We start from the raw sequence: 57,671 nt of genomic DNA, 5'->3' as shown, positions 1-57,671 counted from the left end.
GCCCCGGCGTGCCCATGGGCGGCACGATGACGGCCCGTCCCGGCGACGTCGTCGAAGCGGTGATCAGGATCGACCTCGCGGACCGGTCGGTGTTCCACACGCCGTACACCAAGGTCGAGAAGTCGTGGGAAATCCGCGAACGGACCGGCACCGTCGAACTCGTCCGCCGGTTCACCGTCGACGGGCCGTGCCACCTCCGGGTGCGCGGCACGGACGGCAAGCGCGTCGCTCCCGGCTACCACGGCTCCGCTGTCGACCCGGCAGGCTCGCGCTCGACGCCGTGGGCCAGGCCGCCCCTTGGGAGGACCTGTGGTTCTGCTCCAACCCGATCTTCACCACCACGGGATGAGCCGCGTTCGCCAGGTGCGGGATCAGACGCTGGCTTGGATGGCGTGGATGAGGGCGGTGGTGGCGGGCGGATCCGGCGGATCGCCGTAGGTGACCGCATAGATCTGGCGGGGGTACTCGGGTAGTTCGGTGGTGTGGATACCGGGCGTCCGGTGCGCGCGGAGGGCGAGCCCGGGCAGGGTGGTGACGCCCATCCGCGCGGCGACCAGTGCCTGCATCACGACCATGTCGTCGCTGACCAAGGTGATACGCGGCGTGAAGCCCGCGCACCGGCATACGGCGATCAGTTCGTCCTGACAGCGGGCGCATCCGCCGATCCAGGTGGAGTCACGGTGGTCCGCGATGGTCTGCCCGGGCTCGTAGGTGGCCAGGTAGATCGGGTCGTCGAACAGGTGGACCAGCCGGAGCCCCTCCTCCTCGCGCGGGGTGTCGTCGTAGCGGAAGATCAACGCGACGTCGATCTCACCCGCGCGCAGCATCCGCAGCGCTTCCACCGGGTGGACGTCGACGAGGCCCAGTTCGATCCCGGGATGCGCACGGGCCAGCGCCGCGGCCGCCTTCGGGACGATGGTGCTCAGGATCGACTGGAACCCCGCCATCCGAACCCGCCCGGCCCGCAGGCCGACCTGTGCGGCGAGTTCGGTCGCGGCGGCGTCGACCCGGCCGACGATCTCGGCGGCGCGGGTGGCCAGCAGCCGTCCTTCCGGGGTGAGGCGGATGCCGCGGCCGATCCGCTGGATCAGTTTCGCGCCGGTGGCCGTTTCCAGTCGGGTGAGGTGATGACTGACCGCCGGCTGGGTGTAGTGCAGTTCCTTCGCCGCTTCGGTCACCGACTCGTGCCGGGCGACGGCGGCGAGCACCGTCAGCTGGGTCAGGTTCATACATAGAGAATACTTATGTGAAGCCGAAAATCTTGGCATTGGACGGCATGACAGCGGTGGCGCCACGATGAAAAGCCCGCGACGGAAGGAGAAACATGACCACCGCACCGGAGACCGCCGACACGCAGTCCAGACCCGGTCTGGCGGAACTGATCGACCGGATCCGCCAGTGCACCCGGCGGGAATCCGACCCGCGCACGACCGCCCGTCTGGTGGCTGACGTCCTCGAGGAACTGCGCCCCAGTACGCGACTGCTCACCGCCGCGGAACGAGCGGGTTCCGCCGACGGATACACCCGTCATACGCTGCACGCCGAGTCCACGTTTTCGATTTCCGCCGTGGTGTGGCGCCCCGGCCAGCTCACCGAGATCCACGACCATCTCGTGTGGTGTTCGTTCCTTGTCCTGCAAGGCGCCGAAACCGAGAACATCTTCGACATCGACGGCGACAGGCTGGTCCAGATCGGTCAGCGGCAGCGCCCCGCCGGTTCGGTCAGCGGCGTCGCGCCCCCCGACGACATCCACCAGGTGCACAACACCGGCGACACGGTCGCCATCACCTTGCACGTGTACGGCGCGGATCTCAGCCAGGGGACCAGCGTCCGCCGCACTTACCGGCTGCGCACCGGCGAAACCCCCTCGTGAGGGGCTGAAGGACGCTTTCCCCGCATCTCATGCGAGGAAAGCGCCCTTCGCCGCATCTGATGCGAGGAAAGGCCCCTTCATCCACGACTCCCTGGTGCCGGAAGCCGCGGGATCATCCGCGAGAGGCGGAGTTCGCCGTACACTCCAGCGCGTTGTCCGGATGGCGAATGGGGGCCGCGGTGAGCGGTGGCAAGGTGTTGGTGGCCGGGGCGAGCATCGCGGGCCCCGCGCTGGCCCATTGGTTGCGGCGGCGGGGAGCCGAGGTGACCGTGGTGGAGCGGGCCCCGGGCCTGCGTCCCGGCGGTCAGGCGGTGGACGCGCGCGGGGTGACCAAGGAGGTCATCCGGCGGATGGGGCTGGACGCGGCGGTGCGCGCGGCCTGCACCGACACGGCGGGCGCGTACACCGTGGACGCCGACGGGAACGTGCTGGAGACCTACCGCGCCGAGGACGACGGCGGCGACGGCTTCATCGCCGACATCGAGATCCTGCGCGGAGACCTGTCCCAGGTGCTCTACGACGACACCCGCGATGGCGTCGAATACCTTTTCGACGACCTGATCGCGGAGCTCACCCAGGACGCGGACGGGGTCGACGTGACCCTCGCGAGCGGCGGACGGCGGCGCTTCGACCTGGTGATCGGGGCCGACGGGCTGCACTCGGCGCTGCGCGGGATGGTCTTCGGGCCGCGCGAGCGGTTCATCCGCCATCTCGGGCTGGTGCTGGCGTTCTACAGCGTGCCCAACGAATTCGGGCTGGACCGCTGGCTGATCGAGTACCAGGACAAGAAGTCCGGGCGCTCCGCCTTGCTGCGGCCCATCCAGGACGCCACCCGGGCGATGGCCATGTTCTCCTTCCCCGCGGCCGATTTCGACGTCGACCACCGCGACATCGAGGGCCAGAAGCGCCTGCTGCGTGAGCAGATGGACGGCCTGGGCTGGTCCACCCAGCGCATCCTCGCGCATCTGGACGACACCCCGGACTTCTACCTCGACCAGGTGGCCCAGGTGGTGATGGACCGCTGGTCGGACGGACGGGTGGGGCTGATCGGCGACGCGGCGTTCAGCTCGTCACCGATGTCGGGACAGGGCACCGGGCTGGCCCTGGTCGGCGCCTACCTGCTGGCGGGAGAACTCGCCGCCGCGGAGTGGGATCCCAAGGCCGGGTTCGACGGCTACGAGTCGCGGATGCGCTCGTTCGTCGAAGCCAACCAGGAGATCGGCCGGATGCACGTGCAAGTCCTCAACCCCTCCGGGGCGGACGCCGAGCCGGGCGCGGAACCCGACATGGAGGCGTTCATGCCGCTGATCGAGCGCGCGCTCAACGGCGTCGAACTGCCCGACTACGCCGGCGTGCCGGACTCCGGGGCCACGTCGGCACGGACGTAGGCGGGAGCCGGCTGCGACAGGATCGAGATACGTCTCGAGCGTGGAGGATTTGGGGCGTTCAACGTCCCAAATCCTCCACGGTCACGCGATCGCCGTCGGCATGGAACCCGTGGAAGGTCACCGCGACGTCACTCGCGAAGAAGCGCGGGAAGTCCTCGGCCGCCGAACCGCGGATCGCTGTCGCCGACGGGGAACGAGACACCACAAGCGCGACTACGCAGCGTGAGTCGATCCAAGGGTAGGGTCATACCCGATGATCGACCGGAACCGCCTGCGGGTGTGGTGGGACGCGCTGCTCCGCACGGCGTTCACAGGGACGGACAGCGCACCGAAGCGCTCGGCGGCGTTGCGAAGGCTGCGTGCTCTGGCCATTGTCGGATGTGGACTGTGGGCGGCTTTCATCACGTTCTCCACGGTTTCGGTGTCGCCGCCCTTGAAGGCGTTCAATGTGGTCGTCACCGTGGTGCCGTGCCTGCTGGCGGTGCGTTCGGCCCTGTGGGGATGGCGCGCGCTGATCCTGGGCCTCATCATCACCCCGCTGACGTTGCCGGGCATGGTCGAGTCCTGGGGCTGGCCGTGGTCACCGGGCTTGGCGCTGACGGCGGCCCTCGTCCTGTACCTGGTGGGGGAGAGTACCGATCAAACGGAGCTGACCTGGGCGGCGCTGATCTCGCTGGGCGCGGTGACGCCGTTCCTCCGGGACTGGCGGGATGCCGCACTGCTCGTGGTGCTGGGCGGAATACTGTTCTTCGTCGGGAACACCGTGCGTCAGCGGCGGCTCGCCGAGGAGGAACGCTTCGCCCAGCAGGAGCGCCGGATCGCCGAGGAGACCCGTGCGGCCCTGCTGGAGGAACGCGCGGGAATCGCCCGTGAACTCCATGACGTGGTCGCGCATCACATGTCCGTGCTCGCGTTGCGCGCGGACTCGGCGCGTTTCCGCTTCGCCGGTCCGGAGAAGGCCGAACTCGACGACGGGGTGTGGCGGGAGTTCGCCGATCTCGCCCTGACCGCCCGTGAAGGTCTGACCGAGTTGCGCAGGCTGCTCGGGGTTCTTCGTGCCGGGGACGGGGAACTGCCGGTGGTTCCGCAGCCGGGGCTGGCCGGAGTGGTGAAACTGGTCGAAGGCGTCGAAGCCACGGGCACTCGGTGTGAACTCGAGCTGCGCGGCGACCTCGACGACGTTCCCGTGGGGGTCGCGCTGTCGGTGTTCCGGATCGCGCAGGAAGCGCTCAGCAACGCGATCCGGCACGCGCCCGGCGCCCCCGTTTCGGTCGAACTCGCCAAGCAGCCGGGTTTCCTTCGCCTGGTCGTTCACAATGGACCCGGTGACCGTCCAAAGCGGACTGAACAGGCCCGCGGCGGGCACGGCCTGATGGGGATGAGGGAACGGGCGGCTATGCTCGCGGCGGATCTTGAGGTGGGGGAGAGGCCGGACGGCGGTTTCCGGGTCGCCCTGATCGTTCCGCTCGATCGGGAGGGGCAGCTGAAGTCGTGATCTCGGTGGTCATCGCCGACGACCAGACGATGGTCAGGCAGAGTTTCCGCGCGGTGCTCGACGCGCAGGCCGACATGCGCGTGGTCGGGGAGGCCGCGGACGGGACGGCCGCCGTCGAGCTGTGCGCCGAACTCGAACCGGACGTCGTGCTGATGGACGTGCGCATGCCCGAACTCGACGGACTCGAGGCGACCCGGCGGATCGTGGCGGGGCGTCAAAAGATCCGGGTGCTGATCCTCACCACCTTCGACATCGACGAGTACGTGTTCGGCGGGCTGCGGGCGGGCGCCAGCGGGTTCCTGCTGAAGGACGCACCGCTGGACGATCTGGTCACCGCGGTGCGGGTGGTCGCCGCGGGCAACGCGCTCTTCGCGCCGACGATCACCAAACGGCTGATCGGCGAGTTCGTCCGTACGAACGCGTCGGCGCACGCGGGCCGCTCCCGCCTGGCGGAGTTGACGGCTCGCGAAACAGACGTCCTCCGGCTCGTCGCGCGGGGCTTGTCCAACGCCGAGATCGCCGAAGCGCTGGTGATCGCCGAGCAAACGGCGAAATCCCATGTCAGCAGGGTTTTCGCCAAGCTCGGCGTGCGGGACCGCGCGCAAGCCGTGATGGTCGCGTACGAGGTGGGGCTCATCGTGCCGGGGAACACGACCTGATACCGGAGTACGGGGTGCGGGACGCCCGGGGTACCCGGGTAGTGGTGTCAAGACGGTTCCCCCGGGTGATGTATCCCGGCGACGAACCGGAGATCGTTTCCCCATGTACAGGGGACCTCGCGCCACCACGGTGCTGATCATCGTCGTCGGCGCGACGGCCGTGCTCGCCATGATCGCGCTCGTCTGGTGGATTTCGGGTACGCCGCTGGGGATCGATTCGTCGGTCTACCGCGCCGGTGGGCTCGCCGTGGTCCAGGGGGACGATCTCTATTCGTCCCTGGCGGGGCTTCCCGATTGGGCGCCGGAGCTGCCGTTCACTTATCCGCCGTTCGCCGCGCTGCTCTTCACGTCGCTGACCGTGCTCCCGGCACAGCTGTGCTGGGGCCTGCTCGCGATGGCCGCCGCACCTGCGCTTTACTGCGCGCTCCGGCCATTCACCGATCGGGCGTACCTGCCCATCTCGCTGCTCGGCGCGTTCGCGCTGCAGCCGGTGTGGCAGAGCATCGGTCTCGGCCAGGTCAATCTGATCCTGATGGCGGCCGTCGTGGCGGACGTCCTTCTCCTGCGTGGCTCGCGCCGGTGCGGTGTCCTGATCGGGATCGTGGCGGCGGTGAAGCTGATTCCGCTGATCTTCGTCGTCCACCTCCTGCTGATGAGGCGGACGGCGGACGCGGTACGCGCGCTGGCGGCCTTCTTCGGCGCGACGGTGCTCGCGGTGATCGTCCTGCCGGGGGACTCCGTGCGCTATTGGACCTCCGCGATCTTCAACGACCATTTCGCGGAAATGAAAGGCTGGGTGGGAAACCAGTCATGGCAAGGTTTCGTCGCGCGGATGATGCCGGAAGGGCGTTTCGCGACGGTGGCGATCGTGGCGGGCAGCGCGGCGTGCGCGGCGTTGGCGATGTGGCTCGTGCACCGGCTCCACCACGCGGGCGACGATCGCGCGGCGCTCCTGGTCACGGCGGGATGCTCCCTGCTGGTCAGCCCGATCTCCTGGACACACCACTGGGTGTGGGTGGTGCCCGCACTCGGATATCTCGTCACCAGAGGACAGCGGGTAGTGGCGCTGGTGATCGCCGTCCTGTTCACGGGGTGGACGGTCGCGGTGGTCCCCGGCGGTGGAGGTGCCGAGCGTGGGTGGAACTTCGTGGAAGCCGTCGTCGGCAACGCGTATCTGTGGGTCCTCCTGATCGCCGGCGGCCGGCTGACCTGCTCCCGTGCCTTGAAGCGGTCAGAGGCCGAACAAAGCAGAAGCGTTGTCTGAAGCGAACTTCCGACGGTCCACATCGGACGGAAGATGGCCGAGGAAGGTGGCGATCTCGTCGCTGGTCGGCTGCTGGAAGGGGTAGTCGGTGGAGAAGAGCAGCCGGTCGATCGAGGTCACCGACAGTGCGTGCTGGAGCAACGCCGGATTGAACATGCCGGAAGTGGTGATGAAGAAGTTCGACCGCAGGTAGTCCGAGACCGGCCGCGGCAGGCCCGCGATACGGGACAGGCTGTCGGCCCGGTCGAGCCAGAAGAGCAGCATCTCGCCCCAGTGGCCGAGCACCATTCGCAGATCCGGGTGCCGGTCGAAGGTGCCCCGCAGGATCAGCCGCAGCGCCGCGGTGGCGGCGTCGAGATGCCATCCCCAGCCGAAGGTGGCGAGGGCGAGGTCGGTCATGGTGTCGATACCGCGGTACGACGCGTCGCGCACGGCCGCGGAAGGCAGTTGCGGGTGCAGGAAGACGGGCTGGCGAAGTTCCGCCGCCGCGGCGAAGAAGTCGTCGTAGGCGGGGTCGTCGAGGAAGCGGTCACCTGCGCGGCCGTAGACCATGGTGCCCACGTGCCCGAGTTCCGCGGCCCGGTGGAGTTCGCCGACGACCTCGTGCGGAGCCGACATCGGCAACGTGGAGAGACAACGGAAGCGGGACGGATGGGCGGCGGCCGCGGCGGCGGCGACGTCGTTCGCGGCACGGCTCAGCCGCAGTGCTTCTCCGGCGGGCAACGGCTGGGTTCCCGGCGGTGTCAGCGCCAGGATCGACACGTCGATGCCCTGGGCGTCCATGGCCGCGATCCGGCCTTCGCCCAGATCCCGCAACCGGTGCTGGTGATCCCCGAGCTCGTTGAAGGCGAGGCTTTCGTCGCGGGCTTCCGCCGGGAGGGCGGTGAGCGCGGCGGTCAGTTCCGGCATGATCCAGTGTTCTTCGATCGCGATGAGGGGCATTCTCTGCATCAGAACCACCTGTCAGATGATAGCTGTCAACCGACAGCCCGTGCCGCGGCCGAGGCGGGAGGTTGACCTCCAGTAAACTGGAGGTTCTAGATTGATTTTCATGACAGTACAGCTGAACCACACCATCATCAACGCCACCGACCGGGCCGCCACGGCGGACTTCCTGACCTCGATCCTCGGATTGCCCGCACCCGCCGAATTCGGCCCGTTCCTGGTGGTCCAGACCGGCAACGGCGTCTCGCTCGACGTCATGCACAGCACCGAAAAGTTCTCCAGGCAGCATTACGCCTTTCTCGTCGAGGAGGACGAATTCGACACGATCTTCGGACGGATCCGTGACGGAGGTCTGCCGTACTGGGCGGGGCCGGGGCACCGCGGCGCCGGTGAGATCAACACCAATGACGGCGGCCGGGGCGTGTACTTCGACGACCCCGACGGTCATGTGCTGGAGATCCTGACCCGCCCGTACGGATCCGGCGCCTCCTGATCGCCGCGTTCACCGGCCGGTCCAGTCCGGCTTTTCCTTGGCCAGGAACGAGCGCACGCCGAGAGCGAAGTCGTCGCTGCCGAACACCGTGGAGACCACGTCCTCGTCCGGCACCAGCAGTCGCCGCCGCATCCGGCGGACGATCTCCTTGGCGGCCCAGTGGGTCAGCGGCGCGCCTCGCCGGAGATCGGTGAGCACCCGATCGACGGCCTCGTCCAGTTCCTCCGGTGGCACCAGCTCGGTGAGCAGACCCGCGCGTTCGGCGGTGGCGGCGTCCAGCAGGCGGCCGCGCAGCAGCAGATCCAGCGTCGCTCCCGGGCCCACGTGCCCCATCAGCAGGGAGATCGTGTTGGCGGACAAGCAGTTCCCGAGTGTTTTCGCGATCGGCACGCCGAAGCGGGCGGTGGTGTCCGCGACCCGCAGATCACACGCGGCCGCGAGGGCGAGGCCGCCGCCCGTGCAGGCTCCGCGCACCACGGCCACCGTCGGTTTCCGGACCGCTTCCAGCCTGTCGACCACCCGCGCGATCGAGGCATCGTAGTCGACTCCGTCCCGCCCGGTGCGGAACTCGGCGAACTGCCGGATGTCCGTGCCCGCGACGAAGGCCTTGCCCCCGCTGCCCCGCACCACGGGCACCCGGACGGCCGGATCGGCGTCGGCCCGTTCGCAGGCCGCGTACAGCCCCTCGTACATGGCGAAGGTGAGCGCGTTGCGGGAATCGGGCCGGTTGAACGTCACGGTCAGCACGTCGTCTTCGAGAGCGACGAGCAGATCGTCACCGGGGTCGGAGACGGGTTTCGGCGCGAACTCGGCGAGCACCTTTTCGGTGTGCTCGCCGAATCCGGTCCGGCGTTCTCCCGGCGCGTGGGGGTGCGGGAGAAGCGCATGGGGGAACCGAGCTGGCGCACCCGCCCGGCGGCCGGATGCGCGGTGTCCCAGAAGAACCCGCGCTGGTTCAGATGCTCGTCGGTGAACACCTCGGTGTGATCCGAGATCGGCGCGCAGGGCACCCCGGCCGCGACCAGCGTCGTGACCAGTTCGGCGGTGGTGCGCTGCCGGGTGGTGCGCTCGATGTCCGGGATCAGCTCCCCGCGGAGTTCGAGCCGCGAGGTGCTGCTTTCGTACCGCGGATCGTCGTACAGGTCCTCCCGGCGGAGTGCCTTGGTGAACGCGGCCCAGGTGTTCGGCGTGATCGCGCCGACGGTGATCCAGCCATCGGCCGTCTCGACGGCCTGGTACGGCGCCTGCGACTGATGCGCGGTGCCGTGCCGTTCCCCGGGCTCACCGGTGGCGAAGTACTGCCCGGCCTCCCAGACCGCCAGTGAGACAACGGATTCCAGCAGGGAAACGTCCACATGCTGCCCCTCGCCGGTACGGTCGCGATGGCGCAGCGCCGCCGTCACCGCCAGTGCGACGTACAGCCCGCAGGTCAGATCGCAGATCGGCACACCGACCTTCGCCGGTCCGGCTCCGGGGTCGCCGGTCACCGACATCAACCCGGACCGGGCCTGGGCCATGATGTCCAGTCCCGGCTGGCCGGCCAGCGGACCGTCCTGCCCCCAGCCCGAAGCCGACGCGTAGACCAGTCCGGGATTCGCGGCCAGCAGTTCGTCGGGGCCGAGACCCAGCCGCCGCATGGCGCCGGGACGCAGGTTCTCCACCACCACGTCCGCGGCGGCGGCCAGCCGGAGGAACGCCGCCCGGCCGGCCTCGGACTTCAGATCCAGTTCGACGGCCTCCTTGTTCCGGTTGAGACGCAGGAAAGTGCTGCTCACCCCGCCGACGAACGGGCCGGTGGCACGGACCGGGTCCCGTGCCTCGCGCGACTCGACCTTGATCACCCTGGCACCGAGATCGGCCAGTTGCGCCGTGGCGAACGGCGCCGCCAGGAACACGCCGACCTCGATCACCGTGATGCCGTCGAGCGAGCCCGTCATCCTGTCTCCCGCAGACTTGTCCGCATTGCGGAATACGGCTACCGCTCTGTGAATTTTATCCTCGGTGTGACGGTGCGTCGAGTCTGCTCGGCCGGCGGTGCCCCAGACGGTCCAGGTGGTCGTGAGTGGTAAGTGTCGTTCTAACGACACTTACCACTCACGACCAACTCGGCCGAAGCTGAACGGTTCTGAGCGGTTCTGTCCGCTTTCTTGCGCCCGATCGGCGATCAGCTCGATATTGATCCTGCCGATACCGATCTTGCCACGCCGTCGTGGTCAAGGCGGCGGGCCAGAAGGGAAGAACCCATGAGATCGCCGAATCGACCGGGTGCTCACCGAGCGCTGTTCGTGGTTTCCAAGCTCTTGGCGGTGTTCGCTCTGGTCGCCGGAATGCTGACCAGCGTGCCGATGCAGGCGCAGGCTTCCACTTCGCAGTTCCGAGGGGTGAACTGGGCGGACCAGCGCGACAATTTCGTCAACGGAGTACTGTACGTCTCCGGTCTCAGCGCGTCGGACACCTACGCGTCGGCCGCCACCGTCGCCGATCAGGTCGTCGGGCAGATGTACGCCATGACCGGCGCGAACACGGTCCGCATGCCGATCAACGAGCCCACCGTCGCGAGCTACTGGAATACCTACACCGGTGCGATCGACAAAGCGCTCAGCAAAGGCAAGGTGATCCTGGCCTACTGGGCCTACACCGGCGGAAAGCCGCAGAACGGTTCGGCTTTCACGCAGATGTGGGATCGGGTCGTCGGCAAATACGGCGGTAATCCGAACGCCTATTTCGAGGTCATCAACGAGCCGCACGGTTACGATATCGGCGGCTTGAACAATATGTACAACGACTGGCTGAACAGGTATCCCAGTGTGCCAAGGGGACGGGTCATTCTCGACGGTGGCGGTCTGGCCCAGAACGTCGCCGGTGTCGGTAGTGACAGGCGTCTCGACAACACGCTGCTCGCGGTGCACGACTATTCGTTCTTCGCCGGTTACGAAAGCGAGAACGAATGGGCGAACCACATCGGCGGCTATATCGGGGGCTACGCCGATCGCACCATCGCGACCGAGTGGGGTGGGCCGATGGGGCCGGGCAGCAAGAACGGCGTCCACTACGACCCCATCGACTACAACATCCCGAGCGGGTCGTTCTTCGCCGACTACACGCGGGGTGTCAGCAGCAAACTGCGGAGCCTCGGGATGGGCAGCGTGTACTGGCCGGGGCTGCGCGACGGTGATTGGTACAGCCTGACGACCAGGACCGGAACCGGTGCGGACATCAAGCTCTCCCTGGTGAACGCGTCCGGTCTCGCCCGGCTGCGGTACGCGTGGGGGCTCGGTGACGCCGGCGGGACTTATGTCCGGATCGTCAACGCGGCCACCGGTCTCTACGCCGACGGCGTCGGGCGCACGTCCTCTGGCGGCAACGCCGGCCAATGGGGTGACAGCGCGAGCCGTGCCGAGCAGCAATGGGTCGTCGAGAACTACGGGAACTCCGTACGGATCAAGAACCGGGCCACCGGCCTGTACCTCGACGGCGCCGGGCGCACGGCCAACGGTGCCGCGGTGGCCCAGTACGCGGCGAGTACCGCCACCAGCCAGCAGTGGCTGGTGACGACCGACGCCAACTACGTGCGCGTCAAGAACCGCGCCACCGGCAAGTACATCGACGGAATGGGCAGCACCGGCAACGGCGCGGACCTGGGCCAGTACGCCGACAGCACCAGCAAGAACCAGCGCTGGCGGATCATCGCGGCCACCGGCTGACCCGGCATCCTCCGCACGCGTGGCCCGGGATGAAGTCGATCCCGGGCCACGCCCGTGCGATGGGGAGGAGTCAAGCCGACTCGCGCACGATCAGCTCGGTGTCGAACACCAGGCTGGGGGGAGTGGCGGGCCCGTTGATCATCGCGAGCAGTTCGCGGGCCATCCGGGCGCCCATCTCCTCGATCGGCTGGCGCACCGTGGTGAGGGGCGGCTCGGTGCGGCGGCCGACCGGCAGATCGTCGAAACCGATCACGGCGACGTCCTCGGGTACGCGCCGCCCGGCCCGGCGCAGCGCCCGGAGCGCACCCGCCGCCATCAGGTCGGAGGCGGCGAAGATGGCGTCCACGTCGGGCCTCCGCTCGAGCAACCGTGCCGTGGCGTGGTCGCCGGAGGCCAGCCCGAAGTCGCCGAACACCACCAGGCTGTCGTCGATGCCGTCCGCCTTGCAGATGGCCTTCCGGTAACCGAGCAGCCGGTCGATGCCGGCCACCATGTCCTGCGGACCCGCGATCGTCGCGATGGTGCGCCGCCCGGACGCGAGCAGATGCCGGACGGCCTGTTCCGCGCCGCCCCGGTTGTCCGCGTCCACATAGGAGTATTGCCCGGAATCCTCGTCGCACACCGGGCGTCCACCGAACACCACCGGGATGCCGAGCCACGCGAGGTCGAGCGGGTACCGGCCGTGCATCCCGATCACCAGTGCGCCGTCGACATGCCCGTCGGCGAGATAATGCACGATCGAGGCCGGGTAGTCCTCCGTCGACGACATGGGTATCAGCACGAGTTGCGCACCCGCCGTCGCCAGTTCCTTGGTCATCCCGGCCGCTATCCGCGCGACGTAGGGGTCCGCGAACACCTGCAGCATCTTCTCGCAGACCACCAGCGCGATCGATCCGGTACGCCGCACGTCTTTCAGGCTCGCGGCGCGACGGCGGGCGTAGCCGAGCGCGATCATCGCGGATTTGACCTGGTCGCGTGTCTCCGGCCGGACCTTGGCGAAACCGTTGAGCACGCGGGACGCTGTCGCCGTCGACACGCCGGCGACCCTGGCCACATCGGCCAGCGTGGGGCGGATATCGGGCAGCTCGACTGCGGACACTTTCCACCTTCCCAAGACAACCCTGTCCGGTGGGCGGCGTTTGCCCAGAACCGTATGGTGACCCGACGATAGCGCCTCTTCGGCGCGAACGGAAGTGTTCGGCGAATGGTTCACGAGCGCAGGAAACCGTTGGTGCCCTTGGTATTGCGCTCGTTTCGGCACGGAGCTACGAGTCGGCCGGCAACCGTTCCCTTTATGCGGAAAAGGAGCATGCTTTCGTTTGTACGGGGGCTACGGCAATTCGGGTGTGTTCACCGTGTCGCTGTGGTGAATGAAGGTCTTCAACGCACAAAGACGTCGATACGCGGGCGCCCTGGTCGGTGGCGACTGGGCTACTGGGCGGACGTGTGAGGTCATAGGTGCTCCACTGTGTTGTGGGCCGGTCTGCGCACGACTTCACGTCCACGATGTATGCGACTCATTCGCGGCATCGGAACGCCTTCGGCACGGGGGACGGGGTGGTCGGGGACGGTGGGGGTCGATCCTCATCACATGACAACGTCTTGTTACATCCCAGTCAAGAGCCCGTAGACGCTCGATTCAAGATACTTTCCCCGGAATCCTGCCGATATCGCGATTTTCATCCATTCAGACCACCGTGCCAACGCCACGCGGATGAGTACTACTCATCCTGTCCGCCGAACGGGCCGACACGGCACGGCGCCCGCCCCGGGAACGGGGCGGGCGCCGGGGCTCAGCGGGGGACGGCTCAGCGCGAACCGAACTGCCACCAGTTCACGTTGAACAGGTATCCGCCGCCGCCGGTGAACCGGAGGTACAGATCGTGGGTGCCGGACGCGCCGTTCACCGGGCACGAGACCGTGGTCCAGTTCTGCCAGCCGCCGGTACCTCGCACACCGCACTTGCCCACCAGCGTGCCGGTGGGGCTGTCGAGCCGCAGTTCGACGTCACCGCCCCCGGTCGCCGATGCCACCCGGGTGGTGAAGGTGCCCGCGCCTGCGCCGAACGCGGCACCCTTGACCTTGATCCAGTCGCCGTTTTCGAGATGCGACACGTTCATGCCGCCTTCCGCGGCGACCTCGGTCTCGATACCGGAGCCCCAGGCGATGGTTTCGGCCTCCTGGCGGGTGTACGGATCCAAGGTGCCGACCTGTGGGGCTCCCGTGCCGGTCATCATGATCGTCGGGATCGTGCCGTCGGGCCGGTAGTCGAACTTCTCGACGGCGACCGAACGCGTGAAGCCTCCGCCGCCGGGCAACGCGCCGTTGTGGTAGAAGAAGTACGAACTGCCCTTGAAATCGATGATGCCGGGATGATTGGTGAAACTGCTGCCCTGCGTCGGCATGACCGTTCCACGATAGGTCCACGGACCGGTCGGGCCGGGCGCCGTCGAGTACCCGATGAACTCCGAGCAGCACTTGGCCGCGAAAACGTTGTAGTACAACCCGTTCCGTTTGTAGACCCAGGGGCCCTCCTCGTACAGCGTCGGCCGGTTCCCGCCGTTGGGCCGGGTGCCGAACCCCGCGGTGGTGAGCGGGATCTGGGCCGGGCTGCCGTTGAAGGAGATCATGTCGGGGTTCAGCTTGGCGTACCACAGGTTCGGGTTCCCCCAGTAGAGATACGCCTGGCCGTTGTCGTCGATGAAGACGGTGGGGTCGATCTCGCCGTTTTCCGCCAGCGGGTGGCCGAGCGCGTCCCTGAACGGGCCGGTGGGGCTGTCGGCGACCGCGACCCCGATGGCGTAGCGTCCGGTGGCCTTGCTGGTCACCGGGACGTACCAGTAGAACTTGCCGTTGCGCTCGATGGCCTGGCCCGCCCACGCGTCGGACTTCGCCCACGTGAAGGTGGCCAGGTTCATCGGGGAACCGTGGTCGGTCCAGTTCACCATGTCCGCGGACGACCACACCCGCCATTCCTTCATGGTGAACCAGGTGGAGTTGTCCTCGTCGTGCCCGGTGTAGAGGTAGACCCGGCCGTTGTGCACCAGCGGGGCGGGATCGGCCGTGTGGATGTGCTGGACGATCGGGTTGTCGGCCGCCGCCGTCGCCGGGAACAGTGTGACGGCGCAGAGCGTCGTGACCAGCCAGGCGAGTCCGCGCCTGAACGGGGTCCGAGGAGACGATCGCATCGCTACCTCCGTGGTCAGTGCGTCGCGGCTGTCGGATGCGGGACCACCGAGCCGCCGTTGAGCGCGTTCAGCACGCTGTTGTACGCGGCCTTCTTGTTGCCGGAGCCGTCGAAGAGCAGCGGGGTTTCCCGCGCACGCCAGGAATCCGTGTCGCGGATGCCCCAGACGGTTATGCCGCCGCAGCGTGCGACGCTGAGGCAGGCCTGCGTGACCCGGCGGTAGTTGTCGGCCTGCTGCGCGCCCGATCCGGCGATGTCGAGTTCGGTGATCTGGACGTCGACACCGAGTTCACCGAAGCGCTGGATGGTGGTCTGGTAGTCGCCGGGAATGCCGGTGCCGAAATGCGACTGGAGCCCGACGCAGTCGATTGGGACGCCGCGCGCCTTGAAGTCCTTCACCATCCGGTACACGCCTTGTGTCTTCGCGGCGGACCAGCTGTCGATGTTGTAGTCGTTGTAGCAGAGCTTGGCACCGGGATCGGCGGCGCGCGCGGTGCGGAAGGCGACCTCGATCCAGTCGTTGCCGGTGCGCTGGAGGTTCGAGTCGCGGCGCCCACCCGAGCCGCCGTCGGCGAACGCCTCGTTCACCACGTCCCAGGCGTAGAGCTGGCCCCGGTAGTGGCCCGCGACCTTGGTGATGTGGTTGACGAGCGCGGAACGCAGCGAGGGGCCCTCCATCCGCTGCATCCAGCCGGGTTGCTGGCCGTGCCAGGCGAGGGTGTGCCCCCGTACGCGTTTGCCCTGGCTGCGTGCCTGGTTCAGGATCCGGTCGCCGTTGCCGAAGGTGAACTGGTTCGGATTCGGCTCCGTGGCGTCCATCTTCATCTCGTTCTCGGCGGTGACCATGGAGAATTCCCGGTTGAGAATCCCGACATAGGTCCCGTCGCCGAGCCTGCCCGCGGCGACGGCGGTGCCGAAGTAGCGGCCACTCTGTGCGGCGGACGCGCCGAGCGTCGAGGCGGCGCCCGCCGGGGTGGCCGCCAGGAGCGCGGTCGTCGTGAACAAGGTGGCCACGAGTGCCGCTCGTGACACCGACTTCGCTGTCAGCTTCATAGGGTGACACCTTCTGGAAGGGGGATGTCCGGGAACTCCGGCTGCGCGCTGGGAGTTTCCGCAGTGTCGCATCGTGATGTTCACGCTCACAAGAGCGTCAGGGAATTGCGCCGATGGCGGTGGCCTGAATGGCGCATTCGCGATGAAATTTACATCCCGGAGCGACTGAAGCGACGGAACTTCGAAAGTGTTCGTTTGTTTCGAAACATTGACTCCTCTGTCGCGTACTGGTTCCATTGCTCCGCAAAGTTGCCTGCTGGAAAGAAAAGCGTCCCACTGTCCTCAGTAGACAGTGTCGGAACCGACGTGGATGACTTACCTCCCGGAACGGGAGCGGGAAAAGGCGAAAGGACCGTGATGGCACGTCATCGACTGGGGAAAGCCGTACTGGCGTTGGCCGCCGCCGTCGGTCTGCTGTTCGGCGGGCTCACCGCGAGCCCCCGCCCGGATGCCGACGCGCAGCCGGCTCCGCGGGGCGCGGCGATCACGAACCCGATCCTCTGGCAGGACTTCGCGGACGTCGACATCATCAGGGTCGGCGACGCGTACTACTACTCGGCCTCGACCATGCACTACTCGCCCGGTGCGCCGATCCTGCGTTCGTACGACCTGGTGAACTGGGAATTCGCCGGGCATTCCGTGCCACGGCTCGACTTCGGGGCCAAATACGACCTGAACGGCGGACGCGGGTACGTCCGGGGGATCTGGGCGTCGTTCTTGAACCACCGCAAGAGCAACAACACCTTCTACTGGGGCGGATGCGTCGATTTCGCCAAGACCCACATCTACACGGCGGCTTCCGTCGACGGGCAGTGGACCAAGCACACGACGATCGACAAGTGCTACTACGACGCGGGGATGCTGGTCGACGACGACGACACGATGTACGTCGCGTACGGCAACACCACCCTCAGCGTCGCCCAGCTGTCGAAGGACGGCAAGACCGAGGTGCGCTCGCAGCAGGTGTTCCAGACGCCGTCGAACATCGGCACGCTCGAGGGTTCGCGGTTCTACAAGCGCAACGGCAGCTACTACATCTTCGTCACGCGCCCCGCGAACGGGCAGTACATCCTGAAATCGACGTCCGGCCCGTTCGGGCCCTACACCGTGCAGCAGGTACTGCTGAACCTGCCGGGGCCGGTGGCCGGTGGCGGCGTGCCGCACCAGGGCGGCATGGTGCAGACGCAGAACGGCGACTGGTACTACATGGCTTTCGTCGACGCCTACCCCGGCGGCCGGATCCCGGTGCTCGCGCCGGTCACCTGGACCGCCGACGGCTGGCCGCGGCTGCAGACCGTCAACAACCGCTGGGGCACGAACTATCCGGCGCCGAACCTGCCGCCGCCGCCACGGCCGGTCAAGCCGATGCTCGGCACCGACACGTTCACCGGCACCGCGCTCGGGCCGGAGTGGGAGTGGAACCACAACCCGGACACCGCCAGGTTCTCGGTCGGCAACGGCCTGCGCCTGCAGACAGCTTCCGTCACTGGCGATCTGTACGCCGCGAAGAACACGTTGACCCATCGGATACAAGGGCCGACATCCACCGCGACGATCTCGCTCGAGCTGAGCGCGATGAGGGACGGTGACCGGACGGGACTGGCCATGCTGCGTGACTCGTCCGCCTGGATCGGGGTCAAACGGGACGGCGGCCGCAACCGGGTGGTGATGGTGAACAACCTCACCATGGACAGCAACTGGAACACCAGGACGACCGGGACGGAGGTCGCCGGAGCCGGTTTCACCGGCAGCCGGATCTGGTTGCGCGCCAACGCCGACATCCGGCCGGGCGCGGGGCGGCAGGCCCGGTTCTCCTACAGCGCCGACGGCGTCAACTTCACCTCGTTCGGGCCCGGCTTCACGCTCAACAGCGACTGGCCGTTCTTCATGGGGTACCGGTTCGCGGTGTTCAACCACGCCACCCAGTCACTCGGGGGCGCCGTCACCCTGCAGCGCTTCGATCTGACCACTCCGTAGCCGGGTTCCCGCCGAAGGAGAGCACCATGTTCCGTCTCAGGAGACCGCGCCGGTGGCGTGGCCCGGCGGTGGCCGCCGTCGTCATGGCCCTGTGCGCGGCGAGTGTCGTGGGCCCGGCCGCGTCGCCGGCACTGGCCGCCACCTCGATCACGATCAACGGAGCGTCGGGTGGCCGCACTTTCGACGGCGTCGGGGCGGTCAGCGGCGGCGGCGGGAACAGCCGCCTGCTGATCGACTATCCCGAGCCGCAGCGCGGGCAGATCCTGGACTACCTGTTCAAACCCGCCTACGGCGCGGCCCTGCAGATCCTCAAGGTGGAGATCGGCGGCGACACCAACTCCACCAGCGGGGCCGAACCGAGCCACGCCCACTTCCGCGGCGATCTCGACTGCGACCGCGGTTACGAGTGGTGGATCGCCGAGCAGGCGAAGGCCCGCAATCCCGGAATCAAGCTGGTCGGCCTGCCCTGGGGAGCGCCCGGCTGGATCGGCAACGGGACCTTCCTCTCCAAGGACATGATCGACTACTTGCTGACCTGGCTGAGCTGCGCGAAGAAGCACAACCTGACCATCGACTACCTCACCGCGGCGCAGAACGAAAAGCAGTGGAGTCCTCAGTGGACTGTCGACCTGCGCAACGCGTTGAACGCCAACGGCTACAGCGGCGTCAAGGTGATCGTGGGCGATTCGTGGCCCGGTGACTGGGGTCCGGCGGGCCCGCTCGCGTCGAACCCCGCCTACCGCGACGCGACCGACGTGCTGAGCGCCCACTACACGTGCGGCTACCTCAGCGCGCAGACCTCCTGCCCGGTGCCGGCGAACGCCGCGAACTCCGGCAAGGTGCTCTGGTCGAGCGAGAACGGCTCGCAGGATTACAACGACGGCGCCAAACCGCTGGCCCGCGGCATCAACCGGGTCTACATCGACGGGAAGATGACCGCCTACCTCAACTGGGACCTGATCGCCGCGACCACGCCGAACATCCCCTGGCCGACGGTCGGCCTGATCCTGGCCAACCAGCCGTGGTCCGGCAACTACTCGGTCGGCAAGGACACTTGGGCGCTGGCGCATACGGCGCAGTTCACCGCGCCCGGCTGGAAGTACCTGGACACCTCCAGCGGCTACCTCGGCGGGAACCGGGCCAACGGCAGCTTCGTCTCGATGAAGTCGCCGAACAACTCTGACTACAGCACCATCATCGAGACGATGGACGCCACCTCGGCCCAGACGCTGGACTTCACCGTCGGGGGCGGCCTGTCCACCGGCCCGGTGCGGGTGTGGTCGACCAACCTGAACTCCAACAACCCCGCCGACCACTTCGTGCACAGCGCGGACCTCACCCCGTCGGGCGGCCGGTACTCGCTCACCGTCCAGCCGGGACACCTGTACACCCTCACGACCACGACCGGGCAGGGGAAGGGCACCGCCGTCAGCCCGCCACCCGGCTCGCTCGGCTTGCCCTACAGCGACGGCTTCGACGGCTACGCGCTCGGCAAAGAGGCCAAGTACCTGATGGACATGGAAGGCGCGTTCGAGGTCGCCGGCTGCGGTGCCGGCCGTGCGGGCCGCTGCGTCCGCCAGGCCTCACCGCAGAAGGCCATCCCCTGGAAGACCGAGACGGCCCCGTACGCGTTGCTGGGCAACGTGAACTGGAACAACTACACCGTGTCGGCCGACGTTTTGCTGGAAAAGCCGGGGCACGCCGAACTGATCGGCCGCGCCGGTGGGCAGAAGACGACCGACCAGGGCGCGCTGGCCGCCTACTACTTCAGGGCAGGCGACAACGGCGCGTGGTCGATCCTGCGGAACAACACCGACCGCCAGGTCACGACGTTGCGCAGCGGCACGACCACCGCGCTGGGCACCAACCGCTGGCATACCCTCGCGCTCGGCTTCTCCGGCGGCACCATCACCGCGAGCATCGACGGCGTTGTCGTCGGCACGGTGAACGACACGACGTGGACGGCCGGTCAGGCAGGGCTCGGGACCAGCCAGGGCGAGACGGCGCAGTTCGACAACTTCAGTGTGGTCTCGGCTTCGGGCGGGCAGTCGTCGGCGTTGCGCAACACCGGCTCCGGCCGCTGCCTCGACGTCTTCGGCCAGTCGCAGGCGAACGGCACCCGCACGGTGGTGTGGGACTGCAACGGGGGAGCGAACCAGTGGTGGACGCTGACCGCCGGCAAGCAGTTGCAGGTGTACGGCACCAAATGCCTCGACACGGAAGGGGGCGGCACCGCCCCCGGCACCCGGGTGCGGATCTGGGACTGCGGCGGCGGGGACGGCCAGCAGTGGACCGTCAACGCGGACGGCACGATCACCGGGGCCCGCTCGAAACTGTGTCTCGACGCCGGTGGTGGTGAGAACGGAACGCAGGTGGTACTCGCGGCCTGTACCGGCACGAACGGACAGAAATGGACCCGGAGCTGACCGGGGTCGCGCGAATTCCGTCCATTGTGCACAGAGCGATCGGTGATCAGCTGACGGTTGACACCGCTTCGGACCCTCCTTACCCTCGCCTGGGAGCGCTTCCAGGATAACCGGGAGGGGTGCGCGATGATGCTCGCCTCGGAGCGCCACGGCATCATCCTCGCCGAGCTGCGGCAGCGTGGCACGGTCCGGCTCAGCGACCTGGCCGTCCGGCTCGGCGTTTCCGCCGTGACCGTGCGGCGTGACGTGACCGAGCTGGAGGACCAGGGCCTGTTGGCGAGGGTGCACGGCGGCGCGACGCTGCCGCGTTCCCGTGCGGGACAGCAGAAGAACAACCGCAACGGCGTGCGGCCGTCCGCTGGCGTGGTCGCGCCCGGCACCTTGGTCGGCATGGTGGCGCCGTCGGTGGAGTACTACTGGCCGCCGGTGATCCAGGGCGCGCAGACGACCGTGGCCGCCGCCGGTGGGCGGCTGATCCTGCGCCCGTCGAGCTACGATCCCGCCGAAGATCGCCGCCAGGTGGGCAATCTGCTCGACCGCGGCGTCCACACCCTGCTGATCGCGCCGACGACCAACGGCAGGGCCGGGACGGAGCTGCTCCGCTGGCTGGGCTCACTCGCCGTACCGGTGGTACTGGTCGAACGCCTGCCGCCACAGGAACTCCCGATGCTCGGCCTCGACGCCGCCACGACGGCGCACGCGCTCGGCGCCGGTCTGGCACTGCGCCATCTGATGAGCCTCGGGCACCGGCGAGTCGGGCTGGTGACCTCACGCTCCAGCCCGACCAGGGACGCGCTGCGCCGCGGCTGGCGGGAGGCGGGCTCCTCGCTCGGTCTCGACCCGGGTCATACCGCGGATCTGGATGTCCCGCCGTATGGCTCCGCCGGATGGCCCCACGCCTACGACGAGATGCTCACGCGCCTGCGCGCCGAAGGTGTCACCGCGCTTCTCGTGCATTCCGACCGGGAAGCGATCGGGCTCATCGCGCTGGCCCGGCATCGCGGCATCACCGTGCCGGGAGACCTCGCGATCGTCACCTACGACGACGAGGTCGCCGCCGCCTCCGATCCGCCGTTGACCGCGGTCTGCCCGCAGAAACACCGCCTGGGTGTGCTCGCCGCGGAGCTGGCGCTGGCCCGGGTGGCCGATCGTGGCGACCGGCCGGTCCACCGCGTCCAGCTGTGGCCCACCCTGGTCGTGCGCGAATCGTGCGGAGCACACGCGATCCCCGGGGCGTGCTGACACCGGTCATGGCTCGGTCGACAGTGGACGATAGCTGTGTAACTTGCACGGCTCGTGAATCAAGTATTGACGTGATCACGCGGCGTCCTTACCGTCGGATTTCGAGGTGATGTATGAGACTGTCCCGGTTGATCAAGTCCTGCTCATCGATGAAACTCCTGCTGGCGCTGATGTTGGTGCTGCCGCTCATGGCAGGCACGGCGCTGGTGACGGCCCGTCCGGCCAGTGCCGCGGGATTGACGAAGATCGGTGCCTTCGGCGCCAACCCCACCAACCTGAACATGTATCTGTACGTGCCGGCCACGGTGGCCCCTCGGCCGGCGTTGCTGGTGCTGGTCCACTACTGCGGTGGTTCGGCGGGGGCGATCTTCAACGGCAACGGGCGCGACTACGCGACCGCGGCCGACCGGTACGGCTTCGTCGTGGTGGTGCCGGAGGCCACCCGTGACGGGCACTGCTTCGACGTCTCGACGAAAGCGGCGCTCACCCGCGACGGCGGTGGTGACTCCACGGGCATCATGTCGATGGTGGCCTGGGCGCGGCAGCGCTATCCGGTGGACCCCGGCCGCATCGTGGTCAGCGGCTTCTCGTCCGGCGCCATGATGACGAACGTGCTGGCCGCCGAGTACCCGGACGTGTTCTCCGCCGGAGCGGCGTTTTCCGGAGTACCCGCCGGTTGCTTCGCGACGACCAACGGTTCACTGTGGAACAGCCAGTGCTCGGGCGGGAACGTCATCAAGACCGCGCAGCAGTGGGCCGAGCTGGCTCGTGCCATGTACCCCGGCTACACCGGCGGCTACCCGAGAATGCAGCTGTGGCACGGAAACCAGGACACCACCCTGGCGTACCCCAACTACGGTGAAGAGATCAAGCAGTGGACCGCCCTTCGCGGGCTGAGCCAGACCCCGGCGTTCACCGACCATCCACAACAGACTTGGACACGGACCCGCTACGGCGACACCGGTACTCGTGCCACGGTCGAGGGAATCAGCATCGCGGGCACCGGACACACGTTGCCACAGGCCGGGATGCTCGCGTACGCGATCTCCTTCCTGGGGCTCGACGGCGGCGGTGAGACGACCGGTCCGGTGCGCGCGGTGGCGGCCGGCCGATGCCTGGACGTGCCGGGCCTCTCGCAGGCGAATGGCACGCAAGTGGCGCTGTGGGACTGCAACGGTGGGACGAACCAGCAGTGGACGGCCACTTCCGGCAAACAGCTGCGGGTGTACGGAACCAAGTGCCTCGGTGCCGAGTCCGGAGAGACCGCGCCCGGTACGAAAGCCGTCATCGGTGACTGCACCGGCGCGGATTCCCAGCAGTGGACGTTCGGCGCGGACGGCGCGATCGTCAATGTCCACTCAGGACTGTGCCTGACCGCCTCCGGCGGTGGTGCGGCCAACGGCACCAAAGTGATCACCTGGAGCTGCGACGGCGGCGCCCCGCAGCGCTGGAGCCGCGGCTGAAGTTCTCGGCGCGGGGGAGTCAGGGAAGGGTGGCGACCACGGTGAAACAGGTGTTGTGCAGGAGATAGGAGCCGTCGCGACGCCGGTAGGGCGAGATCGAGCCGGTGATGGTTTCCGCGACCCGCTCCAGGCCGGCGTGGCTGATCGCGGTCGCCGCGGGTCCAGTGGACAGCAGCCCGCGGAGGGCGGTCGTCAGGTCGGGGTACTCCCAGGGGCAGGACAACGTCCGCGCCGGGCCGACGGCCAGGCCTGCGCGCGAGAGCAGCCGCCGCACGGCCGCCGGATCCGTGAGGTCCGCGGCGGGGTCGGCGTGGCGCGGGGCGGGCGGCAGCAGCCCGGCGAGATCGAGGAAGTACGCCATCGCGTCGCAGTCCAGGAGCGGCCCCCAGGCGGTGACGGCGATCCGTCCTCCTGGCCGGGTGACCCGGATCGCCTCCGTGACGACCCTGGCCGGGTGCCGCGCGAAGTGCAGGCTGTTGAACGCCGTCACCGCGGTGAATTCCGCGTCGGGGAAGGGAACGCGTTCCATGTCGCCCACCAGGAACGGCCCGGCCGGGTGGCGGGTGCGGGCGATGTCGACCAGCGCGCGGGAGGCGTCCAGGCCGGTGACGCGGGTGTGGTGTGCCGCGGCCAGCCGGGCGAATCCGCCGGCGCCGCAGCCGAGGTCCAGCAACGAATGTGACGACGAAGCCGGCAGCGCGGTCAGCACAGCCTGCCACGCGGGGTGGATCGTTCGCTCCTGGATCTCCGCCCAGTCCCGCGCGTGGCCGCCCCAGCGCCTTCCCTCCGCGAGCGCCGCGTCCTCAGCCACCGGCGACCGCGGTGAAGAACTCGATCCGGTCGTCGTCCCCCAGCGGCATGGTCTCGTCGGGATGGGGGACCAGTTCGCCGTTGAGGAACACGCGGTGCGCCTTCCGCAGGCTTCCGGTGTTGTCGAGCAGGACTCGGCCCATCGAGGGGAACATGTCGGACAGTTCGGCCAGTGCGCCGGCGAGCGTGGTGGCTTCGACCGACACCGAACGCTTGTTGTCCGCCGTGCGCAGAAGGATGCCTGTGAACTCGAAGTTCATCCTCGGTCTCCGTTCTCGTGGTTCCGGCCCGCTCGCGCGACGACGCCCGCGCCGAGGTTGGTTTCCAGGATGTCGTTGGTTCCCGCGACGAGGGTGAGCCCGCTGAAGTCGCGCATGTACCGGCCCAGGTGCGGGGTGCCGTAGAAGCCGTAGCCGCCCGACACCCGGAACGCCGATTCGAGCACGAAGCGGATCTGCTCGGCCGCGAAATGCTTGGCGGCGGACAGAACCGGGTCGAACACCGGCTCGGCGAGACCGGCGCCGACATGGGTGAGCGCGTGGTAGAGCATCGCCCTGGCCGATTCGATCGCCACGTACATGCGGCCCAGGGTCGCTTCGACGTTCTTGAGCCCGGAGACCGGCTCGCCGTAACGGATACTGGTCGACAACCGTGCCGCGCAGTCCTCCATGACCCGCTGCGCGCGACCGAGCGGCGCGCAGGTGATCCACAGCCGCTGGTTGCTCAGGAACCGTTGCGCGTGCGTGAGACCGTCGCTGGCCTGGAGTATCCGGTCCGCGGGGAGCAGGACGTCCTGGAAGGTGAGCGCCGCCGCTCCGGCCGTGCGCATCCCCAGCGGTTCCGCCGGGGTCACCGTCACACCCGGGTCGTTCCGCTCGACCAGGCAAGCCACCATGTCGCCGGCCTCGTCCAACGGGTAGGTCAGGAAGACGTCACTCATCATCCCGGCCGTCACGTAGGACTTGTAGCCGGACAAGGTGAAGTCGTCGCCTTTGGGCCGCAGTACGGTCCGGAACGACCACGCGTCCGCGTCCTCCGTGTAGGCGATGCCCGCGCCGATGGTTCCCCTGCCGATGGGGACGGCGTATTTCCCGATCAGGTCGGTGCGACCGGATTCGTGCACGAACCGGGCGATGTCGATGGTGTGATTGATGATCATCGGAAGCGCCGAGTCCAGGCATCGGTAGCCGATCTGTTCGAGCACCATGCCCCAGGTCAGGACATCGACACCTTCGCCGCCGATTTCCGGGTCCAGCGACAGCCCGTGCAGCCCGGCCGCCGCGAGCGCGTCCAGCAGCGCGGCCGGAGGTGGCTGTCGTGCCTCGTCCCGCTCGACGACGGTGCCGCTGACTTCGTCGAGCAAGCTTCCCCACCGGGTGTCGACCAGCTCGGAGATCTCGGCCTGTCGGGCGGAAAGGTCACGCACAGCGTTACCTCCAGCAGCGGTTCGAGGGTCGCTGTCAGTACAGCTTTCGGCCGCTGTGGTGCGCCAGATGGTCCGCGCGTGCCGGATGTTGAACGTGTTGAACGAGCACTCCGGACTGCTGGCGGAAGCCGAACGGCGGCTCCGAGTGTCCATAAGGGACGCTTATACCCTCACACCTTCCGCAGTACATGATGGCCCCCTTCCTCATGAGGGAGTCCCATGCCTGTCGCCAGGTAGTGAAGGCCTCCTTCGCTACCTTGAGGGTAGGTAAGGGGCCCTTCACGGCAGCGAGCCTTTCGAGGTGCCAGAGGAAACCGCAGCCGTAGGGGAGGCCGGTGGCTCAGCGCGTGCCGTGCAGCAGGACCGGCAGCACCCGGTGTCCGTTGGAAATAAAAGACTCGAGATGCCGCAGTTCCGCCGGGGAGGTCGCGAGTGTCATGTCCGGGAAACGCTCGAACAGGGCGGGCAACGCGATCGCCGCCTCCATCCGCGCCAACGGGGCGCCGAGACAGTGATGTACTCCGTGGCCGAACGCGATATGCGATTTGTCGGCGCGGGTGACGTCGAAAGCGTCGGCGTCTTTCCCGTGCAGCGCCGGGTCCCGGCCTGCGGCGGCGTAGCCCGCCAGGATCGCCTCGCCCTTCCGGATGACGACATCGGCGACGTGGATGTCGTCGACGGCGTAACGCAGCGGCAGGTGCGCCACCGGTGCCTGCCAGCGCAGCGTCTCTTCGATCGCGTCCGGCCAGGACACGCGGCCGGCACGGATCCCGGCGAGTTGCTCCGGATGGGTGAGCAGTGCGGTGATGGCCTGGTCGAGAAGGTTGACGGTGGTTTCGTGACCGGCGGAGATGAACAGGATCAGGGTGTCGATCAGTTCGGTCTCGTCCAGCCGGGCACCGTCGTCCTGGCTCTGCGCGGCGATGAGCGCGGTGGTGAGGTCCTCGCCGGGGTTCGCGCGCTTGGCGGCGACGAGGTCGGTGAAGATCGAGTGGATGTCCTGGTACGCGGCCAGCATCGCCGCCTGGCTCGCCGAGGTCTGGAAGAAGACGTCGACCGACTCGCGTAGCCTGGGGCGGACCGAGTCCGGAACGCCGAACAGCTGGCAGATCACCTCGATCGGCACCGGGTAGGCGAAACTCTCCCGCAGGTCGACGGGTTCGCCCTCGGGTTCGGCCGCGAGCTTCTCGAGCAGGTCGGAGACGATCGCGGTGATCCAGGGCCGCAGCATCGCGATCCGGCGCGCGGTGAACGCCTGTGCGACGAGCGAGCGCAGCCGCCTGTGGTCGGCGCCGTAAGCGGTGAACATGTTCCGCACCGAAACCCAGACCAGCAACGGCCAATCCGCGCTGATGTCGGCGAACGCCGGCCAGTGCCGCCGGGCGTCCTTCGACACCCGCGGATCGTTGAGCAGACCGCGCAGCAGTTCGTAGCCCGTCACCGACCAGGCCACGACACCGCCTGGCAGTTCCACCCGGGTGAGCGGGCCGCGTTCGCGCAGCCGTTCGTTCTCTGCGTGGATGTCGTGGCCGTTCGGGTCCAGCACCAGCGGACGCGTCACCGGGGACCATCCTTTCGTCGGGAAAGAGGTGATCTCAGCGTGTCAGCAAGGACCGCCGCCAGGGTACCGGCCAACCGGTGACGAACCGGTCTTGATCCGGCCGGGGGGACGATGGCGATGGCGAGCCGGACCGCCCTTCGATTGTCGTGGGCGGAATGCCGTAAGGGGATTCGAGGATTTGGTCCATCAAAGGGTACTGCTCCCTGCGAAGTATGATGCGCGCGAGTGAACCGTCTCGACAGCGGGACGAGCCGGAGCGGATGATCGAATGCGCGCGGCACCCTGCAGGCAAAGCCCTTGTTGCGCTCAGTTCCCTGTTCCCATCATTTGGCGAAAAGGAAACCCATGCATGACGATGATGAGCCGGTAGGCCGGGTGCTCGGCAGGCGGCAGGCGTTGATTCTGCTCGGCGCCGCCGGTGCGACACTCGCCGCCGCCGGATCCGCTACGGCGAGCGCGACCCCCTCCACCGCGGGCACACCCGAGGTGTGCGCGCTGGACTGTGTGGTCAAGCCAGAGCAAATGGAGGGGCCGTACTTCGTCGACGAGCGGCTCAACCGCTCCGATATCCGCAGCGAACCGGCCACCGGACAGCTGGTTCCCGGCACCGCGCTGGCGCTCAATTTCACTGTTCAGCAAATTCGACAGCAGCAGTGCACGCCACTGCCGGGGGCGATGATCGACCTCTGGCAGTGCGACGCGTTCGGCCTGTACTCCGACATTCCGTCTCAGGGCAGTTCCGGCCGTCGTTTCCTGCGCGGTTACCAGAACACCGACCAATCCGGGGTGGCTCGGTTCACCACCATTCTGCCGGGTTGGTATTCGGGGCGCACACTGCATATCCACATCAAGATACGCACCGTCGGAACCAACGGCCGCCCGTACGAGTTCACCTCGCAGCTTTACTTCACGCCCGAGTTCGGCGCGGCCTATCTGCGGACCGATCCGTACCGGCGGAAAGGGCCGGCCGACACGACCAACAACCGGGACTCGATCTATCGCAGTGGCGGCTCCCAGATGCTGCTGCGTCCCCAGCAGGCCGGAAACGGCTACACGGCGGACTTCGCGATCGGTCTCGACCTGTCGAACACCCAGGTCGGCAGGCCCGACTAGCGGGCCGGATCCGATCACCGCGTGACCGACCGGCACCCTGACGGTGCCGGTCGGTCACGCGCAGGGGAGCAGGGAAGTCCCTGGCAGGTAGCGGTTCCGCTCGTCGTCGGTCAGCAGACGCCGGGCCAGCCGGCAGGCGCGGTCCAGCCAAGCTCCTTTGCCGAACGGCCACTCGACGACGGCCGTCCCGTTGGCCGCGACGAGGTTCGCGCCGTCCGGCGAGGGCGCGAGCGACCAGACGTAGCCGGAGCCGGACTCCAGTGGGCGCCCGATCTGGAGGCCGCTCCCGACGTCCCACAGCCGGAGCGTCCCGTCCTGGCTTCCGGAGGCCAGCGTCGTGCCATCGGGTGAATAGGCCAGGGCCAAGACCATGTCCGTATGGCCCTGCAGCGTGCTTTTCGTCGAGCCGTCGGCCACCGTCCAAAGACGGATGGCCCGGTCGTCGCTGCCACTGGCGAGGGTCAGCCCGTCGGGGCTGAACGCGATGCTCGTGACCGGCAGGGCGTGCCCGGTGAAGGTCAGGACATCCCGGAACCTTTCGCCCTTGTCGGCGACACCGGAAGCGACGGCGACCTTGTTCCCGTCCGCGCTCAGGGCGATCGCCGACACGGAACCCTTCGTCGCGGTGACCGCGGTGCCCGGCCGCTCCGACAGCGTCGTGATCGTCCCGGTGGCCGGGTCGAGTTCGTAGAGGGTTCCGCGGTCGGTGCCCACCACGATCGCTCCCGTCGGCCGCCAGGCGAGACCGGCGACGGAGCCTTCGAAAGTAGGAGTGTCCACTGTGGATCCGTTGCGGGTCACCCTGACGACACCGTCCGCGCCTCCCGAAGCGACGGCGCCATCGGCGTTGCGCGCGACCGCTTGGAGGGGCCCGGCCGCCTGGGCGAGCGGGGCACCGGCGGGGGACCGCCTGCCGGTGAGGCCCCACGAGATCACCCGGCCGTCCTGATCGGCTCCCACCACGAAGTCGCCTCCGCTGCCGAGCGCGACGACACGGTCGAGGCCGGGCCGGGTGGGTTCGACGGCCAGCGGCCCCGGGGCGAGACGCCAGGAGGTGATCGTGCCGGTGTCCGAACCGACGAACACCGTTTCGCCGTCACCGGATGCGCAAACTTCCGGGTGCTCGCGGTGATTCTTTTACCGATCGCGACGAAGGGACGAACATGTCCCGACGGCGGCCGTCGAGTGCACGGTCGTAACAACTTCCGGTCTTCTCACGCCATACCGGGCAGCTGTCGTGTTTCCTTTCCGGTCCCTGCGCAGGAGGAGTTCGTGTGATGAGTTCTCGACGTCCGCTGTTCCCACGAAGATCACGACGTGCGCTGGCGATGGGTGTGGTCGGTCCGCTCGTCGGCGCCCTCGCGGTCGCGGTCGCCGCCGCGGCGCCCGCCACGGCCGCGGTACCCACCGGTTTCACCGACACGGTGGCGATCGGCGGGCTCAGCTCGCCGACGGCCACCGCGTTCGCGCCGGACGGCCGTGTCTTCGTCGCGGAGAAGAGCGGCGTGGTCAAGGTCTTCGACTCGCTCGCCGATCCGACGGCGACGGTCTTCGCCGATCTGCGCCCGCAGACCCAGGATTTCTGGGACCGCGGCCTGCTCGGGCTGGCCGTCGACCCCGCTTTCCCTGCCAGGCCTTACGTCTACGTCTCCTACACGCTCGACGCGTTGCCCGGCGGAACCCCGCCGCAATGGGGTGACGCCTGCCCGACCCCGCCGGGTGCCACCGCCAAGGGCTGTGTCGTCACCGGCCGCGTCTCCCGGCTGACCATGGGCTCGGCCGGTGTCGCGGTCAGCGAGAAACCTCTGGTCACGGGTTGGTGCCAGCAGTTCCCCAGCCATTCGGTCGGTGCGCTGGCGTTCGGGCCGGACGGCGCTCTGTACGCGGGCGGCGGCGACGGCGCCAGCTTCAACTTCGCCGACTACGGCCAGGTCGAGAACCCGTGCGCCGATCCGCCCTCGGCCGCGGGGACCAACCTCACGCCCCCGGCGGCCGAGGGCGGCGCGCTGCGTTCGCAGTCACCGCGACGGCCCGCCGGGGAGCCGGTCCTGCTCAACGGAACGTTGCTGCGCCTGGATCCCGATACCGGCGAAGGCCTACCTGACAACCCCTTCGCGAGCAGCGCCGACGCCAACGCGCGGCGCGTGATCGCCTACGGCGCGCGGAACCAGTTCCGGTTCGGCTTCCGGCCGGGCACCGGCGAGCTCTGGGCGGGTGACGTCGGCTGGAACACCTGGGAGGAGATCAACCGCGTCGCCGATGTCCGGGACGCTGTGGTGGAGAACTTCGGCTGGCCCTGTTTCGAGGGCGCCGCCAGGCAGGCCGGATACGACGGCGCGAACCTCGACATGTGCGAGTCCCTGTACGCCGCGGGCGGACAGGCGGCGCCGTACTACGCCTACAACCACGGCGCCAAGGTGGTCGCGACCGATCCCTGTCCCACCGGCGGTTCGTCGATCAGCGGCATCGCCTTCGAGTCCGGGAGCAACTATCCCGCGGAGTACTCCGGCGCGCTGTTCTTCGCCGACTCCTCGCGGGGGTGCATCTGGGCCATGCAGACCGTCGGCGGGCTGCCGAGCGCGAGCCGTCTGGTGCCGTTCGTGACCGGCGTCGCCACCCCCGTGCAGGTCCTCACCGGTCCGGGCGGCGATCTGTTCTACGTCGCGCTGGGCAGCGGCGAACTCCACCGGGTGAGCCGTCCCGGCGGTGACAACCGGCCACCGACCGCGGTGGCGACGGCGACCCCGTCGAGCGGTCCGGCGCCGCTGACGGTCGAGTTCGACGGCACCGGGTCCACCGATCCCGACACCGGGGACACGCTGTCCTACGCCTGGGACCTCGACGGTGACGGCGCCTACGACGACTCTTCGGCCGCGCGCCCCGGCTGGACCTACACCGCGGCCGCCGCCGTCGACGTCGGGCTGCGGATCACCGACTCCCACGGCGCGAGCGCGACCACGTCGGTGCGGGTGACCGTCGGGAACCCCGAGGGTCTCGATCCGGTGCCGGTCATCGACAGCCCGGTCGGCACGCTGACGTGGTCGGTCGGCCAGACCGTGGAGTTCTCCGGCCGCGCCGTCGACGCCCAGGATGGCACGCTCCCGCCTATGGCGCTGTCGTGGCGGCTCGCGATCCGGCACTGCGCGGCCAACGGGACCTGCCATACGCACAACGTGCAGGAGTTCCCCGGCGTCGCGGCCGGCTCGTTCATCGCACCGGACCACGAGTACCCGTCCTATCTGCAACTGATCCTGACGGCGACCGACTCCACCGGCCGCACCGGCAGCAAGACCGTCGACCTCCAGCCGAAGACGGTGTCGCTGAACTTCACCTCCAACCCGAGTCAGGCGCTGCTCACGGTCGGCGGGACGCAGGAGCGCACGCCGTTCTCCCGGACGGTGATCGCCGGATCCACCAACTCGATCAGCGCGGACAGCCCGCAGAAGCTGCCGCCGCTCAACCTGAAGTACGCCTTCACCGACTGGGCGCACGGCGGCGCGAGGACGCAGAACATCGTCGCGCCGGGGGCGTCCACGACGTATCGGGCGAACTACCGGCTCTGCTGGCTTTTGCGGCCCTGCTGAAACCGTCACCTTCGAACGCCGTGACCAGGCCGCGAGCTGGTCGTGAGTGGTAATGACGGTTCTAACCGTCATTACCACTCACGAGACCAGACCTGAGTAACCCGGACCACTGGGCATGAGTGGTCCGGGTTACTCCGAACGGACCTGACATCCGAGACGGCCGGTGAATATGTTGCGGCTAACAACAAATCCTGCCGTCGATGATGCCTGTGGGAAGGACATCCCGTCATGAAGTCTTCGAAGCGACGTCGAACGACCGTTGCGCTCCTGGCCACGGTCGCTCTGGTCCTGCCCGCTCCGGCGGTCGCCGCGCCCTTGGCCGACGCACCCGGCGCACCGGGCACCGGGGCGGCCTGGACGACCGGGGGCAAGGAGGGTTTCGGCACGTCCGCCGATGCCCGGTCGAAGGTGTGGTTCACCCTCGGCCAGGGCGTCAGCCACGAGATCTACTACCCGACCGTGGACGTCGCCAATGTCCAGGATCTGCAGTACGTCGTCTCCGACGGCGCCGGGTTCACCCAGCTCGAACGCGATCACACCACCAAACAGCTGGTGCTGACCGATCCGCGCTCGCTGAGCTACCGGCAGATCAACACCGCGACCGACGGCCGTTACCGGATCACCAAGACCCACACCGCCGACCCGGCCCGCTCCACCGTGCTGATCCAGACCCGGTTCGAGGTGCTCAGTGGCGGACCGTTGCAGCTGTACGTGTTGTACAACCCTTCGCTGAACAACAGCGGAATGGGGGACACCGGCGCCACCTCCGGTGGACAGCTCGTCGCTTCGGACGGCCCGGTGTCCAGTGCCTTGGCCGCCTCCACCGGCTTCGCCAAGGCGACCAGCGGCTACAGCGGCACCGCCAGTGACGGTTACGTCGATCTGAGCGGTGATCACGTTCTCGGCACGCAGTACGACACCGCCTCCACGCCGGGGAATCTGGTTCAGCTGGGGCAGATCCCGGTCGGCACCGACACCACCTTCACCCTCGCCCTCGGGTTCGGCGGCGACCGCGGCGCCGCGTCGGCGAACGCTTCCGCCTCGCTCTCCGGTGGCTTCGCGGCGGCCGACAGCGCGTACCGGTCCGGCTGGAACGGCTACCTGTCGTCGCTGGCCGCGGTGCCCCGCTCGATCACCGAGGCGGGGCTGACCACGCAGTACAACGTGGCGCTGATGACCCTCAAGGCCCACGAGGACAAGACCTACGCCGGGGCGAACGTCGCTTCGCTGACCAATCCGTGGGGTGAGGCGAAGGACGCGAACGGCACCGGGGACTGCGGCTACCACGCCGTCTGGTCCCGCGATCTCTACCAGGTGTCGACAGCGCAGATCGCGGCAGGCGACTCGGCGGCGGCCAACCGCTCCGTCGACTACCTGTTCACCGTCCAGCAGCGTCCCGACGGTTCGTTCCCCCAGAACACCCGGCTCGACGGCACGAATTGCTGGACCAGTCTGCAGATGGACGAGGTCGCCTTCCCGATCGTGCTCGCCTGGCAGCTGGGGCGGTTCGACGCGGGGATGTGGGCGAAGGTGAAGAAGTCGGCGGACTTCCTGGTCGCGCGCGGCCCGTCGACCCCGCAGGAACGCTGGGAGGAGAACGGTGGCTACTCGCCCTCCACGATCGCCGCGGAGATCGCCGGGCTGATCTGCGCCGCCGACATCGCCGAGCGCAACGGGGACACGGCCGCCGCCGCGGGCTATCGCGGCGTCGCCGACCGATGGCAGGCGCAGGTCAGCGCCTGGACTTTCACCACCTCTGGACCGCTCGGCGACGGCCGGTACTTCCACCGCATCGACGGCAACGGCAATCCCGACGACGGGCAGAACGTCTTCCTGCAGAACGGCGGGGGGAATCACGACGAACGCGCGATCATCGACGCCGGTTTCCTGGACCTCGTGCGCCTCGGCGTGAAGCCGGCGGCCGATCCGGACGTCGCGGCCTCGCTGCCGGAGGTGGATTCGACGCTCAAGGTGAACACCCCGAACGGGCCGATGTGGTACCGCTACAACCACGACGGCTACGGCGAACCCGCTTCCGGCGGCCCGTACACCGGCGCCGGGATCGGCCGGTTGTGGCCGCTGCTCACCGGCGAACGCGGGGAGTACGAACTGGCCAACGGCAGGCAGGCGACCACGCATCTGGCCACCATGGCGGCCTCCGCGAACCCGGGTCACCTGATTCCGGAACAGGTCTGGGATCGGCCGGACGCTCATGGCTTCAAGTTCGGCGAAGGCACCGGCGCGGCGACCCCGCTCGCCTGGTCGATGGCGCAGTTCGTCCGGCTGGCGCATTCGATCGACGCGGGCGCGCCGGTCGAGACGCCGTCGGTGGTCAAACAGCGCTATGCCAACGGATGCGCCGGTGTCTCGGCGAACTTCTCGGTGAACGCCACCACCACCTGGGGGCAGAACATCTTCCTCGTCGGCGACCGTGCCGAACTCGGCGCGTGGAACCCGGCGAACGCCGTCCCGATGTCTTCGGCGAACTATCCACAATGGACGACGTCGGTCGCCCTGCCGCGAGGAACCGCGTTCCAGTACAAGTACATCCGCAAGGAGGGAAACACGGTCACCTGGGAATCGGGTGCCAATCGCACAGCTACCGCTTCGGGTGGCTGCACCATGGCGCTGAACGACACCTGGCGGCCCTGACCCGCGCGAGCGGTCAAGAACGCAGGTGATGTGGAGGGAAGCCGCCGGGAGCCGGCGGCTTCCCTCCGGTCAGTCCTGGACCCGGGCAGACAGAATGCGATCGGCGCCGATGGCGACACCGGCGATCATGCAGGGCTCGGTCCCGTGGTTACGCCAGGCGTGCCGCGTGCCGTTCTGGACGACCACGTCGCCCTCCCGCAGAAGCCGCTGTTCCCCGTCGTCGAGTTCGAGCGTGATCTCGCCCGAGACCACCAGGACGTAGTCGATGCTGTCGGTGGTGTGCCTCCCCGCCGAGCCGGGTTCCATCGCCGCCATCGCGCCCGGCATCAGCTTCTCCAGCTCGTTCAAGGCGGCGGCCTGATCAAGGCCGGGGGAGGGAACCAGTTCGCCCGGCGCGATCGTGTTGACCATGAAGCGCGAACCGTCCGGTGGCGGGTAGTAGGCCTCAGCGGACCGCGGCGAGCCGTCGTCCGGGAACGTCGGCCGCTCATCGCGACCCCACAACCGGTACGCCGCACAGCCCGGCATCAGCTCGGACGTGATGGGCTCGACGGCGCGGTCGTCCACGACGCGAGCCCTGCCCGCGGCGTCATGTCCGGTGACCACCCCGCCGAATGCTCTGGTGCATCGGAGCCTCCTTGATACTGGACCGTATTAATACGCTTGCGTATCCATACGGCAGCGTATTCTCGCGTCGGGCGCACCGTCAATACGGTGCCGTATCCTGCGGTGCGTGATGAGTGAGGCGACCCGGCTGTCCGCCGGGGACTGGGCCAGGGCGGCGTTGAACGCGATCGCGGAAGGCGGACTGGCCGCGGTCGCGGTCGAACCGCTGGCGCGGACGCTCGGCGTGACCAAGGGGAGTTTCTACGCGCACTACCGGAACCGGGACGAGCTGATCACGGCGGCACTCTCGGAATGGGGGAGAAGCCACGGCGAAGCAGGACTCGCCCGCTTCGCCGCGATCGCGGATCCCGCGCAGCGGCTGCGCGAGCTGCTCACCGTTGTCGTGCAAGCCGTCCAGCCACTCGCGCCGTCGGTGCACCTGAGCCTGCTCGGTGACCGCAACGACCCACGGGTCAAGGAGGCGATCGGCCAGGTGAATCGAGCCCGGCTGGACCTGCTGACCCGGACCTATCGGGAACTCGGCCTGTCACCCGACCGCGCGGCATCGCGGGCGCGAGTCGCCTACGCGGCCATTCTCGGTCTCCTGCACCTGGCGCAAACCGATCCGGACGCCCCGGAACCGGCGGTACTCGCCGACGAAGCGGCCGCGATCTTCCTTGCCTCCCGGGTCTGATCGTTCGGTCTCGTCACGGTGCGCCGGGGACATGGGCCTTGTCCGAGTGACGGCGATCCGCTACCCCTGAAGACGAGGAGGGCAGAGGCCGTGCTGGAAATGGGGGTGCTGGGGTCGGTCGAGGTGGTGGCCGACGGGGTCCGGCTCGATGTCGGGCATGCGCGTCAACGTGACGTTCTGGCGGCGCTGCTACTCGACGTCGCACGGGTGGTACCGGTCGAGACGCTGGTCGACCGCGTGTGGGGGGAGCGGCCGCCCGCGCAGCCGAGGAACGCGCTGTACGGCTACGTGTCCCGGCTGCGGCGGTCGTTGGCCCCGGTGGACGGCGTGACGATCGAGCGTGACCGCGGTGGCTACGTCCTCCTCGCCGAGCCGCAGGCGGTGGACGTTCACCGCTTCGAGAGCTTGCTCGAGCGCGCGCGGACGACGGCGGAAGACGACGTCGCGCTCGCGCTGTACGAAGAGGCGTTGGCGTTGTGGCGGGGGAGGCCGCTGGGCGAGCTGGAGTCCGAATGGGCGGACGGCGTTCGCGGCGAGCTGGAGTACAAACACGAAGCGGCCGTGCTGGACCGCAATGACCGTCGGCTGCGGATCGGTGCCCACGCCGCCGTGCTGGCCGAGCCGCCATCCGACGGCGTGGCCGGTGAACGCGCGGCGGCGCAGCGGATCGAGGCGCTGTACCTCGACGGACATCCGGCCGACGCGCTGCGGGAATACGAAACGTTCCGGTCACACCTGGCGGAGGAGCTCGGTACCGACCCGGGACCCCGGTTACGCGCGCTGCACCAACGAATCCTGACCGGCGCCGGGCCGGATGGCGACCGGACGGCCCCTCGGCAGCTGCCGGCCGCGCCTCCTTCCTTCGTCGGACGCGCGGAGGAGCTGGCGGCGCTCGACCGGATGCTCGCCGCCCGGGGCGCGGTCGCGGTGATCTCCGGCGCGGGCGGTCTCGGGAAGACGTGGCTCGCGGTGCGGTGGGCGACCGACAACGTGACCCGGTTCCCCGACGGCCAGCTCTACGGTGATCTCCGGGGCTTCGACCCGGCCCACGAACCTGTGCCCGCGGTCCGCGTACTCCGCGGTTTCCTCGGCGCGCTGGGCGTTTCCGGGACGTCGATTCCGTCCGAGCCGGACGAGCTGGCGGCGCTGTACCGGAGCCTGACCGCCCAGCGACGGCTGCTCGTGCTGCTCGACAACGCCCGGGACACAGACCACGTCGTCCCGTTGCTCCCGGGCGGATCTTCCTGTTCGGTGCTCGTCACGAGCCGTCATGGGTTCGGCGGGCTGCTGACCACCCATGGCGCGAGCGCGCTGCCGCTGCGAACCCTCGACGAGCGTCAGGCGCGGGAGCTGCTCGAGCACAAGGTGGGCGCGGCGGGCCTGATCGAGGAACCCGAAGCAGGACAGGAGATCCTGCGCCAGTGTGGTGGCTTGTCCCTGGCGCTCGCGATCGCCGCCGCCCGGATCGCCGCCCAGCCGGGCAGGCGGCTGTCCTCGGTGGCCGCCGAACTGCGCGAAAGCCGGCTGGACGCGCTGGACACCGGGGAGCTGTCCGCGAGCGTGCGCGCGGTGTTCTCCGCCTCCTACCGTTCCCTCGACAGCCAGTGCGCGTCCGCGTTCCGCCTGCTCGGACTCGTGCCCGATGGTGGCATCGACCGAGCGGCCGCGGCCGCCCTCTTCTCGGACCCTCGGCCGCTGCGTGCCCTGTGTGCCGCCAATCTCCTGGAAGAGAATCCGCCGGGCCGCTTCCGGATGCACGACCTCGTCAAGCTTTACGCCGCCGAACTCCTCGCCGAGACCGACGCCCCCGCCGACCGCCTGGCCGCGTCGACCCGGCTGTTCGAGCACTACCTGAGCCGGGCATCGGCCGCCATGGACCGGCTGTCACCCCACGAGCCCTACCTCCGGCCGCGGGCAGCACGTTCGGCCGGGCCACAGCCGGACTTCGCCGACCACGAGGACGCGCGTGCGTGGCTCGACACCGAACGCGCAACCATGCTGGCGCTGGCCGACGCGGCGGACACAAGCATGGCAGGGCAGGTGATCCGGCTGTCCGCGATTCTCTGGCGATATCTGGACGTAGCGGCGCACTACCACGATGCGCTCATCCTCCACACGACCGCTCTCGCACTGACCCGTCCCGGCACGGCGGAACAGGGCTTCGCCGGTCAGGCCGTCGGCATGGCCCTGTTCCGGCTCGGCCGCTACGACGAGGCCGCCGGTCATTTGGAGCAGGCCCTGTCCATCGCCCTTGACCGGCGGGATGACCTCCTCGAAAGCATGGTCCGCAACGGTCTCGCGTCGGTGGATGACATGCGCGGCCGGCGGAAGGCCGCCCGGAAGCAGTACAAGCTCGCTCTCGCCGCCGCCCGCCGCACCGGCCATGCGCTGCTGGAAGGTATCGCGCTGTGCAACCTCGGCGAGCATTACAGCTGGTGCGGGCACCATCAGGCCGCGATCGGCTTCTTGGAGCAGAGCGGCGGAATCGCGCAGGACCTCGGTTCAGCCGGTCTCGGCGCACCGGTGCTGGCCGCGCTGGGCAGCGCCTACGCGGGCCTGGGGCAGGACGACAAGGCCACCTGGCACTTCCAGCGAGCCCTCGAGTTCGCCCGTGCCGGTGGGAACACCAACGTCGAAGTCGCCACCCTCAACGAGTTCGCCGCCACGAAAACCGGTGCCGAGGCGATCGAACTGTACGAGGACGCACACTCCCTCGCGCAGCGAATCGGTCACCTGCACGAACGCGCCAGAGCCCACCATGGCATCGGCAAAACCCACCACGCCAGTGGGAACCACGTCGAGGCAAGGCCGCATCTGGAGGCCGCCCTCGCCGCGTACACCGAGCTTCGCGCACCCGAAGCCGATGACGTGCGCGCGCTGCTCAGCGCGGCTCGACAGCCAGGCCCCACCTGCTGATTCAAGGATTTTTCAAGGTTCTCTCCCGGCTCCGCGGTGATCCTGATGCCCGGTCGCCCACCGTCCACGGGACACGGGTGGACGTGGTGGATCACCTCACTGGCAGCGAGTTCTTCTACGGGGAGCGGACATGGTCGGAATCTGGGTAGGGCTCGGCGTGCTCGTTGGGGTCATCGGCCTCGCCGTGGTCATCGATCTGCGTGATCGCGGCCGCGGCGGGACACGGAAGTTCCTGTTGCCGGGCTGGGCGTCCCGGCGCGCGGACTACACGGAGCACGACCTTGTCCACGGACGTCCGCCGATGAAGTCGCCGCGCGAGGAGACCGAGGAACACCGTCGGCACTACCGCTCGGGCGACGAGTGACGCCACGAAAGCCGGCCGCGTTCCGTACCGCGTCAGAGGGCAGGTCGTCCCGGCGTCAGGAGTAGCCGGGCGCCGATCCGGGTACTTCCTTCGTGACCGTCGGCACGAGCGGGGAACGGGGCCATGGGGGATCACTGGTGGTGGGGAGCGGTGGGTGCCGCGATGGTCGTCATCGGCGTGTCGGTGCGGCCGCGGGTGAGACGGAGGTGGCGGTCGCTCGTTCTCGAGAGTGTCACTCTGGCGGGCTGGATGCTCGTCATGGTGTTCCTGATCAGGCCCTTGGTACCGGCGAACGTTCTCGGGATCACGATCCTGGTCGTGATCGCGCTGAGCGTCCTGGCGGTTCCGCTGATCGCTCGGCGCGGAGTCGGACGAGAGGGCTCTCGGAAGCGGCCGCACCGGAAGGAAAACGTCAGTCCTTCTTCAGCGCCTCGGCGAACATCACGATGATGCCGCTGGGACCGCGGACGTAGGTGAGCTTGTAGATGTCCTCATAGGTCGCCACGCCACGAAGCGGATGGCAGCCGTGTTTCGCTGCTATCTCAAGGGCTTTGTCGATGTCGTCGACCGAGAACGCGACGCGGTGCATGCCGATCTCGTTGGGCTGGGTGGGGTCGGTCTCGATCGCCTTCGGGTGGATGTACTCGAAGAGTTCGAGGCGGCCGTTGCCGTCCGGCGTCTGGAGCATGGCGATTTTGGCGTGGTTGTCGTCAAGGCCGACGGCGGTGTCGGTCCACTCGCCACTGACCGTGTCGCGGCCGATGACCGTGAGACCGAGGTCGGTGAAAAAGGCGATCGTCGCTTCGAGGTCGCGAACGGCGATGGCGACATTCTCGAGTTTGATGGGCATGCGTCGCATGCTACCGAGCCGGACCGACAATCTCCGGATGCCGAAGTCGTGCACAGTCTTGACGCTCGTCACGGTACTGCCTAATGTCGGATCCGATCGGTTGGCCCGCGGAAGGTGACGGCAATGGCTGGCATGCGGAATGTCCTGGTGGCCGCGATGATCGTGACGGCGGCCTTGGTCGCGCCGGGCAGTGCGGCGGCGCAAACCCCGGCCACGACCCGTCATTCCGGTGTCCTGCCGAACGGCACGACGTGGATCGCCGATGTCCCGGCACCCTGGAACGGCACGATTCTGCTCTACAGCCACGGTTACGACCCGAGTCCGGCGAACCCGCCGCGAAACGCGCCGGATCCGGCCACCGCCGAGGCGCTTCTCGCGCGAGGCTACGCCTTGGCGGGTTCGTCGTACTCGCGTGCCGGATGGGCTCTCGGCACCGCGGCGCGGGACCAGCGGGACACGTTGCGCGCGGTGACCGGACTGACGGGCGCTCCACGCCACGCGATCGCGGTCGGCAGTTCGATGGGAGGACTGGTCACCGGTGAACTCGCCGAGTTCCCGGGCGGGCGACTCGACGGCGCCGTGGCCACCTGCGGTCTGATGGGCGGCGGCGTCGATCTGCTCAACTACCAGCTCGACGGCGCGCACGCCGTGGCCGGATTGCTGCTCCGCGGACAATCGCTGAAACTGGCCCGCTTCGAGAACGCCGCCGAGGCGACGGCGACCGCGCAGCGGATGGTCGACGCGCTGGATCAGGCCCAGACCACGGCGGAAGGCCGGGCGCGGGTCGCCCTGATCACCTCGCTCTTCCTCGAACCCGGATGGGTCCCAGGACAGCCGAACCCGTCGCCGGACGATCGGCAGGCGCGGCAGGCGGGCCAATATCGCAATCTCCGCTCCATCCTGCCCTTCATCCTGCCCGCGCGGTACGACATCGAGCAGACCGCCGGCGGGAATCCCTCGTGGAACACCGGAGTGGACTATCGGGGGCTGCTCGCGGAGTCCGGCAGGCTCGGTTTCGTGTCGGATCTCTACCGGCAGGCGGGCGCCGACCTGAACGGTGACCTCGCCATGCTGACCCGCACCGCCGATGTGACGGCGGATCAGGCGGCTTCGCGCTGGATGGCCTCGACTTCAGTCCTGAATGGACGGTTGGCGATCCCCGTGCTCACGATGCACACCACCGACGACAATCTCGTCCCGGTCGAACACGAGGACGAGTACGCCGAAGACGTCCGTATGGCGGGTGCCGGCGGGCTGCTGCGCCAGTCCTACACCGCCCATCCGGGACACTGCACCTTCACCACCGCCGAACTGGTGGCCGCGGTGGAGACCATCCATCATCGAGTGGACACCGGGAACTGGGGTACCTCGACGCAACCCGCGCGGATGCAGGCGCTCGCGGAGTCTCTCGGACTCGGCTCCGCCGCCTTCCTCGAGTTTCGCCCACAGGGGTTCACCGGAGACCGCCGGCCACGGCGGTAACCGGTCTGGCCTCGGGGTTCGGCCTACATCATCGATGTGGCCGTCAGAGCACGGTCTCGATCAGCGCGACAGCGTCCCGGCACAGCTGGGCCGACTTCGCGTCGTGGAGTTTTTCGTGCACCGGGATGCTTTCGCGGGCGTCATCGGCGGCGAACCGCCATTGCGCCCGCGTCAACCGGATGGCGATGACCTGGTCCAGCGGCGGCCAGTTTTCCTCCACCCAAGGAACTTGGTCCCAGCCCGCCTTCCTGATGCTCTCTCCGACGCGGACAGCGTCCTCGTCACCGTCTTCGGCGACGAGCGACACGACGTTGTCGATCCCGGCGTCGATGCCCGCCCAAACCCCGGCAGGCATTCGCAGTGTGATCGGCTCGTCCGGAAGGTGTTCCATAGGGACATCCTGCATCTCGGTCTCAGGACTGTTCAAGATCGGCCGCCACACCGGGCTCTCGGTCAGCGTCCCTCTCGTCGCAGGGTCTGGTAGGGCGGGCAGGCGTAGACGGCGCGGTAATAGGCCGCGAAGCGACCGGGGTGGAAGAAGCCCCAGCGGGCGGCGATCTCGGTGACGGTGACGCCGACGGGACTGGCGGCCAGCAGTTCCCGATGCGCTTGGTGGAGGCGTGCTTGGCGGAGGTATCCCATGGGCGTGGTGTCGCGGTGGCGCCGGAAGGCGTATTGCAGGGCGCGGAGGGAGACGTGCGCGGCGGCGGCGATGTCGGCGGCGTTGATGTCGTGGTGGGCGTTGTCGTCGATGAACGCCATCGCCCGCCGCAGGGTGGCCGAGTGCGCGTCGTGGCGGTCTTCGATGGTGGGCTCGAACAGTGCCGTGTTCGGGAAGGTGTGCAGGACCGTCGCCGCCAGCATCCGCCCGGCCGCACCGGCCACGAGGGGTTCGGCCATGATGTGGGGCCGGTCGCGCAGACTGGCTTCGAGGTAGTCGATGGTCGCGGCCAGCTGCCGGGCGGCGGCCCGGGTACCGGGACGGAGATCGGTGAACAGCAGCGGGGCGGGGCGGCGGGTTTCGGCGGTGGCGGCGACCTGGCCCAGTACCGGGAACGGGACGGAGATGCCCTGGAGGCCGCCTTGGGGTGTCCGCAGCCAGTACGGAGTGCCGACCTCACTCCTGGAGAGGAGGAACATCTCACCGGGACCGAAGCGGTGCTCGGCGCCCTCGGACCGGTATTCGAAGGCCGCGGTGCGGTGGCGGCTGATCATCAACGTCGGCAAGGACTCCACGGAGTAGGTCATGTCGATGGTCTGCACGGTGTCGATGGCGAACGTGTCCACCGCCAGCCGGGTGTGGCGGAGCAGATGACCGTCCTTGGGGCTGCCCAGCCGGATACTGCTGCCGTAGGCGCCGCTGATGTACTCACCCCAGCGCTCGTGATCGCGGGTCTCGAACAGCACGGGCTGGGACGGGGCGGCCATCTCATGTCTCCTAGGCACAGAAGAACGTCGGCGATCCGGGGCCCGGCCGCCACCAGTACGGCGAGCAGCCTCCTCCTGTCGGAGGGGAAACGCGGCGGCTCTCGGGAACGGCCACGCGGATGGAGCATATTTCGACGAAGTTCCACCGGACAGGCTGATCGACAGAGTGCCTGTGCGGCCGTTCAGTCGATGAGGTCGACGACCACGACGACGGTGTCGTCAGCGGGCCAGGTCGAGGTGTCCGGCGGGGAGTTGTGCAGGGTGGACCAGTACGGGTGGTGGGGTGGGACGACGATCGTGCGCCGGCCACCGGGTCGCATCCCGGCGAGGCCATCACCGGCGCGGTGACCCCGCAAGATCTGGGGTGCGGTCTGTAAGTTCCAGGTGGACCAGACCAGTTTGCCGGACCAGGACAGCGCTTCGGTTCTGATGTTGAGCTGGAGCTGGTCGTCATCGTGTTCAGGAACCGGGTTGCCGCGTTTGCCCGTGGTGATGTCGTTGACAGCAAGCGAGGCGGGCGGCGCGCAGTCGCGAGGAATGGTGATGCTGGGCCGTTGACCGGCCGATCCGGAGATCTCGATCCGGTCGATGGGGCAGGGAGGCTGGACGGTCGGTGGTGTCGAGGACTTCGTGGCCGATGCGGGTGGTGTCGTGGGGTCAGGTGCGGCGGTCCGCTGGTCATCGCCTCTGGGCCACAAGACCGCGACCGCGACGACCACTACCGCGATGGCGGTGATCGTGGCGATCCTGAGCACGGGTGCCCGACGCCGACGTCGGCGTTCAACGACATGGCCGTCACGAGCGTGCTCGAGGAGAGGGCGCACGGACTCGGCGTCCAGCCGGTTCTTCGCTGGGGCGAGCAGGCCGGTGATGACATCGGCGAGAGGCCCTCGGGTGCGGTCGAGGACGGGTTTCTCGGTGAGAACGGCGGCCATGGTGGCTTCGAGGTTCGCTCGCTGGAACGCCTGCCGTCCTTCCGCCGCGTAGAACAGGGTGGCGCCGAGCGCCCACAGGTCGGATGCGGACGTGGCGTCATCGCCGTTGAGGCGTTCGGGTGCCATGTAGGCGGGCGAGCCGATCAGCAGACCGGTGCCGGTCAGCCGGGTGTCATCCGCCGAGTGGGCGATGCCGAAATCGGTCAGCTTCGCCGAGTCCGAGGTAAGCACCACGTTGGCGGGCTTGACGTCCCGGTGGACGATCCCGGCGGCGTGGGCGGCGGTCAATGCCGAGAGCAGGTCAAGCCCGATCCGGGCGACGCGGTGCGTGGGCAGCGGACCGACCTGTTCGACGTGTTCGGCGAGATCGGTGCCGTCCAACAGTTCCATCACGACGTGCGAGACGCCGTCGTGATGGAAAACGTCGTACACGGTGACGATGTTGGGGTGGCTGAGCTGGCCCGCGAGTCGTGCTTCGCGGATGAAGCGCAGGGACGCGACGTGACCACCATCGAGCGTGTGGAGCTGTTTGATCGCGACCTGACGTTCCAGGACCTGGTCGTGGGCGAGCCACACGACCCCCATCGCGCCGCGGCCGAGCTCCCGGACCAAGACGTACCGGTCCTGGAGCACTTCGTTCGTCATCCCGCGCCCTTCTGCCGCCGAACTCGTCGCGCAGCTTAGGGGGAGCGGCACTCGTGTGGGTTCCCTCGTGCCCGGGGAAATCCGGGACCTGCCGTAGCGCCGGCGAACGCGCGCCACGCGGTCCGGACATCGGATATCGCGGCAGGATCCCACTGATGGCGGGAACCTCCCCCGAGGCCGGAGGTGGTTCCCGCCGCTGCCGTGCGTCCGGTCAGTACCAGACGTAGAGCAGGTAGGTGCCGGTCGACTTCCTCGGGCACCGGAACGCCTGCCAGCGGCCCTCGCCCAACCCCCGGTCTCCGGTGGTGAGGCAGGCGTCCGCGGTCCGGTACTCGTTGAAGTAGTGCCAAGTCCCCGCCGCTACGACCGGCGCGTCACCGGTGTTCGCGGCGCTGGTGTCGGCGCTCGCCGTGCCCGCGCCGAGTGCCAGGCCGATCGCCGCCGTCGCCGCCACCAGCCCGGCTGCGACTCGCTTGCCCGTCATGGTTTCTCCGATCCGTCGTGGTCCGTTATGGAACCGTCCTCACCTCGCGGGTCAGGACGTTTTCCGAGGCGATTCTTGAATGCGCTCGTTCGAAAGCCGAGCGTCGTGATGGTCGGCCGAAGTTTTTCGCCGGTCCGGATCCCTGGGCAATACAAACCCGCTGTCCCGGACTGTCCGGATTTGTACTGCCTGGTCAGCGGCCCTGTCCGGCACGTTGTCCGGGCGCCCGGACAACGCCTTGCCTCACTCGACTCCGAGCTGTACTTCTGATCGAGTGGAAAGAGAACACCTCCAGCCGGCTGCCGTAGGTAATGCCGCCGAGTTCGTGACGGCGATGCGAGCGCTGAAAGTCCGATCAGGGCTCACGCTCCGGCAGCTGGAGGATCGGGCCGCGGCGAATGGCGACGTCTTGGCCCGCAGCACGGTCGCCGACGTCCTGCGAAGACAAACCCTGCCCCGCCCGGAGTTGGTGGTGGCGTTCGTCCGCGCCTGCGGCGAGCGGCACCGGTTGCCGGAGTGGATACAGGCATACGACCGCCTCATCATCGGAACCACCGCCACGGATCCCATTCCCGCCCCGGCTGCCGCGGGAGACACGACCTCGCCGGATCCCGACTCCACGCACGCGGCTATCCGCCCGCCCGAGCGCAAAGCATTACGAGCCCGAAACGGGGCCCGTCTCCTGATCATCGGTGCCGCTCTGACCTTGGTATGCGCCGTCGTGGTCAGTGTCCTGCTGGTCGCCACCCCGCACTGAGACCCCGGCGTCCGCACCTGCTGGACGGGGTCCGCTCGCAGCGGTGCGCCCCCGCCCTGAACCCGACGGCCCGAGCCGCTTCTCGAGGAGGTATCGATAGGGCCGTTCGCCGTAACGGCCGGTCGGGAGCGGACGACAACCCAGGCACGAAGAGCCGTTCGGTGAGTGCGACCGCGGTGGAGGACACTGATGCTTACGGACGATCTGAGCGGGGTGGCCGGCACCGGCGGAGGCATGCCGATGGGCATGACGCGCGTGCCCGGCCGCTCGGTGCTCGAGGGTGCGTTCGCGTTGCTGGAGGTGCTCGCCGCGGCCGACGCCGGTGCGGGTCTTGGCCTCACAGAGGCGGCTCAGCGGGCTGGCCTGCCCAAGTCGACGGCCCACCGGCTGCTCGAGCAGATGTGCGGGATCGGCGCGGTCGAGCGGCTGTTCCGCGGTTACGTCGTCGGGCCCCTGGCGGGCAGGCTGGTCCAGGGGCGTGGGCGGTTGCACGCGAGGATCCGCGCCGCGGTGGGGAGACCGGCGATCCGGCTGGCGAAACTGACCAGGGCCGACGTCGTGGTCTGCGTGCTGGCGGGGTCCGAGGTCGTGGTCGTCGCGGCGGTCTCGGGGCATTCCGCGAGAGTGCCCGCGGTCTCGCCGGGCACGATGCTGCCGTCCTCGGCCGCGGTGGCCGGGGTGCTCCTCGGCGGCGCCGCCCGTGGTGCGGCCGCGCCGATCCGGTGCCCGGAAGGCCGGGCCGTGGCCGCGATCGGTTTGCTGACCACCCCGGCGAGTGATCTCCAGCTGATGCGGCAGCTGGTCGACGCCGCCGCGCTGGAAGCCGGTCACGAGTTGGCCGAATCCGTGCACTGATGGCCGGGAAGTCACCAGTCCGCTGAGTGGACCGACCTCTTCACGTGGATTTCACAACTGGTCAGCCTTCTCCGAGTGAACGGCGCGTCGTCGCGCGCCCGTGTACGGGGAGGTGCCCGATGGGCTCACGTGCCGGCTCCAGGTGGCTCGCGCTGACGACGGCGTTCGTCGTCTCGCTCGGGATGGGCGTGGTGGTCACCCCGCCACCGGCGCGCGCGGCGAGCCCGGGTGTCGGCACGCTGGTCAACGCGTTGGCCGGGCCGTCGAACAGCTTCGCGACCTGGAGCAAGGGGCTCGGCGCGATCGGGCAGCTGGCCAAGGCCTTGCCCGCCGTGCAGACCAGCCCCGGCGCCGCGCTCGGGTTCGACACCCTGGCCCAGGAGGCGTTCAACGCGGGCACCAAGAAGCTGTCCGCCGCGGTCGACGACGCCGACCTGGACATCGACCAGCCGATCACGCTGTCGGCCGACCGGGCGGGGACGCTCAAGACCACCCTGAGCACCGTCGGGGAGGACAAGAAACTCGACCTCACCCTGACCGTGTCCCGCGTACTGCAGAACCAGGCGCTGAACATCCCGGTCCCACTCGGCGAGGGCAGCAACGCCCCGCAGTCCGCGTTCTCCTCCACCGGCGGAGTGCGGCTCACCGTCGGCACCACGGTGAAGCTGACCCTGATCTGGGACAAGGCGCACGACAAGGCCTACATCCTCAACGACGGTACGACGCCGTCGCTGACCGTCGACGCTTCGGCGGACTTCCCCGACGCGAACGCCATCAAGGCCGTCAACGCGGCCATCGGTGTCCTCGGGGTGAAACTCGTCGAGACGGACACCTCGCTGGATCTCAAGGCGCATTTCGCCGCCACGATCAACGACCCGGACAACGATGGGCGGCTGGCGTTCCTCAACAACGACGGCACCGCGGGGGAGCTGGCCCAGAACGGTTCGCTTGCCGGTCTCGTCAGCTTCGGCTTCGCCAGCCCGGCGGGGTCGCTGAACGGTTCCCTGCACCTCGCGGCGGCGCCGGCCGCCTCCTTCTCGCTGGCGCTGCCCGCGGTCGACGCCAAGATCGGCATCGGCTGGCCGGACATCGCCACCGGATCCCCGCAGATCACGCCGGAGGGCATCGGCACCGTCGGCCCGTTCCTCAACATGACCCCGCGTGACCTGGCCACCGGCCTCGCGCAACTGGCGACGACGCTGACCTCGATGCAGCGCGCGAAGTGGGGCGACGCGGCGAACCCGATCGGCAACCTCGACCTGCCGTTCCTCAAGGGCACCCTCGCCGACGCGATCCAGCTCAACGAGTCGATCAAGAAGTTCCTGCAGGACAACACGAAGACCGCGGCGGACCCGACACAGGCGGGCGAACCGCTGTTCGCGTCGCTGCAGCAGATGCTCGACAAACTCAACACCGCGGCGAACCTGCCCGGCGGCGGCAAGATCGGCATCTCCGACGTCCACCTCCCGCCGGGCTCGACCAAGCTCGACTTCAAGATCACGTTGTCCCGCAAGGCACCGGCGACGGCCGTGGACCTCAACGCGGCCGCGGCGGCGGCGTCCGGACCGGCGGGCGCCCCGGCCAAGACGAGCTACACGCAGACCACCCTCAAGGACGAGAACCAGACCTGGAAGCCGGGGGAGTTCGCGGGACGGCGCGTCGTCGCCGGCGCGGCGGGAGCGACCGTCGAGAACAACGACGGGAACACGCTCTTCCTGCAGGCACCCGGCTGGACGCCGGTGATCCCGGCCGCCAACGCGCCGTACACGATCTCCGGGATGCAGGGCGACGTCGGCGTCGTCCAGCTCGGCAACGACCTGAAGACCGGCGGCCGCGGTGTCGGCGAGGCCAACGCCGTCAACGCCACCGCGAAGGTCAAGCCCAGTTACGACGCCGCGGTCACGCTCGTGCTCGACCTGCGGAACCCCACCGTGCACAACCCGCCGATCGAACAGAAGAACCCCGACGGAAGCACGACCTTGGTCGGCGCGACACCGACCGGACCGGACCGGGTGCTGCTGCGCACCTCGGGGGCTCCCTCGCTGTTCACCGCCGACTTCCCGATGGACGCGGGCATCGACCTCTTCGCCAACGCCGGATTCCTCCAGGTGCAGATGAAGGGCGCGGCACACGTCTGCCATCCGAACGCGGGCGCGGACTGCGCCGGCACACCGGGCGCGGACGACCACATGGTGCAGGTGAAACTCAAGGACCTGGGCGACCTGACCTTCGGCGCTGTCGTCGACAAACTGCTGCACGATCCGGGAGCGCTGCTCGACTTCCAGGTGCGGGTCCGCGGGGCGGGTGGTGTCGACGCCAGCGCGCCGGGTACGGGTGATTTCCTGAAGGGTGCCACCGCGCACGCGGGATTCACCTGGAACGACCTGACCAAGCCGACCGGTCCCGACGGGCCGCAGTTCAGCACGAGCGACCTGTCCGAACTGGCGAACTTCGACTTCGATCCGGCCAACCCGAAGGCGCTCTTCTCGATCATCCTCAAGACATTGCAGACCCTCAACGCGTCGCTCGGCGACGCCTCGCCGTCGGGGGCCGCGGTGTTCGGCACGAAGATCCCCCTCGTCGGCCGTTCGCTGAAGGACCTTTTGCGGGCCGACCAATCCGGCTCCGGCCCGACCGTGAGCTACGGCCCGAATTCCGTGAAGGACATCGCGCGCTCCGTCGAGAAGGGCAACGCGTTCCCGCCCTCGCTCGTCGGCCGCACGGTCGTCGCCGGCACCCAGGTGGGCGTCGTCGGCAGCGTCACGCCGGACACGCTCGTGCTGGCCGGGCCCTGGGCCAGCCAGCCGTCACCGGCCACGTCCTATGTGGTCCGGTCCGAATTGGACGACGTGATCTCGATGCTGGAGGCGGCGCCGTCCGACAACCTGCAGCGCCTCGTCCAGACCATCAACACGCGGTTCAAGGACAGCGTCCCGGTCACCTTCGAATACGCCGAGCCCGGCGGGACGCCGTCGCTGATCATCCGGCTGGACTGGAAACGCGCCTATCACACCAGTACGCCGGTGCAGTTCGACTTCAGCCTGCCGACCGGCGGTCAGCGGGTCGCCGGGGTGCAGGGCGACGGCTCGGTCTCGCTCGGCGTCGGCGGTCAGGTCAAGATGGGCCTGGTCGTCCCGCTGCAGCCCGGTGCGGGCCCGGCCGACGCGAACGCGCTGCGGGTGCTCGACGATTCGAAGATCGGCGTGAAACTCGACGCCACGGTGGAGAACGCCACCATCGCGACCACCTTGGGCCCGTTGAGCGTTTCACTCGGCGACCCGAAGTCGGCGGACAAGGCGACCGCGAAGGCGTCCTACTCGATCGACCTCGCCAAGGGCGGTGGCACCGGCGCGCCGGTCAGCTTCACCGACTTCCTCGGCGCCGTCGGACCGACGATCAACGCCGGCAGCACCGCGGTCGGCTGCGGTCTCGACGGCGGTACGCCGCTGGCTTTGTGTGCCAAGTTGCCGCTGTACATCAGCGAGGACGGCGGCGCGACCTACAGCAAGGTGATCACCGACGCCGCCAAGTCGAACAACTTCGCCTTGCGGCTGCCCAAATCGACCGCTGTCGACGACTACTTCAACCTGGGCGGGGCGCCGATCGACGGGCATCCGCGGCTGGAGACACCGGATCCGGCCTTGCTGGCGGAAGCGCTCGCGGCCAAGCTGATCGACTTCGGCAGGCTCGACGGCCTCGACAGCTACCTCAACCTCGTGGAGCAGGCCCTCAACACCGCCAGCTTCGGTGGCAAGCTGCCGTTGCTCGGTGACGACCTCCAGCAGGGCGCGGACTTCATCGGGAAACTGCGCACGGCGATCCACACCGCGCTGGACCAGCTGCCCGCGAACGGTCATTTCACCGACATGGCCGCGGTGCGCGGCTGGGTCAACGACCAGCTCGGCGGCAAGCTCGCCGGAGCGGGCCTCAATCCGGACACCGTCACCGTGGACACCCTCTGCAAGACGCCGCTGGGCACCGTCGGCGCGCCGACGGTCAAGCTGCACGAAGGCGCCACGGCGGCGGACAAGACCTACCGCTACGTCGTCGCGTCCTATGTGACCGTCAACGGTGAGAAGAAACAGGCCAAGGCGAGCGATCCCGGCCAGATCACCACCGGCCCGGCCGCACTGTCCACAACGGACTCGCTCGACATCGCCTGGGAGCCGGTCACCAACGCGGCCGGGTACCTGGTGTTCCGCGAGGAGGGCGGCGCCTTCAAGCTGATCGCGGACGTCACCGACGCCAAGCTCACCGACGTCGGTACCGCTTCGATCGGCGGGGCACCGGAGAACCCGCCCGAGAACCCGCGGCCGCACGATTGCTCGTACAACGACCTCGACGCGGTCACGATCAGTCTGAACGTCAGCCAGGGCGACTTCAGTGGCGACCTGCTGAACTGCGCCGGGCTGCCGTCCGGCCACGAATGCCTCAAGAAGACCGTGCCACTGGACCTGGGCATCCCCGGCTTCTCGCTGAAGGCGGACGGCGGCGCGGGCCCGGAGGTCCAGCTCGGCTGGCGGCTGCACCTGGCCATGGGCATCAGCCGCAGTGAGGGATTCTTCGTCGACACCAAGGATTCCGCGCAACCCGAGTTCGCGGTCGGACTGAACGTCACGCTGCCGAAGAAGATCGACGCGCAGCTCGCGTTCATCAACATCACCGCGGAGAACTGCACGAAGCAGAAGAGCCAGGACGACTGCAACCACGCGGCGGCCCCGGCGAACGAAGCGGGAGTCCTGCCGCTGTTCGGTGGCGCGTTCAAGATCGACCTGGTGGCGCCGGACGATCCGACCAACGGCAGGCTGCATCTGACCGATCTGCAGAACGCCGGACTGGACCGGCTCGCCGACGTCAAACTGCACGCGAGCGCGGACATCAACTGGCTGCTCAAGGCACGGCCGGGGGAGGACGCCGGCTTCCCGGGCATCCAGGCCGACTTCCGGCTGCACTGGGCGTGGAACAACGTCAAACCGGGGACCAACAGCGCCGACGGCGGCAACTCCCCGCTGACGCTGGCCTTCGACAAGGTGGCCATCGACAGCGGCGAGATCTTCGGCAAGATCCTCGGCCCGATCGTGAACAAGATCAAGCAGGTGACCGGACCGCTCGACCCGGTGATCAAGACGCTGTACGCGCCGATCCCGGTCCTCTCGGACCTGTCCCATCTGGCAGGCGGCGGAGACGTCACGATCGTATCCATCGGCAAGGCCTTCAGCACGATCGCCGGTGGCCCGGACCTGAAGTTCGTCGACACCATCGCGGGGGTCGTCAACTTCATCAACCACTTCCCGACCTGCACGACCTCGTGTCTCATCCCGCTCGGCTCGTTCGAACTCGGTGGCCAGAAGGCGCTCGACACCACGGTCACGCCGGACAACACCGAGAGCCTGATCAGCGTGAAGAAGGACGCCGGTGGCGGCAACGCCTTCACCCCGATCCTCGGCGCGATCAACGGCAAGAACCAGAACAACGACCCGGAGTCGGCCAATCCGATGACCACCAAGGCCGCGACGGCCGGGTTCAGTTTCCCCGTGTTCGAGAAGCCCGCGTCCTTGTTCAACGTCCTGCTCGGCGGTGACGTGGACCTGGTCAAGTTCGACTCCGGACCGCTGCGCCTCGGCTTCGACTGGCGTCAGCAGTTCGGGCCCGTGTACGCGCCGCCCCCGGTGGTGATCACGTTGCACGGTTCCGCGTCGGTGACACTGCGCATCGTCGCGGGCTTCGACACCTTCGGTATCCGCAAGGCGTTCGAAGCGGCTCGCGCGGGCGAACTCGACCTCGCGACCGTGGGGCAGGCCTTCCTGCAGAGCCTGTTCTTCTACACCACGGAAAACGGCAAACCGATCCCGGTGGTGTCGTTCACCGGTGAACTCGCAGCCGGGGCGGCGGTCACGGCCGTGGTCATCACCGTCGGCATCGAAGGCGGCGTCGGGCTCACGGTCTCGTTCCTGTGGAACGATCCCAACCACGACGGGAAGTTCCGGATAACGGAGTTCCTGCAAACGGCACTGAACAATCCGATATGCCTGTTCACCGTTTCAGGACGCCTTTATGTCTTCCTCAAGCTCTACGTGACTGTCGGGTTCGGCCCGTTCTCGGTGTCGTTCAGCTTCACGATCGTCGACGTCACACTGCTCGACTTCACCGCGACACCGAACTGCACGCCACCACCGCCGAAACTCGGCGGGCTCAGCGGTGACGGGAAGACACTCGTGGTGTACGCGGCCGCGCTCGGCCACACCGCCCAGCGCGGTGGTGGCGCCGGCGACCCGTACGAATCGAACAAGCAGGAGAAGGACACCGTCAAGATCACGTCGCTGCACGACTACGCGAACCCGGCGAACCCGGCGTTCACCGGCGTGGCCGTGGACATGCTCGGGATCCGGCGTGAGTTCCGGAACGCGAACATCGAGCGCGTGGTCGTGGACGGCCGCGGCTACGCCAAGCCGATGAGCGTGACGTTCATCGGGGACGCCAAGCTCGACACCGCGAAGGACGGCCCACCGCCGCCGACAGCGCAGTTCGACCGCGACGCGATCGTGTTCGGCGGCGACAAGAACGACCAGATCAAGACCGGTATCGGCAACTCGTGGGTCGATGGCGGCAAGGGTGACGACACCATCGTCACCGGCGACCGCACCGTGCTCGCCGCGGACAGGAAGAGCTATGTCCAAAATGGAGCGAAGGCGCGCGTCGCTGGAGGCCCGGGCGTCGACAGCATCACCGTCGGCAACGGCGAGGACGTCGTCGCGGGCGACTCGAGTCTCGGCGCGCCTCCGGTGACTTCGGTCGGGTTGAAGGAACTGAAGAACGACGGCCGCGACGGTGGCGACCCGATCGCGGACGGCGCCGGCGGTCCGACCGTCTCCGTGCCGAACTGGGCGATCCTGCCCGATCCGGCGGGCGGGACCGGGACCGGCGACGGAGCCGACACGATCAAGGTCGGCCTCGCCAAGTCGACCGCGTTCGGCAACGGCGGCGACGACACCCTCGGTGTCGCGGCCGACGATCCGCTGAAGGACGTGCCGACCCTTCCGCAGGCGCTCTTCGTCTCACCGGGCGCGATCCTCATCGGCGGTGACGGCAGCGACCGGTTCGCCGGCGGCACCGGGCCGGACGAGATCTACACCGCGGGCAAGGTCGATCCCGGCATCGACGGCTACGGCTCGGACGACGCCAACACCACGGGCGGCCCGGCTGGCGGGCCGATCAACACCGTCGACACCGGCTCCGGTGACGACAAGGTGTTCGGCGGCAAGGGACAGGACCGGGTCACCGGCCACTCGACGAAGACGCAGAAGGACGACTTCCGCGGTGGCGGCGGCAACGACATCCTGTTCGGCGGGTACGGGGCGGACACCCTCTACGGCGGACCGGACGACGACTACGTCATCGCCGAGCCGTCCACTTTGGACTTCCCGGATCCGGCGAAGACCGACGACTACGGGCCGCTCTACTTCGTCACGCACACCCCGCTGCCGCAGGGGGTGAGCCCGTCGCACAAGACGCTGGTCGGCGGCCTCGGCCGGGACCACATCATCGGCGGTGACGGTGGCGCGGACGTGTACGGCGACAAGCAGACGACACCGTGCAAGGCCGGTGCGCCGCTCCCGTCGACCCCGGTCGACGAGACGGTGAACGACGTGCTCGACGGCAACGACCGCGTGCTCGGCGGCGCCGGTGTCGAGAACGTGCGGGCAGGCGGCGGTGACGACAATGTCGACGCCGAGGCGAACGAAGACCTCGTGTGCGGTGAGAAGGGCAAGGACATCCTGCACGGCGGCCGTGACGCGGACCAGGTCTGGGGCGGCTCGGACGACGACTCCGTCTACGGCGACACCGGCGCGGACACCTTGTACGGCAACGACGGCGTCGACACGATGTTCGGTGGCGACGACCCCGACACCATCGAGGGCAACAACGGCAAGGATTGGATCTCCGGTGGCCTGTCCGGTGACGTGGTCGTCGGCGGCACCCGGGCGGCCGGGCAGCCCGACGACGCCGACAAACTGTTCGGCGACGGCGGCACCGACACGATCATCGGCGACAACGGCGATCCGGCGGCGCCCGGGGGACCGGTGTTCGACCTGGCCAGTAGCGCGGACGCCACGCTGGGCGGCGACGACACCATCAGCGGCGGCATGGACACCGACGCGCTCTACGGCGGGCTGGAGAACGACACCGTCTCCGGCGGGAAGGATCCGGACCGTATCGAAGGAAACCCCGGTGCCGACACGCTGAACGGCGAGACCGAGGCCGACGACATCATCGGCGGCAGCCACCAGACGCCCGGCGACCCCGCGGTGAAGAACGCGGCCGGCTACCCGGACGCGGGCGACACGATCTCCGGCGGCGACGCCGACGACGTGATCACCGGTGACAACGCCACGATCACCGTCACGGGTGGTGCCGACACCGGCGATCCGGTCACCCGGGGCCGCGGGCTGTCGGCGGGCAGGCACGTGGTGCTGTTCGACCTCGGCTTCACCGCGAACGCGGCGAACTCCGGCGGTGACACCATTTCCGGTGGCAACGCCACGGACGTCGTCTACGCGCAGGCCGGAACGGACACCGTGCACGGTGACGCCGGTGACGACTACGTCGAGGGTGACCAGGACGCCGACAAACTGTTCGGCGACTCCGGGCAGGACGATCTCCTCGGTGGTTCGTCCGCCGTGGAGATGGGCGGCGGCCAGGGCACCGTCGGTCAGCTCGACACCGGGGACACCATCTCCGGTGGCGAGGACGCGGACGTGATCACCGGTGACAACGCGCTGGTGACCAGGGACGCGGGCATTCCGAAGAGCCCGATCACCCAGGGCCGGTTCGACACGGACCTGCCCGGCGCGGTCCCGATGACGCACCGCAGCATCCAGCTGTACGACCTCGGTGACACGCCGGTGCCGAACACCTCCGGCGGCGACGACATCACCGGTGACAACGGCTGCGACGCGATCCTCGGCCAGTCCGGCAACGACCGGATCAAGGGCGGCAACGACGGCGACCACGCCGAAGGCGGCCCCGGCCGGGACTGGATCGAAGGCAACACCGGCGACGACGACCTCGTCGGTGGCAGCTCGACGATCCACGGCGGCGACACCGCGCTGACCACGCAAGGTCAGCCGGACACCGCGGACGTGGTCTTCGGTGGCACGGGCGACGACGTGGTACTCGGCGACAACGCGATCACCGACCGGATCGCCCCGCCGTCGCCGTACCTGCTCCGTGTGGGCAGCAACGGGACGTTCGAGACGCAACGTTCCCTGCGATTGCTGGATCTCTCGTGGAGCAACGGATTCCTCGGCGCGCCGAGCCGTGCCGTGGCGGGCGGGGACCAGCTCTCCGGCGGTGGCGGTGTCGACGTGATGTTCGGCCAGGACGGCGACGACCAGATGTCCGGCGGCGCGCACGACGACTACGCAGAGGGCAACGGCGGGCACGACACGATGTTCGGCGACCGCACCCTCGCGGAGGCCGGGATCGCGATCAGCCCACCCGCGCCGGCGTGGCCGGGGGCGGCGTCGGACGACCTCGGCGACGTCTCCGCCCCGAACGGTCAGGACGATCTGATCGGCGGCAGCTCGCTGGCGGTCTTCCGCGACACGGCCGACGACGTGCACGGTGACGGTGCCGCCGACTTCATCCTCGGTGACAACGGCACCGCGATGCGGGACATCGTGGACCAGACCGGCAAGCCGGTGGCGCTCGGCGACGACCTCACCAAGGTCTCGCTGCCGCTGACGAACCGGATCTACGCGAAGCGTTACGACCCGCAGAACCTCCCGCAGGGTGCGGCGTTCGTGCGCCACGGCGTCAATGGTGCCCCGACTCGCTTCTGCACCACCACACAGGCCACCTGCGAGGCGCTCGGCGCCTCCGGCGGCGACAACCTGTGGGGTGACGCGGGGGAGGACACCCAGTACGGACAGGACGGCGACGACCTGATGTACGGCGACACCGGCACGACGACGGCTCCGGGTGACGGCGCCGACGACATGTACGGCGAGCTGGGCGGAGACCGGATGTGGGGCACCGGCGGCGAAGACGCCATGGTCGGTGACCGCGGCGGCGTCGTGGACGTGTTCCAGAACGGGTCGAACAAGTTCGTGATCGACAATCCCCAGGTGCCCGCGATCCACTACGAGGGCTTCCTGGCCGGCTCGGTCACCCGGCAGGCCGACCTGCAGCACGACGTCAACGGCGACACCTTCGCCGCACCCGGCAACGCTCCGGCGATGCCGCACCGCGGCGACCTCGAAGGCGGCGACGACCGCATCCGCGGCGGCGACGACCACGACTCGATCCACGGCGGCTTCGGCGACGATCTGGCCAACGGGGATTCGGGCGGGGACATCGTCTTCGGTGACGACGGCGCGGACGTGCTGTGGGGCGGCAAGGGCGGTAGCGACCCGGCCAACCCGAACGACCGGGGTGTCAACGACTCGCTCGTGGACCACCTCGACGGCGGCAAGGGTGCGACGTCCGGCCCGTCGGTCGACCCGAACACCGGCGCGCTGGGTTCGGACATCCTCGACTGGCGGCCGCGGGGCGCCTACGGCCCGCCGGGGCAGGCCACCTGCACCGCGAACCCGTGGCCGCAGACGTTCGGCAACGGCAAGAACGCGGTCACGGTCGACCCGTGCTCGTGGTTCGAGATGACGAACCTCGACAACGCCGACGTCGCGGACAACCAGCACCACCAGGGCATCGACTGGATCTACGGCGGCTGGGACCGCGACGTGCTGCAGGCCGACGTCGCCGACAACGGCCCGAACCTCGGGGACCGGCTGCTCGACTGGGGCGGTGCGTACAACCTCTACACGCACTGCAACGCGGCCTACGGCGGCTACAACGACGTCCGGCAGCACAGCCCGACGCATCAGGATTTCCTGCAGCGGTGGGCGTACTCGCTGGGCGCCGGTCAGGTCGCCGGGGACGTGACCACGGCGGGCACGTCGGCCTACGACGAACTCGCCCTGGTCTATCAACCGGATATGAACGATCACGGCACGGGGCCGGCGTTCCCGACCACCCCGGGTCACTTCGACAACCCCAACGCGTGCGCGCCATGAGGACGGTCGCTCTTCCGATCCGGGACGGTACCGGCAACGCGCTGTTCGGCTTCCGTGCCACGACGGAAGAGGAATCGGCGTACCCGGCTGGCCGAGTTCGACCTCGTGAATCCGGAGCGGAGGGAACTCCTTGCCATCTATACGGTTCGGCTCCATGTGGTGCCCCGGCTGACGGTGAACGACGAAGCGCTGGACTTCCGATGGTGGCCGCCATCGGAACCGGTCGGAGAGGACATGAGCCCGCTGGACGCGGAGATAGCCAGGC

41 protein-coding genes (1 of these 41 only partly in view) are annotated in these 57,671 nt (G+C 68.6%); 22 read left to right on the top strand and 19 right to left on the bottom strand.

The window, feature by feature from the left end; translation table 11 throughout:
* Positions 1-473, top strand: the 3' portion of a protein-coding gene (locus L324_RS42190; RefSeq protein ID WP_152546750.1) for a hypothetical protein. Its footprint begins 235 nt before the window's first position; 473 of the gene's 708 nt are visible here — the last part of the coding sequence; its start codon lies off the left edge, out of view; its stop codon occupies positions 471-473.
* Here the strand turns inward: L324_RS42190 and L324_RS09170 are convergent.
* A complete protein-coding gene (locus tag L324_RS09170) occupies positions 372-1,229 on the bottom strand; it encodes a LysR family transcriptional regulator (RefSeq protein WP_037305654.1) in 858 nt (285 codons plus the stop codon). The two genes, L324_RS42190 and L324_RS09170, sit on opposite strands and share 102 nt — an antisense overlap.
* 95 nt (positions 1,230-1,324) lie before the next feature.
* On the opposite strand from L324_RS09170, the gene L324_RS09165 reads away from it, so the two are divergent.
* Positions 1,325-1,873 carry a cysteine dioxygenase family protein gene (locus tag L324_RS09165; RefSeq protein WP_051173784.1) on the top strand — a complete coding sequence of 183 codons (549 nt, stop codon included), beginning with the start codon at positions 1,325-1,327 and terminating at the stop codon, positions 1,871-1,873.
* Positions 1,874-2,040: 167 nt separating this feature from the next.
* Complete coding sequence (locus L324_RS09160) at positions 2,041-3,261, top strand: FAD-dependent monooxygenase (RefSeq protein WP_051173783.1); 1,221 nt, start codon at positions 2,041-2,043, stop codon at positions 3,259-3,261.
* Between the two features lie 58 nt (positions 3,262-3,319).
* On the opposite strand, the gene L324_RS43530 is transcribed toward L324_RS09160, so the two are convergent.
* Entirely contained in the window at positions 3,320-3,466 is a 147-nt protein-coding gene (locus L324_RS43530) for a hypothetical protein (protein WP_235783465.1), read from the bottom strand.
* A gap of 48 nt (positions 3,467-3,514) precedes the next feature.
* Here L324_RS43530 and L324_RS09155 point away from each other — a divergent pair, with 48 nt between their 5' ends.
* From L324_RS09155 to L324_RS09145, 3 genes are all read left to right on the top strand, one after another.
* Positions 3,515-4,756 carry a sensor histidine kinase gene (locus L324_RS09155; RefSeq protein ID WP_037305652.1) on the top strand — a complete coding sequence of 414 codons (1,242 nt, stop codon included), beginning with the start codon at positions 3,515-3,517 and terminating at the stop codon, positions 4,754-4,756.
* Complete coding sequence (locus L324_RS09150) at positions 4,753-5,415, top strand: response regulator (RefSeq protein WP_037305650.1); 663 nt, start codon at positions 4,753-4,755, stop codon at positions 5,413-5,415. Before L324_RS09155 ends, L324_RS09150 begins: the two co-directional genes overlap by 4 nt.
* A gap of 103 nt (positions 5,416-5,518) precedes the next feature.
* A complete protein-coding gene (locus tag L324_RS09145; protein WP_037305648.1) occupies positions 5,519-6,679 on the top strand; it encodes a glycosyltransferase 87 family protein in 1,161 nt (386 codons plus the stop codon).
* Here L324_RS09145 and L324_RS09140 read toward each other — a convergent pair.
* Positions 6,647-7,630 (bottom strand): amidohydrolase family protein, encoded by a 984-nt coding sequence (locus L324_RS09140; RefSeq protein ID WP_235783464.1) that lies wholly within the window; start codon positions 7,628-7,630, stop codon positions 6,647-6,649. The genes L324_RS09145 and L324_RS09140 overlap by 33 nt on opposite strands.
* A 100-nt stretch (positions 7,631-7,730) precedes the next feature.
* Here L324_RS09140 and L324_RS09135 point away from each other — a divergent pair, with 100 nt between their 5' ends.
* The gene (locus L324_RS09135) at positions 7,731-8,117 is read left to right on the top strand and encodes a VOC family protein (protein ID WP_037305645.1); all 387 of its coding nucleotides are present in this window, start codon (positions 7,731-7,733) and stop codon (positions 8,115-8,117) included.
* A 9-nt stretch (positions 8,118-8,126) separates the two neighbouring features.
* On the opposite strand, the gene L324_RS43525 is transcribed toward L324_RS09135, so the two are convergent.
* Entirely contained in the window at positions 8,127-8,936 is an 810-nt protein-coding gene (locus L324_RS43525) for an enoyl-CoA hydratase (protein WP_051173782.1), read from the bottom strand.
* The gene (locus tag L324_RS43520) at positions 8,858-10,054 is read right to left on the bottom strand and encodes a CaiB/BaiF CoA transferase family protein (protein WP_063624577.1); all 1,197 of its coding nucleotides are present in this window, start codon (positions 10,052-10,054) and stop codon (positions 8,858-8,860) included. Before L324_RS43520 ends, L324_RS43525 begins: the two co-directional genes overlap by 79 nt.
* 369 nt (positions 10,055-10,423) lie before the next feature.
* Here L324_RS43520 and L324_RS09120 point away from each other — a divergent pair, with 369 nt between their 5' ends.
* Positions 10,424-11,821: an RICIN domain-containing protein gene (locus L324_RS09120; RefSeq protein WP_235783463.1), complete on the top strand. Its 1,398-nt coding sequence runs from the start codon at positions 10,424-10,426 to the stop codon at positions 11,819-11,821.
* A gap of 70 nt (positions 11,822-11,891) precedes the next feature.
* Here the strand turns inward: L324_RS09120 and L324_RS09115 are convergent, their stop codons facing one another.
* The 3 genes from L324_RS09115 to L324_RS09105 form a co-directional block, all read right to left on the bottom strand.
* Positions 11,892-12,920: a LacI family DNA-binding transcriptional regulator gene (locus L324_RS09115; RefSeq protein WP_037305644.1), complete on the bottom strand. Its 1,029-nt coding sequence runs from the start codon at positions 12,918-12,920 to the stop codon at positions 11,892-11,894.
* A gap of 709 nt (positions 12,921-13,629) precedes the next feature.
* Positions 13,630-15,009, bottom strand: a complete 1,380-nt coding sequence (locus L324_RS09110; RefSeq protein WP_037305643.1) for a glycoside hydrolase family 43 protein — start codon at positions 15,007-15,009, stop codon at positions 13,630-13,632.
* A gap of 14 nt (positions 15,010-15,023) precedes the next feature.
* A complete protein-coding gene (locus L324_RS09105; RefSeq protein ID WP_081736253.1) occupies positions 15,024-16,061 on the bottom strand; it encodes an endo-1,4-beta-xylanase in 1,038 nt (345 codons plus the stop codon).
* Positions 16,062-16,418: 357 nt separating this feature from the next.
* Here L324_RS09105 and L324_RS09100 point away from each other — a divergent pair, with 357 nt between their 5' ends.
* The 4 genes from L324_RS09100 (at position 16,419) to L324_RS09085 (ending at position 23,169) form a co-directional block, all read left to right on the top strand.
* Positions 16,419-18,038, top strand: coding sequence for a glycoside hydrolase family 43 protein (locus L324_RS09100; protein ID WP_037305640.1), 1,620 nt, complete (start codon positions 16,419-16,421; stop codon positions 18,036-18,038).
* A 26-nt stretch (positions 18,039-18,064) separates the two neighbouring features.
* Positions 18,065-20,464, top strand: a complete 2,400-nt coding sequence (locus tag L324_RS09095; protein WP_081736252.1) for a ricin-type beta-trefoil lectin domain protein — start codon at positions 18,065-18,067, stop codon at positions 20,462-20,464.
* A 126-nt stretch (positions 20,465-20,590) separates the two neighbouring features.
* On the top strand, positions 20,591-21,706 hold the full coding sequence (locus L324_RS09090; protein WP_037305639.1) for a substrate-binding domain-containing protein: 1,116 nt from the start codon (positions 20,591-20,593) through the stop codon (positions 21,704-21,706).
* Positions 21,707-21,819: 113 nt separating this feature from the next.
* Entirely contained in the window at positions 21,820-23,169 is a 1,350-nt protein-coding gene (locus tag L324_RS09085; protein ID WP_438938445.1) for an extracellular catalytic domain type 1 short-chain-length polyhydroxyalkanoate depolymerase, read from the top strand.
* A gap of 19 nt (positions 23,170-23,188) precedes the next feature.
* Here L324_RS09085 and L324_RS09080 read toward each other — a convergent pair whose 3' ends face one another.
* The 4 genes from L324_RS09080 to L324_RS09065 all read right to left on the bottom strand — a co-directional run bounded on the left by L324_RS09080 (position 23,189) and on the right by L324_RS09065 (position 26,966).
* Positions 23,189-23,980: a class I SAM-dependent methyltransferase gene (locus L324_RS09080; RefSeq protein ID WP_037305637.1), complete on the bottom strand. Its 792-nt coding sequence runs from the start codon at positions 23,978-23,980 to the stop codon at positions 23,189-23,191.
* The gene (locus L324_RS09075) at positions 23,973-24,239 is read right to left on the bottom strand and encodes a MoaD/ThiS family protein (RefSeq protein ID WP_037305635.1); all 267 of its coding nucleotides are present in this window, start codon (positions 24,237-24,239) and stop codon (positions 23,973-23,975) included. Before L324_RS09075 ends, L324_RS09080 begins: the two co-directional genes overlap by 8 nt.
* Positions 24,236-25,405: an acyl-CoA dehydrogenase family protein gene (locus L324_RS09070; protein ID WP_051173780.1), complete on the bottom strand. Its 1,170-nt coding sequence runs from the start codon at positions 25,403-25,405 to the stop codon at positions 24,236-24,238. Before L324_RS09070 ends, L324_RS09075 begins: the two co-directional genes overlap by 4 nt.
* Before the next feature lie 340 nt (positions 25,406-25,745).
* Positions 25,746-26,966 (bottom strand): cytochrome P450 family protein, encoded by a 1,221-nt coding sequence (locus tag L324_RS09065; protein WP_037305633.1) that lies wholly within the window; start codon positions 26,964-26,966, stop codon positions 25,746-25,748.
* A 345-nt stretch (positions 26,967-27,311) separates the two neighbouring features.
* Here L324_RS09065 and L324_RS09060 point away from each other — a divergent pair, with 345 nt between their 5' ends.
* Positions 27,312-28,079: a dioxygenase family protein gene (locus L324_RS09060; RefSeq protein WP_037305632.1), complete on the top strand. Its 768-nt coding sequence runs from the start codon at positions 27,312-27,314 to the stop codon at positions 28,077-28,079.
* A 54-nt stretch (positions 28,080-28,133) separates the two neighbouring features.
* Here L324_RS09060 and L324_RS09055 read toward each other — a convergent pair whose 3' ends face one another.
* Entirely contained in the window at positions 28,134-29,165 is a 1,032-nt protein-coding gene (locus L324_RS09055; protein ID WP_037305631.1) for a WD40 repeat domain-containing protein, read from the bottom strand.
* Positions 29,166-29,356: 191 nt separating this feature from the next.
* Between L324_RS09055 and L324_RS09050 the strand changes: the two genes are divergently transcribed.
* Positions 29,357-31,663, top strand: a complete 2,307-nt coding sequence (locus tag L324_RS09050) for a PQQ-dependent sugar dehydrogenase (protein ID WP_235783462.1) — start codon at positions 29,357-29,359, stop codon at positions 31,661-31,663.
* A gap of 228 nt (positions 31,664-31,891) precedes the next feature.
* The gene (locus tag L324_RS09045) at positions 31,892-34,315 is read left to right on the top strand and encodes a glucan 1,4-alpha-glucosidase (RefSeq protein WP_037305630.1); all 2,424 of its coding nucleotides are present in this window, start codon (positions 31,892-31,894) and stop codon (positions 34,313-34,315) included.
* 69 nt (positions 34,316-34,384) lie between these two features.
* Here the strand turns inward: L324_RS09045 and L324_RS09040 are convergent, their stop codons facing one another.
* Positions 34,385-34,921 (bottom strand): cupin domain-containing protein, encoded by a 537-nt coding sequence (locus L324_RS09040; RefSeq protein WP_037305629.1) that lies wholly within the window; start codon positions 34,919-34,921, stop codon positions 34,385-34,387.
* A gap of 130 nt (positions 34,922-35,051) precedes the next feature.
* Here L324_RS09040 and L324_RS09035 point away from each other — a divergent pair, with 130 nt between their 5' ends.
* The 3 genes from L324_RS09035 (at position 35,052) to L324_RS09025 (ending at position 38,895) form a co-directional block, all read left to right on the top strand.
* The gene (locus L324_RS09035; RefSeq protein ID WP_235783469.1) at positions 35,052-35,615 is read left to right on the top strand and encodes a TetR/AcrR family transcriptional regulator; all 564 of its coding nucleotides are present in this window, start codon (positions 35,052-35,054) and stop codon (positions 35,613-35,615) included.
* A 99-nt stretch (positions 35,616-35,714) separates the two neighbouring features.
* Positions 35,715-38,531: an AfsR/SARP family transcriptional regulator gene (locus tag L324_RS09030; RefSeq protein WP_235783468.1), complete on the top strand. Its 2,817-nt coding sequence runs from the start codon at positions 35,715-35,717 to the stop codon at positions 38,529-38,531.
* Positions 38,532-38,661: 130 nt separating this feature from the next.
* Positions 38,662-38,895 carry a hypothetical protein gene (locus tag L324_RS09025; RefSeq protein WP_037305624.1) on the top strand — a complete coding sequence of 78 codons (234 nt, stop codon included), beginning with the start codon at positions 38,662-38,664 and terminating at the stop codon, positions 38,893-38,895.
* A gap of 412 nt (positions 38,896-39,307) precedes the next feature.
* Here the strand turns inward: L324_RS09025 and L324_RS09020 are convergent, their stop codons facing one another.
* Positions 39,308-39,745 (bottom strand): VOC family protein, encoded by a 438-nt coding sequence (locus L324_RS09020; protein WP_037305622.1) that lies wholly within the window; start codon positions 39,743-39,745, stop codon positions 39,308-39,310.
* Between the two features lie 123 nt (positions 39,746-39,868).
* Between L324_RS09020 and L324_RS09015 the strand changes: the two genes are divergently transcribed.
* Positions 39,869-41,227 (top strand): lipase family protein, encoded by a 1,359-nt coding sequence (locus tag L324_RS09015; protein WP_037305619.1) that lies wholly within the window; start codon positions 39,869-39,871, stop codon positions 41,225-41,227.
* Between the two features lie 43 nt (positions 41,228-41,270).
* Here L324_RS09015 and L324_RS09010 read toward each other — a convergent pair whose 3' ends face one another.
* The 4 genes from L324_RS09010 to L324_RS08995 all read right to left on the bottom strand — a co-directional run bounded on the left by L324_RS09010 (position 41,271) and on the right by L324_RS08995 (position 44,719).
* Positions 41,271-41,618, bottom strand: a complete 348-nt coding sequence (locus tag L324_RS09010; protein WP_037305617.1) for a hypothetical protein — start codon at positions 41,616-41,618, stop codon at positions 41,271-41,273.
* 62 nt (positions 41,619-41,680) lie between these two features.
* Positions 41,681-42,655: a helix-turn-helix domain-containing protein gene (locus tag L324_RS09005; protein WP_037305616.1), complete on the bottom strand. Its 975-nt coding sequence runs from the start codon at positions 42,653-42,655 to the stop codon at positions 41,681-41,683.
* A 182-nt stretch (positions 42,656-42,837) separates the two neighbouring features.
* Positions 42,838-44,235 carry a serine/threonine-protein kinase gene (locus L324_RS40850; RefSeq protein ID WP_051173779.1) on the bottom strand — a complete coding sequence of 466 codons (1,398 nt, stop codon included), beginning with the start codon at positions 44,233-44,235 and terminating at the stop codon, positions 42,838-42,840.
* 211 nt (positions 44,236-44,446) lie between these two features.
* Positions 44,447-44,719 carry a hypothetical protein gene (locus L324_RS08995; RefSeq protein ID WP_037305614.1) on the bottom strand — a complete coding sequence of 91 codons (273 nt, stop codon included), beginning with the start codon at positions 44,717-44,719 and terminating at the stop codon, positions 44,447-44,449.
* Positions 44,720-45,053: 334 nt separating this feature from the next.
* On the opposite strand from L324_RS08995, the gene L324_RS43245 reads away from it, so the two are divergent.
* The 3 genes from L324_RS43245 to L324_RS08980 all read left to right on the top strand — a co-directional run bounded on the left by L324_RS43245 (position 45,054) and on the right by L324_RS08980 (position 57,406).
* On the top strand, positions 45,054-45,476 hold the full coding sequence (locus L324_RS43245; protein ID WP_175583833.1) for a hypothetical protein: 423 nt from the start codon (positions 45,054-45,056) through the stop codon (positions 45,474-45,476).
* A gap of 189 nt (positions 45,477-45,665) precedes the next feature.
* On the top strand, positions 45,666-46,331 hold the full coding sequence (locus tag L324_RS40845) for a helix-turn-helix domain-containing protein (protein ID WP_051173777.1): 666 nt from the start codon (positions 45,666-45,668) through the stop codon (positions 46,329-46,331).
* A 119-nt stretch (positions 46,332-46,450) separates the two neighbouring features.
* Positions 46,451-57,406: a calcium-binding protein gene (locus L324_RS08980; protein WP_037305613.1), complete on the top strand. Its 10,956-nt coding sequence runs from the start codon at positions 46,451-46,453 to the stop codon at positions 57,404-57,406.
* Positions 57,407-57,671: the final 265 nt, after the last annotated feature.

Origin of the sequence: Amycolatopsis orientalis DSM 40040 = KCTC 9412 (assembly GCF_000478275.1) — a bacterium.
In the GTDB taxonomy this organism is placed as follows: domain Bacteria; phylum Actinomycetota; class Actinomycetes; order Mycobacteriales; family Pseudonocardiaceae; genus Amycolatopsis; species Amycolatopsis orientalis.
Note: the sequence above shows the minus strand (reverse complement) of the source record. Positions and strands in the feature narration are given on the sequence as shown.

Coding starts and splice junctions, on each gene's coding strand:
- L324_RS09170 (WP_037305654.1), bottom strand. CDS start 1,229: ATGAACCTGACCCAGCTGACGGTGCTCGCCGCCGTCGCCCGGCACGAG.
- L324_RS09165 (WP_051173784.1), top strand. CDS start 1,325: ATGACCACCGCACCGGAGACCGCCGACACGCAGTCCAGACCCGGTCTG.
- L324_RS09160 (WP_051173783.1), top strand. CDS start 2,041: ATGGGGGCCGCGGTGAGCGGTGGCAAGGTGTTGGTGGCCGGGGCGAGC.
- L324_RS09155 (WP_037305652.1), top strand. CDS start 3,515: ATGATCGACCGGAACCGCCTGCGGGTGTGGTGGGACGCGCTGCTCCGC.
- L324_RS09145 (WP_037305648.1), top strand. CDS start 5,519: ATGTACAGGGGACCTCGCGCCACCACGGTGCTGATCATCGTCGTCGGC.
- L324_RS09140 (WP_235783464.1), bottom strand. CDS start 7,630: ATGCAGAGAATGCCCCTCATCGCGATCGAAGAACACTGGATCATGCCG.
- L324_RS09135 (WP_037305645.1), top strand. CDS start 7,731: ATGACAGTACAGCTGAACCACACCATCATCAACGCCACCGACCGGGCC.
- L324_RS43520 (WP_063624577.1), bottom strand. CDS start 10,054: ATGACGGGCTCGCTCGACGGCATCACGGTGATCGAGGTCGGCGTGTTC.
- L324_RS09110 (WP_037305643.1), bottom strand. CDS start 15,009: ATGCGATCGTCTCCTCGGACCCCGTTCAGGCGCGGACTCGCCTGGCTG.
- L324_RS09105 (WP_081736253.1), bottom strand. CDS start 16,061: ATGAAGCTGACAGCGAAGTCGGTGTCACGAGCGGCACTCGTGGCCACC.
- L324_RS09100 (WP_037305640.1), top strand. CDS start 16,419: ATGGCACGTCATCGACTGGGGAAAGCCGTACTGGCGTTGGCCGCCGCC.
- L324_RS09095 (WP_081736252.1), top strand. CDS start 18,065: ATGTTCCGTCTCAGGAGACCGCGCCGGTGGCGTGGCCCGGCGGTGGCC.
- L324_RS09090 (WP_037305639.1), top strand. CDS start 20,591: ATGATGCTCGCCTCGGAGCGCCACGGCATCATCCTCGCCGAGCTGCGG.
- L324_RS09085 (WP_438938445.1), top strand. CDS start 21,820: ATGAGACTGTCCCGGTTGATCAAGTCCTGCTCATCGATGAAACTCCTG.
- L324_RS09075 (WP_037305635.1), bottom strand. CDS start 24,239: ATGAACTTCGAGTTCACAGGCATCCTTCTGCGCACGGCGGACAACAAG.
- L324_RS09060 (WP_037305632.1), top strand. CDS start 27,312: ATGCATGACGATGATGAGCCGGTAGGCCGGGTGCTCGGCAGGCGGCAG.
- L324_RS09050 (WP_235783462.1), top strand. CDS start 29,357: ATGAGTTCTCGACGTCCGCTGTTCCCACGAAGATCACGACGTGCGCTG.
- L324_RS09045 (WP_037305630.1), top strand. CDS start 31,892: ATGAAGTCTTCGAAGCGACGTCGAACGACCGTTGCGCTCCTGGCCACG.
- L324_RS09035 (WP_235783469.1), top strand. CDS start 35,052: ATGAGTGAGGCGACCCGGCTGTCCGCCGGGGACTGGGCCAGGGCGGCG.
- L324_RS09030 (WP_235783468.1), top strand. CDS start 35,715: ATGGGGGTGCTGGGGTCGGTCGAGGTGGTGGCCGACGGGGTCCGGCTC.
- L324_RS09025 (WP_037305624.1), top strand. CDS start 38,662: ATGGTCGGAATCTGGGTAGGGCTCGGCGTGCTCGTTGGGGTCATCGGC.
- L324_RS09020 (WP_037305622.1), bottom strand. CDS start 39,745: ATGCCCATCAAACTCGAGAATGTCGCCATCGCCGTTCGCGACCTCGAA.
- L324_RS09015 (WP_037305619.1), top strand. CDS start 39,869: ATGGCTGGCATGCGGAATGTCCTGGTGGCCGCGATGATCGTGACGGCG.
- L324_RS09010 (WP_037305617.1), bottom strand. CDS start 41,618: ATGGAACACCTTCCGGACGAGCCGATCACACTGCGAATGCCTGCCGGG.
- L324_RS09005 (WP_037305616.1), bottom strand. CDS start 42,655: ATGGCCGCCCCGTCCCAGCCCGTGCTGTTCGAGACCCGCGATCACGAG.
- L324_RS40850 (WP_051173779.1), bottom strand. CDS start 44,235: ATGACGAACGAAGTGCTCCAGGACCGGTACGTCTTGGTCCGGGAGCTC.
- L324_RS08995 (WP_037305614.1), bottom strand. CDS start 44,719: ATGACGGGCAAGCGAGTCGCAGCCGGGCTGGTGGCGGCGACGGCGGCG.
- L324_RS43245 (WP_175583833.1), top strand. CDS start 45,054: ATGCGAGCGCTGAAAGTCCGATCAGGGCTCACGCTCCGGCAGCTGGAG.
- L324_RS40845 (WP_051173777.1), top strand. CDS start 45,666: ATGCTTACGGACGATCTGAGCGGGGTGGCCGGCACCGGCGGAGGCATG.
- L324_RS08980 (WP_037305613.1), top strand. CDS start 46,451: ATGGGCTCACGTGCCGGCTCCAGGTGGCTCGCGCTGACGACGGCGTTC.